Raw genomic sequence first — 55,609 nt, 5'->3', positions numbered from 1 at the left:
GCCTTGACCACTTTGGCGTCGTCAGGATTGGGGGAGAGCCGGGCGATATTCTCGGCAATGGTGCCATCGAACAGCTGAACGCGCTGCGGCAGATATCCGATATGCCGCCCCAAGGTCTCGCTCCCGTAATGCTCCAGCGCGGCCCCGTCGAGGCGGATAGACCCGCCCGCAGGCGGCCAGACCCCGGTGAGCGTGCGGGCCAAGGTCGATTTCCCCGCCCCCGAGGGGCCGATCACGCCAACCGCCTGCCCCGGCTCAACGGTGAAGTTGATCGACTTGAGCGCCGCCTGTTTCTCACCCGGTGCCACCACGGTCAGCGCCTTGGCGGCGAGTTTTGCCTTTGGCTGTGGTAGGGCGGTGCGCGCGGGCTCCTCGCCCACCGCACCCAGAAGCTGTGCCAGATTGGCCCAACCGGCCCGGCCCCGCTGCACCACCGGCCATTGGTTCAACGCCAGTTCCACCGGCGCCAGCGCCCGGCCCAAGAGGATTGAGCCTGCGATCATCGCGCCCGGCGTCATCTGGTTTTTCAAGACCAGCCAAGCGCCGAGGCCCAGCATGGCGGATTGCAGAAACAACCGCAGCGTCTTGGTCATCGCGGTAAAGGTGCCGCCCACGTCGGTCGATTTCACCTGCTGCGCCAGCGCCTGCCCCCGGGCCTGCTGCCAGCGGGTAAAGGCGGCATCGCGCATGCCCATGGCCTGCACCATCTCGGCCTCGACCCTGATCTGGCCCGACATGGCATCCGCCGCCTGCCCCGAGATGCCAGCCCGGGCTTGGCTTTCGCGCGACAGCATTTGATTGGCCACCGCGATTGCCACCAGCACGGCGGCACCGCCCAAGGCCAGCCAGCCCAACATCGGGTGGAACAAGAAGATCGCGGCAAAGAAGATCGGCGTCCATGGCGCGTCAAAGGCGGCCATCAGCACCGGGGAGGTCATGAGGCGCTGCACGGCTTCGAGATCGGCAAGGCCCGCGTTGGTTTTCACATCCGGGGTCACGGCGGATTTGCGCACCACCGCGTCGAACACCCGCCGGTCGAGATCGGATTGAAACCGCGCCCCCACCCGCGCCATGATCCGACCGCGCGTGTAATCCAAAAGCCCCATCACCGCATAGAGAAAGACGACGAGAACCGAGAGGGCGATCAGCGTTTCCTCTGACCCTGAGCCGAGCACGCGGTCATAGACCTGCAACATATAGAGCGGGCCGGTGAGCATGAGCATATTGGCAAAAAGGCTGAACAAGGCCACCGCCCAATAAAGCCCGCGGCTGCGCCTGCGCACGCGACGCAGCTCGGACAGCCCCCTGTTCACCACATCGCTTTGCATCAAACCCCTTCAACGCTGCCCGCCACGCGCGCAGCACCTTCCCGCCTTTGGGGAATTGATACTGAGTTTAACAACCCAATGCTATTGATTTTTCGGCCCGCCCCCGACCGTCTCAGCGGTCGAGGAAGTTCGGCGCGGGCGCGCTGGCCCCGCTGCCGCTGCTGCCGCCGCCAAAGATATCGCGCAGAACCCTGTCGATCACATTGTCCGCGCCGCCGCCTTGGCTGCCACCGCCTTGGGGTTGCGGCTGTGGCTGCGGTTCGGGCTGTGCCTCGCTCAGGTTGCTGGGCGGGGCGGGCGCCTGCATCGGCAACTCCTTGAGGGGCATCCCCTCATGCACGCGGCTCATGGTTTCGCGCCAGATCTCGGCGGGCAGGCCACCGCCCGTGACCCCGGTGAGCGGCGTGTTGTCGTCATAGCCCATCCAGACCCCGGCAACATAATCCGCCGAGAAGCCGACGAACCAAGCATCCTTGTTGGCCGAGGTGGTGCCGGTCTTGCCCGCCAATTGCCGCCCGCCAAACTTGGCGCGCTGGCCGGTCCCTTCAGAGATCACCTTTTCCATCATATAGACCAACTGGCGTGCGGCATCTTCTTGGATCACACGTTCGTTGATGCCGCCCCCGGTGCCCATCAGCGGCTCCGTCTCGCCCAGAAGGCGCAGGTCGACCAACCCATAGGGCGTCACCGATGAGCCGCCGTTGAGGATACCGGCATAGGCGCCGGTCATTTCAAGCAGGGTGCTCTCCGATGCGCCAAGCGCCAGTGCCGGGCCGGCGGCCAGATCGCTTTTGATGCCGAACTGCGTGGCGACCGAACTCACCGTTTCGCGGCCCACGCTTTCCGAGACTTTTACCGCCGGAATGTTCAGCGAGCTTTTCAGCGCCTCGGTCAGGGTCACCGGCCCCTTGAAACTCTTGGTGTAGTTCTTGGGGCACCATTGCCCCGAGCCGGGAATGTTCAGGCAATAGGGCTCATCCACGATGATGTCATTGGGCGAATAGCCCAGATCGAGCGCCGCGGCATAGATGAAGGGTTTGAAGGCCGAGCCGGTCTGACGCATCGCCTGCGTGGCGCGGTTGAAGGCGCCCGCGACCTTGGTCTTGCGTCCGCCCACAAGCGCACGCACCGCACCATCAGAAGACATCACCACGATCGCCGCCTGCGCCTTGGAGCCTTCGCGGACCTTGTTCTCAAACACCCATTTCAAACCTTCCTCGGCCGCGCGCTGGATGCGCTGATCGAGGGTGGTCTTGATGATCACGTCTTCTGTGGTGTTGCGGGTAAAGAATTCCGGCCCCGAGGACATGACCCAGTCGGCGAAATAACCGCCCGCCTCGGCCTCTGCCGCCTCGGACAATTGTGCGGGGTTGGCGATGGCCTCATCAGCCTCGGCGGCAGAGAGATAGCCCTGCTCTTCCATCAGGCGGATCACCGTGGCGGCGCGGCTTTGTGACCGGTCCAGATTGTTGGTGGGCGAAAGCGTCGTGGGCGCGGTCAAAAGACCGGCCAGCATCGCGCCTTCCGCGGGCGAGAGGGCGGCTGCGGGCTTGCCGAAGAACCGCTGCGCCGCGGCCTCTGCCCCAAAGGCACCGCCGCCCATATAGGCGCGGTTAAGGTAGATCGAGAGGATGTCGTTCTTGGTGTATTTCAGCTCCATCGCGATGGCAAAAAGCGCTTCCTTGGCCTTGCGACCCAAGGACGAACGACGGCATTCCGCCTCATATTCCTTTTCCGTCATGCCGCTGCTGGGGTCATAGGGCTCCCCCAGACAAAGCAGTTTGGCTGTCTGCTGGGTGATGGTCGAGCCGCCGTGGCCGGAAAGCGGCCCGCGCCCCTCGCTCAGGTTGATGCGCACAGCCGAGGCGATGCCCCGCGGGCTGACGCCCAGATGGCGATAGAATCGCTTGTCCTCGGTGGCGATGACCGCGTTTCTCAGATGTTTGGAGACCGATTCCGCCGAGACCACGCCGCCAAACTGGTCGCCGCGCCATGCAAAGACCTCTCCCTCACGGTCAAGCATCGTGACAGAGCCGCGCGCGCGGCCATCCAACAACGCTTCGAGGGGCGGGATCGTGGTGTAGATATAGCCAACGGCCAAGGCGAGGACGAGGAAGACCACAAGGCTGACACGCCATGTGATCGTCCAGATCAAGCGCCAGATCCAGCGGGCGAGGCCCGCAAAGAAACCGATGATACCGCCGCGCCGGGGGCGTTTGGGACGGGCGGCTTTGCGGCGGGCGGGCGCGGCCTTGCGCGTGGCCGGTTTGCCCCGCGCGGCGGTCTTGGCCTTGGGTTTGGCCTTACCGGGATACCGCTTGTCGGCCACCAAAGGGCGTTTGCGCTTGTTCTTGTCGGTCATAATATTGCCTGCTCGGCCCTATTTTTCGCCACTTTAGCCTGACTGCAGCGGTTTGTTTAGCGCTGCAAGGTCCAATCGGCGTCAAATGTCTGATTAATTTATAGGCAGATTCCAGCCTGCGCCCGCTTTTTAGGCGGCACTGCCACGCAATGGCGCAAATATGGCAGGCAAACCTGTCCAAGAGCGCCCGATATCCGGTTTTCTCATGCTGCACGGGCAGCCGCCCGCTTCGGTAAGCACGCATTCGGACCCGCAGACAGGAAACGACCATATGAAACCCATCTTAATACTTCCCCTTGCAGCGGCGGTCAGCGCCCTGCCCGGGCTGGCGCTGGCACAGGACGCGGAATACGCGACGCTGGCGGATACGACCTTCATCTTCAACACCCTGCTTTTCCTGATCGGCGGTTTCCTCGTCTTCTGGATGGCCGCGGGTTTCGCCATGCTGGAAGCCGGGCTTGTCCGCTCCAAGAACGTCACCACGCAGTTGACCAAGAACATGGGCCTCTTTGCGCTTGCCGCGGTCATGTATTGGCTGGTGGGCTATAACATCATGTATCCCGGTGACGGCAATTGGATCATGGAAGGCGTCTTTGGCACCTTCGCGACCAAGGACATCAAGACCGAGATCGACGCGGGCGGCTATTCCAATGCCTCCGACTTCTTCTTTCAGTTGATGTTCTGCGCCACCACCGCCTCCATCGTGTCGGGTGCGCTGGCCGAGCGGATCAAGCTTTGGCCCTTCCTGATCTTCGTGGTCGTGCTGACCGGCTTCATCTACCCGATCGAAGCGTCCTGGCAGTGGGGCGGCGGTTTCCTTTCCGCCATGGGCTTCAGCGACTTCGCCGGCTCGACCCTCGTGCACGCCGCTGGTGGCTTTGCCGCCCTCGCCGGGGCCATCGTCCTGGGGCCGCGTTTGGGTAAATACGGCAAGGATGGCCGCGTTGTGCCGATGCCGGGTTCCAACCTTGCCCTCGCCACTTTGGGCACGTTCATCCTGTGGATGGGCTGGTTCGGCTTTAACGGTGCGTCGCAGCTTGCCATGGGCACCATCGAAGACGTGGACGCCGTGGCGCAGATCTTTGCCAACACCAACATGGCCGCTGCCGCCGGTGCCGTCGCTGCGCTGATCCTGACGCAGGTGATGTACAAAAAGGTCGACCTGACCATGGTGCTGAACGGCGCGCTGGCGGGCCTTGTTTCGATCACCGCAGGGCCGCTTGACCCGACGCTGTTTGGTGCGCTTTGGATCGGTGCCGTGGGCGGTGTCATCGTGGTGCTGACCGTGCCGATGCTCGACAAGTTCAAGATCGACGATGTGGTCGGCGCGATCCCGGTTCACCTGATCGCCGGTTTCTGGGGCACGCTGGTCGTGCCGGTCTATACCGAAGGTACATCCTTCGTCACACAGATCATCGGCTTTGCCGCGGTTGGCCTCTTTGTCTTCATCGTCAGCTTCGTCGTCTGGCTGATCCTGAAAGCCGCCGGTGGCATCCGGGTCAGCGAAGAGGCCGAGATCACCGGTCTGGACATGTCGGAACTGGGCATGGAAGCCTACCCCGAGTTCGCCAAGGGCTAAGCCCCGGCGACATCGCCAAACAATCGACCGCCCGGCCCGCAATGGCCGGGCGGTTTGCGTTAGGCCACTAGAGGTAAAGAAATCGTAAAGGTCGTGCCGACACCCGGGGCGCTCACATAACGGATGCTGCCCCCGTGCCGGTCCAGAATCTGCCGGGTGATATGCATTCCCAGACCGCTGCCATAGGCGACCTTGGTGTCGGAGCCATCGACCTGCGAAAAAGGCGCAAAGACCTGCTCCTCCGCGCCCGGCGGGATGCCACAGCCGCTGTCGCTGACTTGCACCAGCGCCATGCCCTCGGATTGCTGAAGGCTGACCTCCACCTGACCGCCCGGGGCAGAGAATTTCACCGCGTTCGACAACACATTGCCAAAGACCTGCCCCAACCGCTCGGCATCGGCTTGGACCGTCAGCACCGTCTCGGGCATCTCGCAGCGGAAGCGTATATCCTTCTCCGGTTGCAGGCTCTCCGCCCGGGCCACAGCCTTTTGCACCAGCGGGGCGAGAGCGGCAGGGTGCAGGTCGATGCTGAACTCGGCACTGCTGAGGCTTTGGGTGTCGATCAAATCATTGACCAAGGTCGTCAGCGTCTCGGAGCTGCCCGTGGCCTTTGCCAGCAGACGCGCCTTTTGCGCATCGCTCATCTTGGCCCCACCCTGCGACAACAAGCCAAGCGCGCCGTTGATGACCGTCAGCGGGGTGCGCAGCTCATGGCTGACCGTGGCGAGGAACTGCGCCTGCATCTGCTCGGCGGCGATGGCCTTTTCGGCGGCAATCTTTTGCACGGTCACATCCAAAAGCGCCACGGCCCAGCCCACCTGTTTTTGCCCCGCCCCCAGAGAAATCGCATGGGCGCGCACGGCGAAATGGCGGTGGCCCAGTTGGATATCGGTCACATCGGGCAGGCTGCCATGGGCCGCGAGATAGCGGATGATCGGCCCCAACTCCCCAAAAGCGCTCAGCGGGGCCTCGGGGTCGGCCTCCCGACGCAAGAGGTCGGCGGCGGCTGGATTGGTCTCAATCGCGGCGCCGCTCGGGTCGACCACAAAAACCGGATCGGTGCTGTTGTAGAACAACAGCTCGCGCGCGATTGCGTTCACGTCGATCCAGCGGTTATCGGCCACCAGCCAGACCACCAGCGTCAGCGAAAGCGCGAATGAGAAAGGCGTCGGATCGGTATTGAACAGGGTGATGCCGCCCAAGATATAGGCCAGATTGGCCACCATGGGGATCAGCGTCGCGGCAAAAAGCTTGAGGAAAAAGCTGCGCACCGCCGGGTTGGCCGAACGCACCGCCCGCCCCGCCACGACCGCCGCCGCCATGATGACCATGTAAAGATAGGTGATCGCGATGAAGAACAGCGGGCCGTGGTCGGATTGGACATAGGCTCCGTCTTCGCTCAGCAACCACTTGGTTTCGGGGCCATAGAATGTCTCATGCCAACCGCTCGTCACCGCCGCGAGGGTGATGAGCGCAGGCGCAAGCCCCGCGCAGAGCGGCACCAGCCATCGCGGCACCTTGGCCCCAAGCGCATATTCATAGAGGAAGAAAGCCCAGAAGGTCGGCAGCAGCGCAAAGCCGATCCACGCCCAACGGCTGACCCCAAAGGCGCAGGCGGCAGAGGTGGCGGAAAGTTCGACCCCGACCGACAGAAGCCAGAGGTCCATGGCCAAAATGGCCAGCAAAAACCAATGCTTACCGGGTAGGCTGCTGTGCCCGCGCACCCAATAGCCCAACACGGTGACAAGCGTGGCTGTCACGATCACCAGCTCTACCGCTGGCAAGCTCACATCTAAGCGGATGCACTGTAGGAATGATTCTAAAATTGGCCCGACCCTGAGTTTTCACTCAAGCTATCCAAACATGCCATTTCGACCAAGTTTTGATTAAAAGAGGCCAGAATAGAGGCATAGGGCGATTGTTCCGCAACAATCGAAGGCTGACCGGGCCGCGACATGCGCGGCCCGGAGCGCGATTAGATACCGACGTCGATGATCGCACGAGCAAGGATCGGCACGCTGTTTTGGTTCAGCCCGGCAATGTTCATACGGCTGTCGCCGACCATATAGATGCCATGTTTCTCACGCAGCGCGTCGACCTTATCCGGCGTGGTGCCAAGGCGCGAGAACATGCCCCGATGCTGGGCGAGGAAGCCAAAGCGGTCCGATCCGGAGAGTTTCTGCAACTCACCCGCCAGTTGCTCACGCAGACCCAGCATGGCGTTGCGAACATCCTCAAGCTCGGCCATCCAATCGGCCTTGAGTTCGTCATCGGTCAGGATGGTCGACACGATCCGCGCGCCGTGATCAGGCGGGAAGCTGTAGTTCTGGCGGTTGAGGAAGGCCAAAGTGGCTTGGTTCAGCCCCTGGGCCGCCTCGACAGCCACCAGCATCAGGATGCCGGTCCGCTCGCGGTAGATGCCGAAGTTCTTAGAGCAGCTTGCCGCGATCAGGCATTCCGGCACCGAAGCGGCCACTTTGCGCGTCGCAGCGGCATCCGCTTCCAGCCCGTCGCCAAAGCCCTGATAGGCGATGTCGATCATCGGCACGGCACCGGTGCTTTGCAGCGCTTCGATCACCGCGTCCCATTCCGCGCTGTTGAGGTTCGCGCCCGTGGGGTTATGGCAGCAGCCGTGCAGCAGGACCACATCGCCTTTCTTGGCGGTCTTGAGGTCTTCGATCATGCCATCGAAGTTCACGCCGCCGGTCGCGCTGTCGAAATAGCGGTAGTTCACCACTTCCATGCTCAGATAGGACAGGATCGACAGGTGGTTCGGCCATGTTGGATCAGAGACGAAAACGCGCGCTTCGGGGTTGGCCATACGCACCAGTTCGAATGCCTGACGCACGGCACCTGTGCCCCCGGGGGTGGCGGCGGCGGCAATCGCGCCGCGCGGGACGGCATCGCCCAGAACGAGCGCAGCCATCGCATTGGTATAGGTCGGATCACCTGCAAGACCGGTGTAGACCTTGGTGTCTTGGTTTTCCCAGATGCGCTGCTCGGCGGCTTTGACGGCGCGCATCACCGGGGTGTTGCCGCTGGCGTCTTTGTAGACACCGACGCCGAGGTCGATCTTCGTGTCGCGCGGGTCTTCGCGGTAGGCCTGTACAAGGGCGAGGATCTTATCGGCGGGTTGCGCCTTGAGCGTCTCGAACATGGGGTTCTCCGGTTGGAAGGTAACGGTAAAGGATTAAGCCGCGCCGGTGGCCACGGGCACGGTGGGGAACATGCCCCATTCCGCCCATGAGCCATCGTAGAGCGACCATTTGCGGTGGCCCAGCCGCTCCAGCGCCAGCGCCAGCACGGCGGCGGTGATGCCCGACCCGCAGGAGGTGATGACGGGTTTCGACAGGTCCACGCCCGCCGCCTCGAAAATGGCGCGGGTCTCTTCGGGGGTTTTCATCGTCTTGTCGTCGTTGAGCAATTCGGTGAAGGGCACGTTGCGCGCGCCGGGAATATGGCCTGCGCGCAGCCCCTCGCGCGGTTCAGGCGCATCGCCGCGGAAACGTGCGGCGGCACGGGCGTCGACGATCTGCGGATCGCCGAGTTTGGAGGCATGGGCCACCTGTGTCACATCGCGCACCAATTGGTTCTGGAAACGCACGGTCATATGGCGGTCGCGCGGCACGGGGGGCATGTCTTCGGTCTCGCGACCCTCGGCCTGCCATTTCGGCAACCCGCCATCCAGCACGGCGACATTCTCTTGCCCCATCAGGCGGAACAGCCACCAGACCCGCGCGGCGGACATCAGCCCTGCGCCGTCATAGACCACCACCTGATGCCCGTCACCCACACCCATGGCGCGCAGCCGCGACATGAATTTCTCGATCGGCGGGGCCATATGCGGCAGGTCCGAACGCGCATCCGAGATATCGTCGATGTTAAAGAACCGCGCGCCGGGGATGTGCGCGGCATCATACTCCGCCTTCGGATCGCGCCCGGTGTCGGGCAGATACCACGAGGCATCAAGGATGCGCAGGTCCGGGTCTTTCAGATGCTGAGCCAACCAATCGGTTGAAACCAATGTCTTGGGATCGTCGGCCATGGGGGCCTCCTTCGTCGCGGGCGTTGCCCATGCCTATAACCGGCGGGGGATGCTGGCAAGTGGAAGGGGGGGATGAGAGGTGCAAGGAGGGCCATCCCCTGCCCGTGGGGTGAAGATGCTACGGGCTGTTGGCACCACTTTATGGTTCAGCTTTGATGTGTGCCGTCAAGGAGGCGCCCGCCTCACCAAATCGCCAGCCCGGTCGCACCAAAGGTGCGCCTAGTATATTCTGACACGCCTTTGGCGTGACGGGCGGGCAGGCGATGGCCCGGCGCCTACGGCTTGATTCCGGGCCTGCCCCGCGTCTTACCCGTGATCTTTCAGCAACCGCTGCTTCTGCCGCGACCAATCGCGCTTGGCCGCCGTCTCGCGCTTGTCGTGCAGCTTCTTACCCTTGGCCACGCCGATCTTGATCTTGGCCATGCCGCGATGGTTGAAATACATCACCAAAGGCACCAACGTCATGCCCTTGCGCTGCGTCGCGTTCCACAGATCGGCCAATTCCTTGCGGCTGACCAGCAGTTTGCGCCGGCGCCGTTCTTCATGCTGAAAGGTCTTGGCCTGTTTGTAGGGCGCCACATAGGAGTTCACCAACCACAGTTCGCCATCCTCTACGGCAGCGTAACTCTCGGCAATATTCGCCCCGCCTTCGCGTAGGGATTTCACCTCGGATCCCTCAAGGATAATACCGCATTCGATATCTTCTTCGATCGCGTAATCAAACCGCGCGCGGCGGTTTTCGGCGATCACCTTGTAATTCGGATCGGATTTGGAACTGGATTTGACCTGTGACATGCCAAAGCATGTAGAGCGCCCCCCGCCCCGGTGCAAGATGCTGCCGCTCAGTCACCGAGTTTGGCGTGCACCTCATCCAAATCGATCTCCCCTAGGGGTTGCTTATTGCCGGGGTTGTCGAAGTCATATTTGAACAGATCGAAGTCGCGCTTGTAGATCTCGCGCATCAGATGCATCGACAGATCGTCAAAGTAATCCTCGACCGGATGCGCCCGCTTGGGCCCATGGCCCTCGCTCTCGTTAAAGCGCGGGATCGCCGCCAGATCGACGGGGTGCGGCGTGTCCACGGCATCAAGCACCTGCTGCATCCCATCGTTGAACCGCTCGGTCCAGAAGATCTGGTCGTAGGTGCCGCCATTGACGATAAAGGTGCTGACATGGCCCGAGACCGCCGACCAGTGAATGTCCGGGTCCATTGGCCGCCGCCAACGAATGGTATCGCGGGCAAACAGCAGGAACCGCCGGAAGCTCGCAATCTGGTCGAACTCCTCCTTGCCGTCCTCACCGCCCACGTCGATCCCGTATTTCTGCACCAGCAGCGGCACCAGATTGCCGCGATAGCGCCGCCCGTTGCGCTGAATGCCGCAAATCTTGTCAAAGAAAGACGACAGAATCCGCGTGTAAGGGTTGCGCACACAGGTAAAGGCATAGGACTTGCACGCCGTCACATTCTCGGTGATCGGCCCCTGCGACCCATCCAAAGCCCATTTATGAATGCCTGATTTGGCATCATGGATGTCGCCGTCAAAAAATTCGCCATGATCGGAATAATACATGATCTGGCCGATGGTCGAACAGGCGCATTTTGGCACCACGCGGTACACCATGCTTTCACTTTCCGTCATCCATGTTCCGGGAAAACCCATGCGCGTCCTGCCTCCTGCTGGCGCTGGCTGTTTTAAGCAACAGTCAGACCTCGGTGCAAAAAAGCAAAGAAATGCTGTTTATTCAATCGGTCTTCAGGATTAACTAGGAAGGTGATCCACGACAAAAGGCCGATGCAAGCGGGCCGCGACAAGGACATTCGGTATCCTGCATGGCGAAAATTGCCTATATCCTGCTGTGCCACAAGGATCCGGAGGCCATTATCCGGCAAGCCGAGCGGCTGACCGCGGTGGGCGATTACATGGCGATCCATTTCGACGCCTCCGCCAGCGCCGAAGACTACGCCCAGATCACCGCGGCCCTGCGCGACAACCCCAACGTCGCCTTCCCGCACAAACGCACCCGCTGTGGCTGGGGCGAATGGTCACTGGTGCAAGCCACGCTCGACACGCTCACCGCCGCGATGGAAGCCTTCCCGCGCGCCACGCATTTCTACCTGCTCTCCGGCGATTGCATGGCGATCAAATCCGCCGAATACGCGCATCGGTTCCTTGATGAGACTGACGCGGATTTCATCGAAAGCGTGGATTACTTCGAAAGCGATTGGATCAAGACCGGCTGGAAAGAAGAGCGGCTGATCTATCGCCATTGGTTCAACGAACGCACGCAGCGCAAACGCTTCTACGCAATGTTCGAGGCGCAAAAGCGTCTTGGCCTGACCCGCAAGATCCCTGCCGACCTTCAGGTGCAGATCGGCAGCCAATGGTGGTGCCTGCGCCGCCGCACCGTCGAGGCGCTGATGGCATTCAGCCACGAACGCCCCGATGTCATCCGCTTTTTCCGCAGCACGTGGATCCCGGATGAGACCTTCTTTCAAACCCTCGTGCGCCACCTCGTCCCCGAAGGGGAAATCGCCAATCGCAGCCTGACCTTCCTGCTGTTTTCCGACTACGGCATGCCGGTCACCTTCTACAATGACCACTATGACCTGCTGCTCGGCCAGAACCACCTCTTCGCCCGCAAAATCAGCCCCGAGGCACTGGACCTCAAACGCCGCCTCGGCCTGCTCTACGCCGCCCAAGGGGTGCCTTTCCAGATCAGCGACGAAGGCCGCAACCTGTTCGAATTCCTCACCGCGCGGGGCCGCATTGGCCGCCGCTTCGCCCCCCGCTTTTGGGAGAGGGAATCCAGCCTTGGCCGCGAGCGTGAACTGCTGATCATCATCGCCAAGAAATGGCATGTGGCAAAACGGCTCGTGGGGCGGATACGCCAGCAAACCGGCCTCCCGGCGGTGGATTTCCTCTTCAACGAAGAAGACACCCCCCTGCCCGACCTCGGCGGCATTCAAACCACGCTGGAAAAACGCACCCGCCACCGCCGCGCCCTAATGCGGATGCTCTACGACTACTACGACAGCACGCGGCTGATCGTCTGCATCGACACGTCGAACCTCGACCTGCTGCGCGATTTCGCCTCGGACCGCGCGCAGGTGCGCATGCTCGAAGTCGAATGCAAACTGACCGACACCTATCTCAGCGGCCACGCCCGGCGCATCGGCCTGAGCGGCGCGCAAACATCGCAAGAAAACCTGTCCCGCCTGCTCCCCACGATCCGCGGGAACATGCTGCATGAGGTCGACCAAATCCGCGACGCCCAATTCGCAAACTACAGCCGCCTCTCCGAATACGCCAACCCCGAAACCAACGCCGCGACCCTCGCCCATTTCCTCAAGGTGACCGAAGACGAGGCCCGCGCGATCGTCCAGCCCGCAGGCCTCTTCGCAGATTAGCGCCGCCCGCCCCTACCGTCTGGAACGGCCCCCCGCGCCAAGCGTTGAACTAAGAACGCCGCCACGCGGCCCGACGCACCACAACGCAAGAGGTTTTTCCATGAAACGTAAGTTCACCGCCCTCGCCACATCGCTCCTGCTCGCCCCCGCAGCCCTCTTCGCGCAAGAGACCGCCCCCGAGGCCGAGCGGATCAGCATGTCCCAAGCCATTAAATCCGCGCAAAGCAGCATCGATGGCGGCGTGCTGGAAGCCGAGATCGAAACCGAAGGCGACGGGCTGGTCTATGAGATCGACCTCGTCCGCGGCGAATCCGTGTACGAAGTCACCGTCAACGCCGCCACCGGCGATGTGATGAAGCAGTCCGAAGAGCAGCTCACAAGCTTCCTCAGCGGCCTCTTCCAAGAGGATGAGTTGCGCGCCGCTGGCACGGCCCGCGATGTGCTGATGACCGCACTGACCGAGCTGGAAGGCCAAGACGGCACATGGATCGAGGAAGTCTCACTCGACGATGAAGATGACCGCATGGTTTATGAAGTCGAACTGACCGACGCCACCGGCGAACGCGAACTATTGATCGACGCCACCACCGGCGAAATCACCCCCGGCGACTAACCCAGCCAAAGGTGCGGCCGCCTCTACCGGCCGCACCCCCCTATCTTCATCCTTTCTCAAATACCCTGCACCACACCGGCCCCAAACGCCTCACCAGCGTTTGACGCGCCGACCTAACCCCGCCCGCCCGAGATCAGATCCACAGGATCGATCCCGCGCTTCTCCGCACTGGCACGCACCGCCTCGCGCAAGGCCGCGCTTCGTTCCAGCAGGCGGCGGAACCGGTCCTCGTCCAGAACCAAAAGCGTGGTCGGCGCGATGGCGCGCACATCCACCCGACGGACGCGGTTCGTCAGGATGGCCATCTGGCCGAACATCTCCCCCCGCCCCAAACGCCAAGTCTGACCCGCGCTTTCCAATTCGACAGCACCTGAGGCGATGAAAAACACGCTGCGCGCGGGGCTTTCCTTGCGCAAAACAACGTCGCCGATATCGACATAGCGGGTCTTGAGCGCCCGGCTCAGCCGTTTGAGCGCGCCCTCCTGCAGATCCGCAAACAGCGGAAACTGCTCGATGAAAGCACCGCGCCGCACGGCGAGGTCAAGGCCCGGGCGCCCCTCTGCCGCGGTGCGCCGGGTCGCCAGTTCCTGCATCAAGGCGGTATAGACCTCGGCCCCAAAGAGACCGTCTTCGCGCATCAATGTATATTCGCGCTCTTCCAAACGCAGTGCCGTGCGGCGGATGAAACGCCGTTCCAACTCCTCAGCATAGCCGGGATACTGCAAGCGCAGCCCCTCCAGCGCGGTCTCAATCCCTTCGATGCGGCGCGCCAGAAGGTCGTGCAGCAATTCCGCCACCCGCCGCCCGTGGATGCGGCGAATGCGGCCATCGATGAAAGTGCCCAGATCCCGCAGGATCAACCGTTGCGACAGCAGCATTTCAAAGCGGTCCGCCGTCATCCGCGCCAGCGGCCCCGACACGCCGTAGCGCCCGTGCAGCACCGCCGCCGCGCGAAATGTGCGCCCATAGGCCACGCTGCGCCGCGCCGCGCGTTGATAGCCGCTGCGTCCTTGGGTCCGCGCCCCTTCGATCAGCCGGTCCGCATCCGAGAGCACCAGATCGGCCATCCGCGCCGAGATCGTCCGCTCGCGCACCCGCGCGAGGATCGTGTCACGCTCATGCCCCGCCAGCGCGATCAGCCCAAGCGCGATGCGGTCGCGGTCGAGGATATCGGTCGCTTCCTCCGCGGTCTTGACCGCTGTCTCAAGCCGTTCGCCAAACCGTTTCGCTTCGGAGCGCACGATGTCGCGGTTCAGGTCGTAATTCTCGGTCGTTTGGGCCACGTCCTCGCGCACGGTCTGCAGGGCCACGGCGATGACCTGACGCGACAGCGCGTGATCGATGGGCGAGAGTTGATCGAGCCCTAATCGTCCGATGATCCAACGCAGCGTCGTACCCTGGGCCAGCAGGGTGAAGAGCGTGAAGCCCGTGGCCAAGATACCCACGATCCGCTGAATATCATCCGGCACCCGCACGCTTTCCGTCACCGCCAGCGCCAGTGCCAGCGTGACCGCCCCGCGCAAGCCTCCCCAAAGGATCGCCACCCGGTAGGGCCGCTCGACCAAGGGCGAAAGCTTGGCCGCGGTCAGCAGGGGCAGCAGCCCGAAAAGGACCACCGCGCGGGCGAAAATGGCAGCCACCACCACGACGGCGATAAGAAAGAAATCTTCTAGCCGGACTTCTTCCAACAGCCGGGGGATCAGCAGTGCTGCGAGGATAAAGATCAGCGCCCCCGCCCAATGGGCCAGCACGTCCCAAAGCTCGCGCAGGTTGGTCAACGCCTGTGGCGGCAGCCGCCCCGGCGCGGTGAGGTTCAGCGTCAACCCCGCCGCCACCACGGCGATGACCCCCGAAGCGCCGACGCTTTGCTCGGCGACGATATAGGCCAGATAGGGCAGCGCGACCGAGATCGACTGTTGCGCCAATTCATGCCGCGCAAACAGCGCCATGACCCAAACCGCGATCCGCGCGCCGAGCCAGCCCACCAACGCCCCGCCTGCGATCAGCATCGGGAATTGCGCAAGCGCGCTGCCCAGTTCCGGGTCGGGAATGCCCAGCATGACATAGCCCATGAACAGACCGAAAAGCGCGATGGCGGCGGCATCGTTCAGCAGGCTTTCGCCTTCAATGATCCGCGCGAGCCGCCGCGGGGCCGAGATCGAGCGGAAGATCGAGACCACCGCCGAAGGGTCCGTGGTCGAGACAATCGCCCCGATCAGCAGGCAGGCCGCCAGCGGAATGGCACTCACCCAAAACAGCGCGTAGCCGATGCTGACGGTCGCCACCACCACGGCCACCACGGCCAACACCAGAATGGGCACCCAGTCGTCGACCATGCGCCGCAAGTTCATGCCCAATGTCGCCTGAAACAGCAGCGTCGGCAGGAAGACATAAAGAAAGACGTTCGACCGGATCGGCAGCCCCAGAATGGCCGCCGCCACCGGGTTCAACGCATCCGTCAAATCGGTGCGCAGAAAAAAGATCGCCGAAGCCCCGATGAGGATGCCAACGACCGCCAAGATCACGCTGAACGGCAGTCGCAATCGCGCGGCCAAAGGCTCGGCCAAGCCGATGACGACAAAGAGCGACGCGATGACCGTGGTGACGAGGATGATGTCCATATAGGATGGAATACCAGAATTTAGCTGAATGCGGGGCGCTTCTTGCCCCGCTCAGCGCCTGCAGTTCGTGGTGAGGTTATTTGCGCGCGCGCCGTTCGGCCCTCCAGCGGGCAAAGCGGCCCCGGCGCGCGGCGATGTCATCCTCGATCGCCTCGATCTTGGGGTCCAACCGCGCCCGGCGGAACCGCCGCCAGCGCACCCAGATCGCATAGAACAGCGCCGCGGAGAGGGTCAGCACGATGATGGTCACGAAGGGGATGCCCTTGCTCGCTTCCGGCCCCTCGACCGGGCGGAGCGAAATGGCATTGGGGTAGATCGACAACAGCTCACTGCGCCAGCCATAGTGTTTCAGCGCGTAATACTGCGGCGCGCCGGTGGTGCTGCGGGCATCGGCTGCCTCGGCCTGAAGGTTGGCGGTGTCGAACTTGAAATAGGGCGGCCAGCCCCAGCCGGTGTCTTCGTTGCGGTAGACCATGACATCGCCCTTGGCCCGGCGGGTCTGGATGAAAAAGACATCGCGGTTGACCGCCTGCCCCGCGCTATCGGTTGATGAGCCGGACCAGAAGATCGAATTGTTGCCGAAGTCGATCCGCTTTTCATAGGTGTCCGTGACGCGGACGATATCGGTCTGCGGCAGGGTATAGTGGAAGAATGCCCCCACCAGCACCCAGACGGTCACCCAGAACACCCATTTAACGATTCTCATCTTCGGCCCTTTCCATTAGGTCGCGCGGCCGGACAGGGGCCTTTGCCCTTCTGACATAGTGTTTCCGCGGCACTGCGGCAAATGCCTTACGCGCAATAAGGCGAGGCATTTGCCGCAAAATGCGGACCTTAGCTGCCCAACAGCGCTTTGGTCAGGTCGCTGTCCGGCTCTGACAGCGGATCGATCACGTCGAAATGGTGCTTGCCCTCGGCCACCACATGTTTCGCGCCCCAACTGCGGGCGAAATTCTCGGCCTGTTCGAGGAAGGCGGGCCGCTCCGCCGCGCCGACCCAAACGGTCACATCCACACCATGGGGCGGGGTCATCTTGATCGGGCTTTCAGCGGCGGCTTCGGCCTCATCCAGCCGCAGGGTGTCGTTCATTTCGGTTTGCAACAAGGGCGCCAGATCCGCCACGGGGGAGATCGGCACGATCCGCGTGATCCGGTCGCGCACCTCGGCTCCCAGCAGCAGCGGGTCGGTCATGCGGGCCACCAAATGCCCCCCCGCCGAATGGCCCGACAACACGATGGTGCCCTGCGTGCGGTTCGCCACTTCGGTCAGCGCCGCGGCGATCTGGGTGGAAATCTCGGAAATACGCACCTCGGGGCAAAGATCATAGGACGGCACCGCCACGGCATAGCCCCGCGCCAAAGAACCGGCGGCCAGATGCGACCAATAGCTCTTATCGAAAGCCTTCCAATAGCCGCCATGCACGAAGACCGCCGTGCCGCGCGAGACACCCTCGGGCTGGAAGAAGTCGAACTTTTGACGGTCCGAAGGGCCATAGCGCACGTTAAGCTGCGCCCGCGCCCCCAATGACGCGCGGAATGCCTCTGCCTCCTTTTCCCAGCGGGGCGGAAAGCCGTCGGCCCCGTCGATATAGGCAGCGTTTGCATAGGCGTCATCTAGCATCATTTGGGTCTCCCACCCCGGATTTGATCAAACTCAACTGGACAATCATACTCGTTGTTGCTTTGGAGGCTATAGAGAATAGCGGAGAGATGACATGACTGATGCTAAGACGGATCTGAAATCACTGCTGAAAGACCCCAGCCTGCTTGAAACCCGCGCCTATATCGGCGGCCAATGGGTCGAAGGCGACGACGGTACATTTGACGTGACCAATCCCGCGCGGGGCGATGTCATCGCACAGGTCGCCGACCTCAGCCGCGCGCAGGTCGCGGGCGCGATTGCCCAAGCCGAGAAGGCGCAAAAAGACTGGGGCGCTTGGACTGGCAAGGAACGCGCCGCCGTGCTGCGCAAATGGTTCGACCTGATGATGGAGAACCAAGACGATCTGGGCACCATTCTCACCGCCGAACAGGGCAAGCCGGTGGCCGAAGCCAAGGGCGAGATCGCCTATGGCGCCTCCTTCATCGAATTCTTCGGCGAAGAGGCCAAGCGCGTCTACGGCGAGATGATCCCCGGCCACCAGCGTGACAAGCGCATCATGGTCATGAAACAGCCCATCGGCGTCGCGGCCTCGATCACCCCGTGGAACTTCCCCAACGCGATGATCACCCGCAAAGCCGCGCCAGCGCTGGCGGCGGGCTGTTCCTTTGTGGCGCGTCCGGCGGCAGAGACTCCGCTCTCGGCCATCGTCATGGGTGTGCTCGCGGAACGCGCAGGGATCCCGGCGGGCGTGTTCAACGTGGTGCCATCCTCCTCCTCCTCCGCCGTGGGCAAGGAGTTCTGCGAGAACCCCGCCGTGCGCAAGCTGACGTTCACCGGCTCGACCGAGGTGGGGCGCATCCTGCTGAAACAGGCCGCCGATCAGGTGATGAAATGTTCGATGGAACTGGGCGGCAATGCGCCCTTCATCGTCTTCGACGACGCCGATCTCGACGCGGCGGTCGAGGGCGCGATCATGTGCAAGTTCCGCAACAACGGCCAGACCTGCGTCTGCGCGAACCGGATCTATGTGCAGGCGGGCGTCTATGACGCCTTCGCGGCCAAGCTGAAGGACCGCGTGAGCCAGATGAAGGTCGGCGACGGGCTGGAAGAAGGCACCGATCTGGGCCCGCTCATCAACCCCGAGGCGTCGGATAAGGTGCAAGAGCATATCAAGGATGCAGTCGACAACGGCGCGGAAATCATTCTGGGCAACGCCAAGGACGACATGGGCGGGAACTTCTTCGGACCCACCATCGTGACCGGCGTGACGCAGGACATGAAGGTCGCCAAGGAAGAGACCTTCGGCCCCCTCGCGCCGCTCTTCAAGTTCGAGGATGTGGACGACGTGATCGCCATGGCCAACGACACGATCTTCGGCCTTGCCTCCTATTTCTATGCCAAGGACCTCAGCCGCGTCTACAAGGTGGCCGAGGCGCTGGAATATGGCATCGTCGGCGTCAACACCGGCATCATCTCGACCGAGCTTGCGCCCTTTGGCGGGGTCAAGCAATCCGGCCTTGGGCGCGAAGGATCGCACCACGGGATCGAAGACTATCTTGAGATGAAATACGTCTGCCTGTCGGTCTAAGCACCGGCGGAAGTTAAAGAAACGGGGCGTGCCATGGCGCGCCCCGTTTTGCCTCGGGCTATTGCGTCAGCCGGTCCTGTGCCAGCATCCGGCGCTCCGCCTGCGAAAGATGCGAGATCGCCTGCGCGACATCACCTTCGCAACGCTGCAACGCCCGACACCACAGCCGATGCGCCGAACGAGGCGACCACGGCAGCGCCGCCTGCGCCAGCCATGCCCGCAGGGGCGGCGGCAGTTGGTCAAAGGCTGCCATCGGGTTCCCCTGACGCCGCCGCTGTTTCAGCCCGCTGCGCAGGTTTCGCTTTTTGCCAGTCATGCCGCGGGCCGCCCTTAATGCGCCTGCATATCCGCCGCGATCTCAGACGCGCTCAGCTCGGCGGGGAAATAGGTCGGCCAGTTGGTCAACTCTTCCAAAACCTCGGCGCGGTCGTCGCCCCAGTAGAGGTGATAGTGATCGGCCTTTTGCGGCGCGATGATATGGTCGCTGAATTGGATATATTCCGGCGCTTCGGCATCGCCGCCCTCTTTGGCAAAGACATAGCGCACGCCGCGGTTGCCCTTCTTGTAGGTCAGCACCTCATAACCATCGCTGGCATAGCGCCCTTGCACCGGATCACCGTCCCGGAAGAAGGTCACGGCATTACCGTCGATGGTGATGCGGTCCACATCGGTGGCATAGCCAACCTCGTAATAGGCCTTGTACTCCGCCGCCGTCTTGTCGCCGTGTTCGGCCTTATCCTGCATCACCGCGTCCAGCGCGCCCTGCTGCAACAGCGGGTAGACCGATTGCCAGTCGCCCGCCCAATCCGACAAGGGCCGATCCTTGATCTGCGCGTCGTCAAAGTAGCCATTGTAGATGTCGTTCTGGTCGTGGGCGTGGTCATGCGCATGGGAATGATCGTGGTCATGCGATGCCTCTTTCGTCTCAGCCAAGACCGGGGCCGAAAGGGCAAGGCCCGCGCTCAGCGTCAGGAAGAATAGCGGGGATGCGGATGTTTGGGGCATGTCGTTCTCCGTGGTTTGGCCTGCGTCATGATTCGATATGTTATATCATAACCAACGCGGAGTAGCCCTGTCCCGGAGAGTTTGCAACCCGATGGCCGCCAGCCCGAACACGAAAAAGCCGACAGCACTTTCATGCTGCCGGCCTTCGGGCGGGGGAGAGATACGCCCTGGGGTGACCCGTCTTAGTTGGTCCGGGTCTGCGCCGCGCCGTCCGCATTCACTTGCTGGGACAGAGCCGCGGCGAATTCTTCGCCCGTCATGCCGATGAGCAGCTGGCCATCGGCGTCGACATCTTGGTCGATCTGCACGACCGCACGGTCGCTATCGGCGGCGAATTCCTCGGCCAGATCGATGGAATAGCGCATGGAACCGTCCGCTTGCGGCTCTGCGTTCGAGATGGTGCCGATGACCGTATCATCTGAGGCGACGGCCACGGTGCTGCCATCCAACGCGATATCGGCATCCGTATCAATGTCCGAGGTCGCGGTTTGGTCGATGGACTGTTCGGTGGTCAGGGTGCCATTCGCCTCGGCCCCGGCTGTGGTGTCCAATTCCGTGCCCGCCAGATCGGCGGTCGCATCGGTGCCGACACCCGCGTCCAGGGTCTGTGCGGCGACTGGGGCCGCCATAAGAGCGGCGACAGCCGTGGTCAGGGAAAGCTTGCGTAGGGAATTTGCATAGGTCGTCATGGTTCTTCCTTTCATTGCGCGTGCGGTACTCTGCACGCTGTTGTCCGGGCACGCCTGCCCGGTCCCCCACTCAACCCGACAGCTTTTGCTTGGTTTCACCCCGCCCCCCCGCGCAGCAGAAAGCCGCCGTTTTCGCCCCTAGGCTTCGGCAGATATTCACCCACGAACGGGTCGAGCTTGGGAGGCGACCGCCCACAAAAAAGGCCCGCCAAAAGCGGGCCTTCGCATAGCGCTTGAACGGTTGCGCTTAGTTCACGGATTTGGCGTCAACCACGTCCTTGTCGATCGCCTTCACCTCGGAAGAGATGGTGATCTGGCGCGGTTTCAGGGCCTCGGGCACCTGACGCTCAAGCTCGATATGCAGCATGCCATTGGCATGGGCCGCGCCGATGACCTGAACGTGGTCCGCCAGATGGAAGCGACGCTCAAAGGCGCGGGTGGCGATGCCACGGTGCAGATAGGTCTTGGCCTCATCCTCATCCGCCTTGCGGGCCGAAACGATCAGCGCCTTCTCACGCACTTCGACGCTCAGATCGCTATCCGAGAAACCGGCGACGGCGATCGAGATGCGATAGGCATCGTTGTCGAGCTTTTCGATATTGTAGGGGGGATAGCTGGGGGTGGCCCCATCATTTGTCAGAACCCGGTCCATCATGTTGGCGATCTGGTCGAAACCAACGCTGGAGCGGTAAAGGGGTGCGAAATCAAAGCTACGCATGTGTTCATCCTCATCAGTGAGCGATTGACATATCGGGCCTTCCACCATTGGACAGACCCGGTTTTTCAAGCGCCGAAGCCCTATTGAGGCACCTCGGCAAAGCTCATTTGGGAAAGGGGTTGCGCGCTTTCAAGTCCTGCCGCGCAGAATTACGGGCGGATGAATTTCGCCCCGGTGCCGCGCTCTTCGCCGACGCGGATGCGCTTGCCTGCGGGGTTGGAATCCAGAAACACGCCCTTGCCCGCCACCAGTTCCGCTTGCAGCAGCGCCAAAGGCGCGCCAAGCGCGGTGCCGAGCGAGACCTGCGCGCCCTCGACCTCGGCCTTGGCCGAAACGACAGAGACGATATGTGCCTCGCCTGCGACGAAGCTAAAGATCGGCGCGCCGCTAGAGCCGAAATCGACCGCGCAGGAGGTCACCAATACCCCCTCTTGCTGGGCCAGCACCTTGCAGACCTCCTGCAAAGACGGTGCCTCGGCCCGGTCGCGGGCATAGCTGACCACGCCTACACGGTCGCCGGGGCGCGGACGCGCGGCGGTGCCGAAGGGGCGGATGGTGGTGTTGCGGATCGGGCGGGAGAGTTCCAGAAGCGCTAGATCATTGCGCACCCGGCCCGAGGAGACCTCACCGTCATAGACGTAATCGGGATGCACCACGGCGCGGCGAATGTCGCGGTAGGCCCCGGCGCGGCCATTGCGCCAACCGGCGAGGAACTGCACCTCACCATGGTCGATCCGGGCCTTGGTTTCGCGGTCAAACAGGCAATGCGCGGCGGTCAGCACCAGACGCGGGGCGATCAGCGTGCCGGTGCAAAAGCCGGTCCCACCGATGTCGAGACGGCCCACCGCCTCCCAAGCGGCGGCATCCACACCGTTGTCGAGCGCTTTGAGCGCGCTGTCTTGGGCCAGCGCCGCCGTGGCAAGGGTAAAGACGCCGAAGATAGCCGCCAACAATTGTCGCAAAATGCACCTCAAAACCATGTTTACTTGGCGGATATAGGGGAGTTGCGGCGAAAATACGGCGCAGGCTTAACGCAAACGCGGCACCTGCGCAGGCGCGTCGGGATCACGGCTGAGCGCGGGTGGTTTTGGCCCACCGCAGGCCCAATCGAGCAGTTCGACGCTATGCACCACCGGCACCCCGCTGCCCGATCCGATCTGCATCATGCAGCCGATATTGCCCGCCGCGATCACATCCGGTGATTTAGCCTCCAAGGTCTTGATCTTGCGCTCTTTCAGCTTGGCCGAAATCTCGGGCTGCATCAGATTGTAGGTGCCCGCCGAGCCGCAGCAGAGGTGACTGTCCGCCGGTTCCACCACCGTGTATCCCGCCTGTTTCAGCAGGGTCTTCGGCGTGGCCTTGATCTGTTGCCCATGTTGCAGCGAGCAGGCCGCGTGATAGGCGACGACCATGCCCGGCGCTGCCGGTTCGGCGAAGGGCAAGTCGAGCTCCGCCAGCAGTTCCGTCACATCCTTCGCAAGGGCCGAGACACGCGCCGCATCCTCTGCCAGCGGGTCATTGCGGAACATATGGCCGTAATCCTTGACCGTGGTGCCGCAGCCCGAGGTGTTGATCACAATGGCATCTAAGCCCTTGCCGTCCATCTCGGCCCGCCATGCGCGGATGTTGCGGGCGGCGTGGGCGTGGCTCTCATCGGTCTTGCCCATGTGATGGGTCAGCGCGCCGCAACAGCCCGCCCCGTGGGCCACCACCACCTCGCAGCCCGCGCGGGTTAGCAGCCGGATCGTGGCGTCGTTAATATCGGTGTTCAGCGCCTTTTGGGCGCAGCCGGTCATCAGGGCCACCCGGCGCAGCGGCTTGCCCTTAGCCGGAAAGCTCTGCGGGTCGTCGTTGCGGCTGACCGGGGGGACCGTCTTGGGCGCCATCTCCAGCATGACGCGCAGCCGCGCGTCGGGCATCAGCCGGGCAAAAGGCCGCCCGATCTTGGCCCCGAGCAGCGCAAGCCGAAAGCGTGTGGGATAGGGCAGAATCCGCGCCAGCATCCAGCGCAGGGCGCGTTCGCCCATGGGGCGTTTGTAGCGTTCCTCGATATAAGCGCGGGCGTGATCGACCAGATGCATGTAATGCACCCCCGAGGGGCAGGTCGTCATACAAGCGAGGCAAGAGAGGCAGCGGTCGATATGCTGAACCGTCTTTGGATCCGGGTCGCGGTCGTTCTCCAGCATGTCCTTGATCAGGTAGATGCGTCCGCGCGGGCTGTCCAACTCATCGCCCAAGACCTGATAGGTCGGGCAGGTCGCCGTGCAAAAGCCGCAGTGCACACAGGCGCGCAGAATCTCATTGCTGCGCTGCGTGTAAGGATCCTGCAACTGCTCAGGGGTAAAGGTGGTTTGCATGGCGGCTCCGTTCCTATGTGCTGCGCATCAGATTGGCGAGGACGAGACCGAACCACGGCACCGTCGTGCCCACGGCCCCCAGCACCCCGCTCCACCGGCGCATCGCCGGGCGCGGATCGGCCCGGCGCAGCGCTTGGATCACCAGCGCAATCACCCCGATCCAAGCGGCCCAGAGCGCCAAGGCGATGGCCCCCAACAGCCAAGCGCTGTCGCTCCAATAGCGCGTCAGACCATAGCGCAGGGCAAGCGCGATCAGAAAGGTCGCTAGCACCATCGCCGCCAAGGCACGGATGGCCCTAAGCGAAGGCGGCACGGCGATCAGCGCCTTGAACAGAAACGGGCCAATCAGAAAGACGATGAGGAAGACCAGCACCAAAGTCATGCGCTGAGGGCCAAGGCTTCGGCGTTAAACAGGCCACGGGGGTCGAACTTGGCCCGGAGCCCCGCCGTCAACCGCGCCACCCCCGGCGCTTCGGGTTCCTGTCGTGGCAGCGCCCCCGCCGCCTCGGCCCGCAACAAGGTCGCGTGGCCGTCATATTGCCCCAAGCGCGCGCGCAGGTCCGTGCCGGGGGCCATGCGCAGCCATAGCAGCCCCCCGGCCCAATCATAGAGCCGCACCTCCGCTCCGGCTTTTGCCGCAAGCGCCGGGGCCTCGGTCGGGCGGCAGTGCAGGCGCCAGACATCGCCCGCCGCCCCATGGAAGGGCGCCACATCTCGCAGATCCCGCCAGAGGGTCTCTGAGCTACCTTCTGCAAGCACTTCAATCTCGCCCCCCGTGGCGGCGAGCAAATCCTTCAACCGCCCGATCCGGTAGCTGACCGAGGTCTCGAACCCCTCCAACCGCAGGACCGTCCGCCCCTGCGCCGGGTCATGGGCCGCGCCGGTCACCTCGAAGGGGCTGCGCATGGCCAGCGCCATCGCGGCGATGGCAGCGGGGTCGTCCAGCCCGGACAGCACGAGCGTCGCGCTGGTTTCAGGTTTCGGGAGCACCTTTAGCGAGACTTCGGTCAACGCGCCCAAGGTGCCCTGCGACCCGGCCATCAGCTTGACCAGATCATAGCCGGTGACGTTCTTCATCACCCGGCCCCCGTTCTTGATGATGGCCCCCTGCCCATCGACGAACCGCACCCCCAAAAGAAAATCCCGCGCGGCCCCAACGGCAAGCCGCCGCGGGCCACTGACATTGGCGGCAAAGACCCCGCCGATGGTCGGCGTGCCGCTGCGGCCCATGAGCGCGCGGTGGTCCATCGGTTCAAAGGCCAGCCGCTGGCCCTCGGCGGCCAAAGCGGCTTCGATCTCGGAGACCGGCGTGCCCGCCTGCGCGACCAGCGTCAGCGCGCCCGGCTCGTAAAGGGTGATCCCCCGCAAACCGGCAAGCGACAGTGCCGCACCCGGCCCCGCCATGCCGCGCGTATCCCCGCCGCGCAGGGAGAGGGGCGCATCAGCGGCACGGATCGCCTCGGCCAGTTCCGCCTCGGAAGTCACCGTCACGCCGCCACCGATGCGCCGCTGCCGCGCCGCCCTTCCGTCACGTCGAGGGGGAAGACCTTGGCCGGGTTCAGCAGCCATGCCGGGTCGAAGACATCCTTCACCATCAATTGCGCCTCTAGATCCGCGGGGGCGTATTGCTCATGCATCAGATCGCGCTTTTCGATCCCGACCCCATGCTCCCCGGTCAGGCAACCGCCCGCTTCGACGCAGAGCCGCAGGATGTCGGCGCCAAAGGCCTCGCATTTCTCCAGATCGCCGGGTTTGTTGGCGTCAAACAGGATCAGCGGGTGCATATTGCCGTCGCCCGCATGAAAAACATTGCCGACCTTGAGGCCATAGTCATCGGACATCTCACCGATGCGGCGCAGCACCATGGGCAGCTCATTCACCGGGATGGTGCCATCGAGGCACATGTAGTCGTTGATCTGCCCCATCGCGCCAAAGGCGGACTTGCGGCCCAGCCAGATCGCGGCGCTTTCCTCGGCGCTGGTGCTTTCGCGCAGTTCCACCGGGTTGTGGCGGCGGGCAATCTCGGTGATCAGGGTCAGCTGGTGGTCGATCTCTGCGTCGGAGCCTTCGACCTCGACGATCAGCAGCGCCTGGCACATCGGGTAGCCTGCATGGGCGAAAGCCTCCGTCGCCTCGATGCAGGGGCGGTCCATGAATTCGATCGCCACGGGCAAGACGCCGGCCTTGATGATGTCGCTGACGCAGGCCCCGGCGACGGCGTTGTCGTCGAAGCCCATGAGCACGGGCCGCGCGCCTTCGGGTTTGGGCAGGATGCGCAGGGTGGCTTCGGTCACCACGCCCAACTGCCCCTCGGAGCCGCAGATCACGCCCAAAAGGTCCAGCCCGCCCGCGTCCATATAACCGCCGCCGATCTCGACCACTTCGCCGTCCATCATGACCATGGTGACGCCCAAGAGGTTGTTGGTGGTGACCCCGTATTTCAGACAATGCGCCCCGCCCGAGTTCATCGCGATATTGCCCGCGATGGCACAGGCCAACTGGCTGGAGGGGTCGGGCGCGTAGAAGAAGCCGTCTTCCTCCACCGCGCCGGTGACGCTGAGGTTGGTGCGCCCGGTCTGCACGCGCATCAGACGGTTGTCGTAATCGACCTCAAGCACCTCGGCCATGCGCGCCACCCCCAGCACCACGCTATCAGCGGTGGGCAAGGCTCCTCCGGCAAGCGAGGTGCCCGAGCCGCGCGGCACCACCGGCACGCCCTCCTCATGGCAGATTGCCAGAATGGACGAGACTTCTTCGGTACTGGCAGGCAGGGTCACGGCCAGAGGAGGGCATTTATAGGCCGTCAGCGCGTCACATTCATAGGCGCGGGTCTCATGCGCATCGTCGATCACGGCATCGCGGGGCAGCGCCGCACGCAGCCGCGCCACGACACGCGCCTTGCGCGCAATGATCCCGGCATCGGGTGTTGGCATCTGCATTGCGGTCCCTCCTCTGGCCCGCAGCATAGAACCTATGGCGCGGGCTTGGCCAGTTTGCCGCGCGCTTGGTGCAATTGCACCACTAAATTGCGGCTTCAGGGTGAATTGCACCGGGCCCAACTTCCGCCTACCTTGGAACCTTTCCGAAATGCGCTATATTCAGTTCGTTGTTTTATTGGTGTCCCATGTTCAAACGTAGCCTCATTCTCGCCTTCTTGGCCTTTGCCGCGCCGGGTTTCGCCGATCCGCCCGCCATTCTGAATGTCACGGTCGATCGACAGGGCGATTTGTGGAAGTTTGACGTCACCATCCGGCACAACGACAGTGGCTGGGACCACTATGCCGACGCTTGGCGCATTCTGGACCCCGATGGGAAACCCTTGGGCACCCGCAATCTGGCACATCCGCATGTGAAAGAGCAGCCCTTCACCCGCTCGCTTTCTGGCGTGCGCATCCCCGAAGGGATGACAGAGGTCAGCATTCAGGCGCGCGACAGCGTCAGTGGCTGGTCTTCGGAATTGGTGACGATCCCGCTGCCCTGACCTGCGCCCTTTCAGACCCGGTGATAAGGCCCGCCCGAGAGGATCGCGGCGGCGCGGTAAAGCTGTTCGGCCAGCATGACCCGCACCAGCATATGCGGCCAGACCATCTTGCCAAAAGAGAGTGCATGATCCGCCTCTGCCCGCAGGCTGGGGTCGATGCCATCGGCGGCGCCGATGACAAAGGCCAAATCCCCCCGCCCGGCGTCACGCCAATTGCCAAGCCGTTCGGCGAATGCGGGGGAGGTTTCGACCTTGCCGCGTTCATCCAAGACGCAGATCACCGCCCCTTGGGGGATCGCGCGCCGTAGCAGCACGGCTTCGGCGGCCATGCCGCCGTTCTTCTTGTCTTCCATCTCGACCACGCGCGCGGGGCCAAGGCCCAGACCGCGCCCGGTCCGGTCGAACCGGGTCAGATAATCATCGACAAGGGTTTTTTCCGGACCGGCGCGAAGCCGGCCCATGGCACAGATGTGAACCCGCATGACCTAGGCCCGCAAAGCGGGATCAGTGCGGTGCCGCTGTGGCCGCGTCGTCGCCGCCCAGCCACATCTTTTCAAGCTGGTAGAATTCACGCACTTCGGGCCGGAAGACATGCACGACAACGTCGCCTGTGTCGATCAAGACCCAGTCGCCGGTTTCACGGCCTTCCATCTTGGACGTGCGTCCGGTGGCGTCTTTGACGGCCTGCGCCAGCTTTTCCGAGATCGCCGAAACCTGCCGCGTGGAGCGGCCCGAGCAGATCACCATATAGTCGCCGATGGCTGTCTTGCCGCGCAGATCGATCTGCACGATATCTTCGGCCTTGTCGTCATTCAGCGAGGAAAGGATAAGCGCCAGCAGGTCGTCGCTGGTTGCGATTTGCGAGGCGGCAGTCATTGCAGCCCCATGGTCAGCAGCCTGCGCTGCGTCAACGTTAAGAGACAGGACATTGTCCTCCTTCGTAAATAGCACCATCAATGCTGAACGCTTGCCCCGGTGCCGAGCAGCCCCAATTTAGCGACCCGGGGTTTATTTTTCAATGGATCGCGTAGCCATAGCGTTAACCACGGCGCAAATCCCCGCTCACTCAGGCATATCCCGCGATGCCGCGGCGCGCGACAGGGCCAGTTGACTGTCTTCGATGACTTTTACCTCGCGCTGCGGGAAGGGGATGGAGATGCCGTGTTCCTTGAAAGCATCCCAAAGCGCCAGATAGACATTGCCGCGAATATTGGTCAGCCCGCCGGTCGGATCCTTGATCCAGAAGCGCAGGATGTAATCCACCGACGAATCGCCAAAGCCCACGATATGGCAAACCGGGGCCTTGTAGCTCAGCACCCGGTCGACGCCCTTGGCCGCCTCCACCGCCAGTTTGCGCACCAGATGCGGATCGTCGGAATAGGCCGTGCCGAAATAGATATCGAGCCGCACAAAGTCATTGGAGTGGGACCAGTTCACCACCTGCCCGGTGATTAGGTCCTCGTTCGGGATCAGGTATTCCTTACCGTCCCGCGTCACCACAGATGCATAGCGCGCGCCGAGCGTTTGGATCCAGCCAAAGGTCTCGCCCAGACTGATCACATCGCCGGGCTTGATCGACTTGTCGAGCAGGATGATCACGCCCGAGACGAGGTTCGACACCACCTTTTGTAGACCGAAACCGAGGCCCACGCCGATCGCACCCGACAGCACCGCAAGACCAGTCAGGTCGATCCCCACCGCCCGCACACCGATGAAGAACGCGAGCCCGTAGAGCAGGATTTGAACCCCCTTCACGGCCAGCACCTGCATGGAGGGGCTGATGTCTTCGTTCTTGCGGATCGTCGCGGCGGTGGTCGTGCTGACCAGCCGCGCCATGGTCAAAAGCGCGCCGACAACCACCAGCGCGGTCAGAATGGTCAGCACCGAGAGGCGGAATTCGCCCACAGTCAGCGCGACCCCGTCCAGAAACAGGGCCACATCATCGGCGACGTTTAGCATGTAGAGCGTGGCATAGATCCACAGCCCCCATGTCACCATGCGCCGCAAGGGACGGTTGCGCACCAGACGCGCGGCGAAAGCGATGCCCACATAGATCGCCGCCAGCGTCGCCGCCAAACCGATGAGATAGGACCGTGACGGCCAAGTCACGTTTTGCATCACCTGATAAAGCAGCCCCGCCAGCAAAGCGAACCAGATCAACCCCAATCGTCGCTTGACCTGCACCACCACGCGCAATTGCCACTTGGACCAGCCTTCGCGGGAGCGGACCCAGTTTTGCAACATCACGCCGGTGACCCGGTGCAACACCCACGCCAACGCCACCAAGGCCAGCAGGATCAGGATTTGGTTTTGCCGCCAGCCGGGGCTCAGAATGCTTTCCCCAAAGCCGAGCACCCCATCGAACAAAGCCTGAAGCGACAGCAGGAAGTTCGAAAACGGGTGGCTTTCAGGGATCATGGTCGGCCTTCGCAGCTAGGGAGGATCACGGTCGCACAGGCTGTGCGCCGGGGCAAGATGACCCGCAGCCTACCCCCTGCCTCCAAGACGATCACGACACCTTGCGAGACTCGCTCAGGCTCTATATCCCTTGCCCCATGATACTGGTGTTTGATCTTTGCGACCGTGCGCGTCTGCGCGAACGCTTTTTCGGCGCGACGCATAGCGTTCTGGCGCGACTATAAGCCACCCCTCTCAGCCACACCCATAGCCATTCCAAACCACGGGAGAGGACCATCATGTCCCCCAAGACGCTTTACGATAAAATCTGGGACGCTCATGTCGTCCACGAAGCCGATGACGGCACTTGCTTGCTTTATATCGACCGTCACCTCGTCCACGAAGTGACCAGCCCACAGGCCTTTGAAGGGCTGCGCATGTCGGGCCGCACCGTGCGCGCCCCGGACAAGACCATCGCCGTGCCGGATCACAACGTGCCGACCACCGAGGGCCGCGAAGACCCCGAAGCGATGACCGAAGACAGCCGCATTCAGGTCTCGGCCCTCGACAAGAATGCGCGCGAGTTCGGCGTGCATTACTACCCGGTGTCGGACATCCGTCAGGGCATCGTGCATATCGTGGGCCCCGAGCAAGGCTGGACCCTGCCCGGCATGACCGTCGTCTGCGGCGACAGCCACACCGCGACCCACGGCGCCTTTGGCGCACTGGCCCACGGCATCGGCACCTCCGAGGTCGAGCACGTCCTTGCCACCCAGACGCTGATCCAGCGCAAGGGCAAGAACATGAAGGTCGAGATCACCGGCAAGCTGCGCCCCGGCGTCACGGCTAAGGACATCACCCTTTCCGTCATCGGCGCCACCGGCACCGCGGGCGGCACCGGCTACGTCATCGAATACTGCGGCGAAGCGATCCGCGATCTGTCGATGGAAGGCCGCATGACCGTCTGCAACATGGCGATCGAAGGCGGCGCACGCGCGGGCCTGATCGCGCCCGACGAAAAGACCTTCGAGTATTGCAAAGGCCGCCCCCACGCCCCGAAAGGCGCACAATGGGAAGCGGCGATGGACTGGTGGAAAACACTCTTCTCCGACGAAGACGCCCATTGGGACAAGGTCGTCACGCTGAAAGGCGAAGACATCGCACCTGTCGTCACATGGGGCACCTCGCCCGAAGACGTGCTGCCAATTGACGCCACCGTGCCCGCGCCCGAAGACTTCAAAGGCGGCAAGGTCGATGCGGTGAAACGTGCGCTGGAGTATATGGACCTGAAACCGGGTCAGAAACTCACCGATATCGAGATCGACACGGTCTTCATCGGTTCCTGCACCAATGGTCGCATTGAAGACCTGCGCGCCGCTGCCGAAGTGCTGAAAGGCAAGAAGATCAAGGACGGTCTGCGTGCGATGGTCGTGCCCGGCTCGGGTCTCGTCCGCGCACAGGCCGAGGAAGAAGGGCTGGCGGATATCTTCCGCGAGGCCGGTTTCGAATGGCGTCTGGCGGGTTGCTCCATGTGTCTGGCGATGAACCCCGACCAGCTTGCCCCCGGCGAACGCTGCGCGGCCACGTCGAACCGCAACTTCGAGGGGCGTCAGGGCTATAAGGGCCGCACGCATCTCGTGTCCCCCGGCATGGCCGCAGCCGCCGCACTCACCGGTCACCTGACCGACGTGCGCGAACTGGCGTGAGCGACCGGGGCATGGATACCGGGCGGGTTGCGCAGGGTTCAGTTGGCCGTGCGCAGCTCGCTGCCGGACTTCAGCACTTCGCTGCCGTCGTCCAGTTCGATCTTATAGGCCGGTTCTTCATCGCTCGCCTTGCGGGTCACCTCGCTGCCTTGCAGCTTCAGCGTGATCTCTTGCGTGTATTTCTTGACGATCTTGCCGGTCCCGGTGCCATTGCCCCAGTCCCATTCCACTTTCGTGCCGGTTTGGTACGACATGCCATGCCCTCCTGATACCCCATTTGCCTAGAACGCGCCGGTCGGCGGCGCGGTTCCCGCACTCTCCGAAGGATACCCCGATGGAAAAGTTTACAGAAATCACCGGCACCGCGGCCCCCATGCCGCTGGTGAACATCGACACCGACATGATCATCCCCAAGGTCTTTCTCAAGACGATCAAACGCTCCGGCCTTGGCGTGAACCTGTTCGACGAAATGCGCTATGACCGCGAAGGCAACGAGATCCCCGATTTCGTGCTGAACAAACCGCAATACCGCGACGCGCAGATCCTTGTCGCGGGCGACAACTTCGGCTGTGGCTCTTCGCGCGAACACGCGCCTTGGGCGATCAAAGACTTCGGCATCCGCTGCGTCATCGCGCCCAGCTTTGCCGACATTTTTTACAACAACTGCTTCAAGAACGGCATCCTGCCCATTGCCCTGCCGCAAGAGCAGGTCGACGTGCTGATGAAAGACGCCGAAAAGGGATCGAACGCGCGAATGACCATCGATCTGGAAGGCCAGACCGTGACCACCTCAGATGGTGAGACATTCCCCTTCGAAGTGGACGCCTTCAAAAAGCACTGCCTTCTCAACGGGCTGGACGACATCGGCCTTACGCTCGAAAAAGGTGCCGCGATCGACAGCTACGAGGATTCGCTGGGCCAAAGCCGCCCTTGGGTCTAACGCCCGGCCTGCATGATCAAACTTGTGGGCGCAAACCGCGCGCCCACAAGATGTTGCCGCCTGCCATCAAACCGCCACGGAATTGATGCAAGAAGGCACCACCCCCTCCCTCAAAATACCCCAGTATCCTGCTCTTCTCTCCGCGGAGCCTTGAGGCACGTGCGGAAAGAAGGCAAAAATTGGACCAGAATGAGGCACACCCCATCAACCGGGGGCATCAAGTTGGAACAAGCACGCGGCATCGTATCGCGGCTGGCCAGTTTGAAAGGGCAGAGCAGTGATCGGACGAATGACAGGCGCGGCGACGCGTGGCCTATTGGTGGCGCTATTGATTGCCATCCCGGCGCTTCTCTTGCCGGGGGCCGATGCGGAATCCAGCCAGATCACCGTGCTGCTCGCCTGTATCGCGGCGATCCTGACCTTCATGGAATACAACGCCCGCCAGCCCGGCATCGTCGAATTCCGCGACGCCCCGCCTTTCAATCGGCTGCGCTTCATCAGCCTGCTCTTCACGATCCTCGTGTTGTCGCTTATCGCGCGGGGTCAAACGGCCCCCACCCTGCTGACCGGCGCGCTCACCGCGCTTGGCACGATACTGGGCAATGCGCTTGATTTCCCCTATTCCCCGGTGCGTCTTGTGGTGCTGATGATGCCCGCCGACGCCCCTCTCGAGGCGGTCAACCTGATCCGCACAGCGGCGGGTCTGGCCTATCTGGTCTCGCTCATCGCATTGGCGACCTTCGTGGTGCTGGTGCGCGTCATGGGCTGGCCCGCGCGCCAAGGCGCCTTCAACGTCTGGGTGAATCTGCCGCTTTTCGATCCAACCGCTGGGGGCGATGTGCTCTACCGGCTGCAACGGGACGCGCGGATCAACATCGCGCTTGGCTTCCTTCTGCCCTTCTTCATCCCCGCAGTGGTCAAGGCCACCGCCGATCTGCTAGATCCGATCTCACTGAGCAATCATCAAACCATGATCTGGACAATAAGCGCATGGGCATTCCTTCCGGCCAGTATGATCATGCGCGGCATCGCCATGGGGCGGGTGGCCGAGATGATTCACGACAAACGCCGCCGCGCCTACGCCGAAGCGCATATGCAGGCCGCCTGATCCGCTTCCTGCTGGCGCTGCTCCTGCTGACCGGCACCGCGCAGGCCGAACCGCTGCGCATTGCCACCTTCAACACCGAATTGTCGCGCAAGGGGCCGGGCCTGCTCCTGCGCGACATCCTGCGCGGGAATGACCCTGCCGTCGCCTCCGTGATCGAAACCATCGCCAGCGCCGATCCCGATATCATCGCGCTACAAGGCATCGACTACGATCTCGAACAGGCCGCCCTCAATGCCCTCGCCGATGCGCTTACCGCCGCGGGCGCGCCCTATCCCCACCGCTTCGCCGCGCCGCCCAATGCAGGCCGCCAAAGCGGCGTCGACCTCGACGGTGACGGCAAGCTCGGCACCCCCCGTGACGCCCAAGGCTATGGCCGCTTCTTCGGCCAAGGCGCCATGGCGATCCTCTCACGCCACCCGATCCAAGAGGGCGGGTTCCAAGATTTCAGTACCCTCCTTTGGCGCGACCTCCCAGATACACTCTACCCGATGATCGACGGCGCCCCCTTCGCGGGGGTGGAGGCCCAGGCCACGCAGCGCCTCTCCTCCAACGGCCACTGGTCCCTGCCGATCCAAACCCCGGAGGGCCCCGTCACGCTGCTGACCTACCACGCCACCCCGCCGGTCTTCGACGGCCCCGAAGACCGCAATGGCCGCCGCAACCATGACGAAACCATCTTCTGGCTCCACCACCTCGCCGGAAAGATCGGTACGCCCCCGTCACCCCCCTTCGTCCTGCTGGGCGACGCCAATCTCGACCCGCAGCGCGGCGACGGGCGCGGAGAAGCCATTGCCGCCCTCCTCTCCCATCCTGCGCTGCAAGACCCCCTGCCGCACCGCCCCACGGTCAACTGGCCCCAAACCGGCCCGATGCGCGTCGACTACATCCTGCCCTCCCGCCACTGGGAAACCAGTGACGCTGGCCTCATCTGGCCCAAGGGCGAAAGCGCCAGCCGCCATGCCCTCGTCTGGGTCGACCTCACCCGCTGACGCCCCCTATCTTGACCCTCCGGAACCCGCAGGCTACCCAATCTCCAACCGTATTTTCAGGAGTTTCCAATGGCCAACCCATCCTTGCTCATCCTCCCCGGCGACGGCATCGGCCCCGAGGTCATGGCGCAGGTCACGCGCATCATCGACTGGTTCGGCGAAAAGCGCGATCTGGCCTTCGATGTAGAGCATGATCTGGTCGGCGGCGCGGCCTATGACAAACACGGCACCCCGCTACATGATGACACGATGGCCCGCGCCCTCGAAGTCGACGCCGTGCTGCTGGGCGCCGTGGGCGGCCCGAAATACGACGACCTCGACTTCTCCGTGAAACCAGAACGCGGCCTGCTCCGCCTGCGCAAGGAAATGGACCTCTTCTCCAACCTGCGCCCGGCACAATGCTTTGACGCGCTTGCCGATTTCTCCTCGCTGAAAAAAGACGTGGTCGCGGGCCTCGACATCATGATCGTGCGCGAACTCACCTCCGGCGTCTATTTCGGTGAGCCGCGCGGCATCTTCGAGGAAGGCAACGAACGCGTCGGCATCAACACGCAGCGCTACACCGAAAGCGAGATCGAGCGTGTCGCCCGCTCCGCTTTTGAGCTCGCCCGCCGCCGCGGCAACAAAGTCTGCTCCATGGAGAAAGCCAACGTCATGGAAAGCGGCATCCTGTGGCGCGAAGTCACCCAACGGGTGCGCGACGCCGAATACCCGGATGTCGAACTCAGCCACATGTATGCCGACAATGGCGCCATGCAGCTCGTGCGCGCACCCAAACAGTTCGACGTGATCGTCACCGACAACCTCTTCGGCGACATCCTCAGTGACTGCGCCGCCATGCTGACCGGCAGTCTGGGCATGCTGCCCTCGGCCAGCCTTGGCGCACCCAATGCCGATGGCCGCCCAAAGGCCCTCTACGAGCCCGTCCACGGCTCCGCCCCCGACATCGCGGGCCAAGGCAAAGCCAACCCGATCGCCTGTATCCTCAGTTTCGCCATGGCGCTGCGCTACTCCTTCGACCAAGGCGAAGAAGCCGCCCGTCTGGAAAAAGCCGTCGAACGCGCGCTGGCCGATGGCGCCCGCACCCCCGACTTGATGGGCCCCGAAGGCGGCACCCCCATCACGACCGAGGGAATGGGCGACGCCATCCTCAAAGCCCTCGACGCCAGCCTATAAGAAACTAAGGCGGGGTCTCACGCCCCGCCCCTTCCCCTTCATCCTTTCTCAAATACCCTCGGGGGAGCAGCCGCAGGCTGCGGGGGCAGCGCCCCCAATTCCCCCCGCTTCCCCCAAACGCCACGCAAAATCCCTGCAACTGACCAATTGCCAAACCCGCCAAGCTGCGCTATTGCGCTCCACATCGGTCGGGCTGTAGCGCAGCCTGGTAGCGCACCTGCTTCGGGAGCAGGGGGTCGGAGGTTCGAATCCTCTCAGCCCGACCAGATACCCCCCACACCTCCCTCGGCTCAAAACTCGGGTCACTGCGAACCGCTCAGCCGTAGACCTTGAGCAGCATCCAAACCCCCATGCCCAGCATCATGACGTTCTCGGTGAGCGAGACGAACCCAAGTGGGACATTGCTCGACCCGCCGACGCAGGCGCATTTCAGCTCGCGTTTGTCGACATAGACCGCCTTGATGACCGAAACCGCGCCAATTGCGCCGATCACGATCGCCACGGGGGCCGAGAGCCAGGTCAGCGCCCCGGCGGTCATCAGAATACCCGCCAGCGCCTCCCCGAATGGATAGACCTTGCCATAGGGCACCCACCGCTGGGCCAGCAGGTCGTAGTTCAGAAACATCGTCGAAAAGCTCTCAATATCCTGCAACTTTTGAACGGCGAGGAAACACATGGAGATCGAGATGAACCACTCGAAAGCCCGAAGTGTGAAGATGTTGCCGAATGCATACCAAGAGAGTCCCAGTGCCATCAGGAAGGCCACGCCGAAAATAGCGACAACGGGCTGATAGCTGGTGTCCGATTGCTCTTCCTTGGGCTTGTCCAAACCTAAATGCACGCGCAGATCGTCGTAACCGCCGATCCGCTCCCCCTCGATGAAAGTCTGCGGCGTGGTCTCCACACCCTCTTTCGCCATGAAGGCATCGGTCTCCTCGCGGGTCGTGAGGTGGTGATCTTCGACGTGGTAGCCCTGCCGCTTCAGCAGGTCTTTGGATTTCAACCCGAAGGGACAGAGGTGCTGTTCCATCACCATCCGGTAGAGTTTCGCGGTCTTGCCCTGTCCTTCGGCCATCCTAGCCTCCTTTTGCCTTTTCGAACGACATCTCAAAGGAGGAACAAGTTTCCAGCGCAGGAGAGTTCCGCAAAGGGGTGATTTAGGTCAACCGGCAACCCGGCGCAGCACCACAGGCGCGATGCCGCTCAGGCCAGTTTGCCCAGATGCGCGGCAGGGATCGTGACGGTCCAAGTCAGGGCGTTTTCGCTGGTCACCGTTTCCGCCGCGCCATTAACCATCGCGGGGGCCAATACGGAGAGAACCTTGCTCCCGAAACCGGTGGCTTTCTTGGCAGAGGGGTCAATGGTGATGCCGGTCTCGATCCACTGGAAACGCAGCCCGCCCTTTTCGGTATGGGACCAGTGGCATTGGATATCGCCGCAGCCGTCGCTCATCACCCCGTATTTCGTGGAATTCGTCGCCAGTTCATGCAGCGCCATGCCGATCAGTTGCAACGCCTGCGGTCCCAAAGCGACAGAGGGGCCATCCACATCCACCGCCTTGGCCTGCAAATGCAGGAACGGGTCCAACTGCGCGCGCACCAGTTCGGCCAGATCCACCGAAGACCAGCCGCCATCGACCAGCAAATCGGTGGACCGGGCCAGCGCCTGAATACGGGCCCCGAAGGACTTGTTGAACTCCGCGAGAGAGGCCGCCGAACTCGCCGTTTGACGCTGCATCGCTGTGACCAGAGAAAGCATGTTCTTGGCCCGGTGGATGACCTCACGCGAGACGAGATCGCGCACCTCTTCGGCCTTGCGCGTCGCAGTCACATCATGGTGGATGTTCGAGATCGAGACGATATCCCCCGAAAGCGTCCGAATGGGCGTGCAGGCGATGGTAACATGGCGCTCGGTGCCGTCCTTGGCCACGCGCACCGCATTGAATTGGCGCAGCTTGCCGGCCATGATCTGATCGCGATACTCAAGCACCCGCGTCGGCCAATCCGGCGGATACAAAAGCTCGACCGACTGGCCCAAAGCCTCCTCTTCCGTATAGCCGTAGAGCCGCTCGGCTGCCGGATTCCAGCTGATGATGCGGCCTTCCATGTCATAGGTCAGGATCGCTTCGGCCGTGGTGGCCACGAGGGCAGCAAAGGTTTCCGCCTGCACATGGGCACGTTCGATATCGTCATGGGCCATGCGGCGCGTCGTGACATTGCGGTGCTGCAACAGCAGGCAGGGCGCGCCTTGGATCGTCAGGCGGTTGGCGTTGAGTTGAAACCAGCGCCGCACCCCCGGCCCATCGCAGGGGTATTCCCCCTCAAAGGAAGTCCCGGTTTTCAGCGCTTGGCGCAGCCCCTCCAGAACCGTTTCCGCCTGCACCACGGCACCCATGGCCGCCGCTTCGCAGATGTCAAAGTAATTGGCACCGACGTAATGCGTTCCGGTATCGCCGCCGTTCTCTTCGCAAAACAGTTTCCACGCCATATTGACCGCGACAATCTTGCCGGTGGCGTCAAGAATGACCACCTCATCGGTCATCGCCTCGATCAATTCATAATGGCTGGCGTCGAGCGTGACGCTTTGGGTGCTTTTCAACATAGCCCCACCATAGCGCGAATTCGGCATTGTCTAAAGTTAACTTAGGTTTAATCGTTAAGGCCAAAGTCCTTATTTTATCGGCTTTTGGCGGAAACCCTCCTGCCTCAGCGGCGGCTGCCCGCCCGCCAACGCGTCAGGCTTGCAATCCGCGCAAATTCTGAAATAAGCCCCGCCATCCGGTCGCAGCCTACCCGGACATCAAAACAAGGGCCCCAAAATGAAAACACTTGTCATCTGCTCAGGCGGACTCGATTCCGTGTCGCTTGCGCATATCACAGCCGAGGTGCACCACCTCACCCGGCTCGTCTCCTTCGACTATGGCCAGCGTCACCGCAAAGAGGTCGATTTCGCCCGGGCGGCGGCCGAACGATTGGGCGTGCCGTTTCACCTGATCGACATGCGCGGGATCGGTGCGGCGCTATCGGGCTCCGCCCTGACCGACGATATCGACGTGCCCGATGGGCTTTACGCCGAAGACACGATGAAGATCACAGTCGTGCCGAACCGCAATGCGATCATGCTGTCGATCGGCTTTGGCATTGCCGCCGCGCAGGGGGACGAGGCCGTGGCCACTGCCGTGCATGGCGGCGATCACTTCATCTATCCCGACTGCCGCCCCGGTTTCACCCGCGCCTTCGATGCGATGCAGCAGGCCGCGCTCGACGGCTATGCCGACGTGCGGCTGCACACGCCCTTCGTCGAGCACAGCAAGGCCGAGATCGTCCGCCAAGGCGCGCAGCACGGCACTCCCTTCGCTGAGACGTGGTCCTGCTACAAGGGCGGCACGGTCCATTGCGGGCGCTGCGGCACCTGTGTCGAACGGCGCGAAGCCTTTCATCTGGCCGAGGTCACAGACCCCACAGTCTACGCCGACCCCGACTATTGGACCACGGCCCTCGCCGCACGGGAGGAAGGCTGATGTTCCGCATTCGCAAGGAATTCCACTTCTCCGCCAGCCACCAGTTGAGCCACCTGCCAGACGATCATCAATGCGCGCGGCTGCATGGGCATAATTACATCGTCGTGGTCGAACTGACCGCCGAGACACTCAATGCCGATGGTTTCGTGCGCGATTACCACGACTTGAAACCGCTCAAGACCTATATCGACGATCACTTCGACCACCGGCATCTGAACGATGTGCTGGACGGCCCCTCCACCGCCGAGAACATGGCGAAACATTTCCACGACTGGTGCGCCGCCCGCTGGCCCGAGACCTCTGCCGTGCTGGTCAGCGAGACCCCGAAAACATGGGCGGAATACCGGCCATGACCCTGCGCATTGCCGAGATTTTCGGCCCCACCATTCAGGGCGAAGGAGCGCTGATCGGGGAGCCGACAGTATTCGTTCGCGCGGGAGGCTGTGACTATCGGTGCAGCTGGTGCGACAGCCTGCATGCCGTCGACAGCCAGTACCGCCATAGCTGGACCCTCATGTCGACCGAGGACATCTGGCGCCGGATCCGCAAGCTTTCCAAAGACCAGCCGCTGACCGTCTCCCTCTCGGGCGGCAATCCGGCGATACAGGATTTCGGCCCGCTGATCCGCATGGGCAAGGCCGCGGGCTATCGCTTCGCCTGTGAGACCCAAGGCTCCATCGCGCGGCCATGGTTTGCCGATCTCGATACGCTTGTGCTCTCCCCCAAGCCGCCATCAAGCGGTGAGCGTGTCGACTGGGACGCATTCGACGCCTGCCGGACCCTCGGCGCGCAGGCGCGGCAGCAGGTGATGAAGATCGTGATCTTTGACGAGATCGACTACCATTGGGCGCGCGAAGTGCATGCCCATCACCTCGATATCCCGCTCTACCTTCAACCCGGCAACCCCGAGGTCGATCCCGCCACGCCGGTGGACCCGCAGGCGCTGGCCGACCGTTTGGGCTGGCTAACCGAGCTTGCCATGACCGATCACTGGTTCGCCCCCCGTATCCTGCCGCAACTTCATGTCCTGATCTGGGGCAACAAGCGCGGCGTCTGACCGATGGAGACCCCATGTCCGACGACATCTACAGCAATCTTAAACAGCTCGGCGGCGAAACCCGCATCCCCGCCAGCCCCGAAGAGGCCGAGCTTGAGCGGGTGCCGAACCCGCAGGCCGATGTGGCCTATAACGTGCGCTTCACCGCGCCGGAGTTCACCTCGCTTTGCCCGATGACCGGCCAGCCCGACTTTGCCCATCTGGTGATCGACTATGTGCCCGGCCCGTGGCTGGTGGAATCGAAATCGCTCAAGCTGTTTCTGACCTCCTTCCGCAATCACGGCGCCTTTCATGAGGATTGCACCATCTCCATCGCCCGCCGCTTGGCTGAATTCCTTGCCCCGCAATGGCTGCGGATCGGCGGCTATTGGTATCCGCGCGGCGGCATTCCCATCGACGTCTTCTGGCAAACCGGCCCCCTGCCCGAGGGCGTCTGGATCCCCGATCAAGGGGTGCCGCCTTACCGCGGGCGCGGCTGAGGGGTGTCATCCACCGCATCGCAGTCGGGGCGCGCAGCCACCCACGCGCGCCCCTTTCCCGGTGAAAACCGTGTGTTTTAGATCACAATCTCTTCAGCAACTGCCTTCTTCCTTGAACCTCTAGCGGAGAAAGGCCGTTAGTCTCTCATACACGCATACGACCCTGCCCCGCGCAGAGAGGTCAACCACGGAGCGACCACATGCTGACAAGACGTCATTTCATTCAGACCACCACGGCGCTATTTTCCAGCGCGATTGCCACCCCCCTGATGGCCCGCACGCGCCCAAGCGCGGCAGAGAAGGCCGCATGGGATGCCCAGGTCACCCCGGCGGGCTTTGACCCGGCGACGAGCAACCCTTGGGGCGTCCACCCGCGCTTCTTGCCGCAGCGCGTCGTGGCGAATGACAACCTGCGCGTCGGTGACATCCACGTCGATGCGGTGGCACGCTATATCTATCATATTGAAGAGGGCGGCACCGCCATGCGCTACGGCGTGGCGATCGCGCGTGGCAATCTCTATGAGCCCGGCACCTATACGATCAAGCGCAAGGCGCAATGGCCGCATTGGACGCCCACCCAAAACATGATCAAGCGCGATCCCGAGCTTTACGCGGGCCTTGAAGACGGCGTGCCGCCCGGCCCGGAAAACCCCCTCGGCTCGCGGGCACTTTACCTCTTTGAAGGGAACCGCGACACCTATCTGCGCATCCACGGCACCCCGCAGCCACAAAGCATTGGGGGCCGGGCAAGCTCAGGCTGTGTGCGGATGATCATGGCGCATATCAACCAGCTCTACCCGAATGTGCAGACCGGCTCGACGGCCTATCTCTACTCGGCGGAAGAAAGCGTTGTTGCCAGCAGCTAAGCTGGAACGAATAACGGGGGCCGTTTGGCAGCCCCCGTTTCTATGTCAGGCTTGGCGTTTGGTGCAGATCGGATTGCCACCCACCGCCCGCAGCGGCACCAGCGTCGTCTCGACCGGGCCGTTGTGCTGATACCAATAGCAGCCATCCTCCGGCAGCAACCGCGCCGTCGACAGATCTTGGTTCGGCGCGGCAAGGCTCACCACCGCCTCTGGCAGATTGCCCACACGGGCCGAGCCGCCCTGCGGCCCACTCGCCGGTACCGTACACCCGGCAACGGCCAGCAAGGCCGCCCCGATCACGAAAGTTCCTGTTTTCATCAAAGCCTCTGCCATTCCTGATTATATCTGGGGCAATCTGACAGACCGGATGGGGATTTCAAGGCACAAGGGGGTAAGGATGGTCGACAGCCCCCTACGCGCCGAATGGCGACCCCGGCAGGATTCGAACCTGCAACCTGCCCCTTAGGAGGGGGCTGCTCTATCCAGTTGAGCCACGGGGCCGACAGGCTTGGGTTTAGCGCAAGCGTCTGGCGATGTCATCGGCAGATTGGCAACCGAATGACTGCGCCTCGCAGCAGGGCTGCGGCAATGCTTGATCGCGCCTCCCGCTTCGCGCTACCTATGGGTGAGGCAAACAGGAAAACCAAATTGACCACACCCCCCAAACGTCCGTTGACCCTGCGTGATGTGTCCGATGCTTGCGGCGTTTCCGAGATGACGGTCAGCCGCGTCCTGCGCAAACGCGGCGACGTGTCGGAGGCCACCCGCAATCGCGTTCTCGCCGCCGCCAAGGCGCTTGGCTATGTGCCCAACCAGATCGCCGGATCGCTGGCCAGCCAGCGCGTGAACCTTGTGGCGGTCGTGATCCCTTCACTGGGCAATATGGTGTTCCCCGAAGTCCTGAACGGCATCAACCAAGTGCTCGAAGACACGCCGCTGCAGCCAGTCGTGGGGGTGACGGACTACTTGCCCGAGAAGGAAGAGCGGGTGCTTTATGAGATGCTCTCATGGCGGCCCTCGGGGGTGATCATCGCGGGGTTGGAGCATTCCGACGCCACCCGCGCCATGCTGCGCAATGCGGGCATTCCGGTGGTCGAGATCATGGACACCGACGGCAAACCCGTCGATGCGATGGTGGGGATTTCGCACCGCCGCGCCGGGCGCGAGATGGCGCAGGCGATCCTGCGCGAGGGCTATGAGCGCATTGGCTTCATGGGCACGAAAATGCCCCTCGACCACCGCGCGCGCAAACGGTTCGAGGGCTTTACCGAAGGGCTCGCCAAAGCGGGGGTCGAGATCGAAGACCGGGCCTTTTACTCCGGCGGCTCCGCGCTGGCCAAGGGGCGCGAGATGACGCAAGAGATGCTCGAACGCTCGCCCGACCTTGATTTCCTCTATTACTCCAACGACATGATCGGTGCGGGCGGGCTGCTGCATCTGATCGACCAAGGCATCGACATTCCCGGTCAGATCGGCCTTGCCGGGTTCAACAACGTCGAGCTGCTGCAAGGTCTGCCGCGTCAATTAGCGACGATGGACGCTTGCCGGAACGAGATCGGTCAGGCCGCGGCGCGGATCATCCTCAACCAGACCCAGCCCGAGCCGGACCCGGAAATGCAAACCCAGATCACCCTGACGCCAACACTGTCGCTGGGCGATACCCTCCGCCGCCGCCGTCAGGGGTGAGCCGTCCAAGGCTCGGCAATGCCGCCGCGCGGCGGTTGTTTCTGGCGCGTCACCTGCTGTCGGACCCGCCGCAGGGCCCGGCCAAGGGTGCGGCGTTGCTCAAGCTGATTCATGATCTGGGCTTTGTGCAACTCGACAGCATCAACACGGTGGCGCGGGCGCATGATCTGATCCTGTTCGCCCGCCGTCCGCGCTATCGCCCCGCTGCGCTCAAGCGGCTTTATGAAAAAGACCGGGCGCTGTTTGAGCATTGGACCCATGACGCCGCCGTCATCCCGATGGAATTCTACCCGCAATGGCATCTGCGCCGAACCCGCGATGCGGCCAAGCTGCTGGGCCGCTGGAAGGATTGGCAGCGGCACGACTTCGAAACACAGATGCAAAACGTGCTCGCGCAGGTCCGGGCCGTGGGCAGTGTCACCTCATCCGACGTGGGCCGCGACGAGCCGCGCAGCAGCGGGGGCTGGTGGCAATGGCATCCGTCGAAAACCGCGCTGGAGTATCTGTGGCGCAGCGGCGCGCTGGCTGTGACCGGGCGCGAGGGGTTTCGCAAGTGCTATGACCTGACCGAGCGGGTGGTCCCCGCCGCGCTGCGCGACCCGGCGCATGCCCCCGACATAGAGCAGACGATCGACTGGTGCTGCGATCAGGCGCTGGCGCGCTTGGGTTTTGCCACGGCAGGGGAATTGGCCGCCTTCTGGGCCCATATCTCCCCCGCCGAGGCGCGCGGCTGGTGCGCGGCAGAACAAGCCGCGGGGCGGCTGGAGGAGATCGACATTGAGGCCGCCGACGGCAGCCTGCGCCCCGCCTTTGCCCGCCCCGGCTGGGCCGATGACCCCGCCCTGACCCGCGAACCGCCCAAACGGCTCCGGGTGCTTAGCCCCTTCGACCCCGCCCTGCGCGACCGCAAACGCGCCGCCCGGCTTTTCGGTTTCGACTACCGGATCGAGGTCTTCGTGCCCGACGCGCAGCGCGAATACGGCTATTATGTCTTTCCGCTGCTACAGGGCGACAGGCTGGTGGGACGGGTCGATATGAAGGCGCATCGCGATCTGGACGTCTTGCGCGTCACCGCGCTCTGGCCCGAACGCGGGGTTCGCTGGGGCAAGGGGCGGCAAGCGGCCTTCGAGGCAGAGTTGCAACGCCTCCTCCCGCTGGCCGGGGTGCGCCAGGTCAGCTTCACCGACGGTTGGCTGCGCGTGCCGCATTAGTCGAAACGGGGTGGCAGCAGCCCTGCGTGAAACCAGTTGAGATAGCTGTGGATCGAATGCACGGGCCGCCCGGTCGCCGCCGCGATGTCGGAGGCATATGGCACCATATTCGTGCATTCCAAAAGGATCGCGCCGACATCCGCGTGGGCCTCCACCAACCGCTGCGCTGCCTGCACCATCTCGGCCCGCGCCTGCGCCACGTCGAGGTCGGGCAGATTGCCGAGGATCGTTCGGGCGAAGCCGCTGCCCTCCATCCCCACCACCGGGCTGCCCTCGGGCACCCCCGCCTTGCGCAGATGGGCGGGCGAAAGCGTTGCGGCGGAGATCGTCAAGATGCCCACCCTTTGCCCCGGCGGCAGGCAGGCGGCGATCTGCCCCGCCTGCTCCAACGCCGAGGCAGCAACAGGCACGCCCAGCGCTTCGGCGAGGCGAGGCCGGATCAGCGCCAAGAACCCGCAGGTGGTGGCAATGCCGGTGCAGCCTTCGGCGATCAAGTCGCGCCCCGCGGCGATGAAAGCCTGCACGAAGGGGTCGATATCGTCGCACACGATCGCTTCAGGCGTGGCCCCCGGCACCACCGCATAGCGCACCGGGAAGTCCCAACTGCCCGCATGGCCGACATCCCCCAGAATGCGGGGAAACCGCGTGTCCAGCATGAGGATTCCCAGCCGCGCGCCCGTCTCGTTTGTCATATGCCCTCCGTTTGGGCGCAGGGTGCCTTTGCGGGCAGGGCGAGACAAGCGAAACCCTAACGATGACATTTTATCAGCATTTTGTTGACGTGGTGATTTTTTGTGTAAAAGATGCCCCAAAGGAAACAAGCCATGACCCAACGCGAAATCGAAAGCCGCCACCTATGAGCCAGCATGTCGTCGTTATCGGCGCCGGGATTGTCGGCGTCTCTGCCGCGATCTGGCTGCGCCGCGCCGGGGCGGAGGTAACGCTCGTCGACCGGGCCGAGCCGGGGCGCGGCACCTCGCATGGCAATGGTGGCGTGCTGGCGGCGGCGGGCGTCGCGCCGGTGACCGGGCCGGGCCTGCTGCGCAAATCACCGGGGATGCTGCGCGATCCTGAGTTTCCGCTGTTCCTGCGCTGGCCCTATCTGCCCCGCCTGCTGCCATGGCTGCGCCGCTACATGGCCCACGCCAATGACCGCGATACCCGCCGCATCTCTGCCGGGTTGGTGCCCATCGTGAGCGACAGCGTGGCGCAGCACAAAGCCCTCTGCGCCGATCTGGGGCTGGAGGATTGGGTCCGCGACAGCGACTATTGCTTCGCCTATACCAACCGCGCGGCATTCGAGGCTGAAGCCTACACTTGGGCGCTGCGCCGCGAGGCGGGTTTCGAGCCGGACATCATCGAAGGCGGCGCGGTCAGGGAATTCGACCCGGCCTACGGGCCGCAGATCACCTGCATCGCACGGCTGGCTAACCACGGTTCCATCGCCGACCCTGGCGGCTATGTCCGGGCGCTGGCCAAAGCCTTCGAGAAGATGGGCGGCACCATTCGACAGGCCGAAGTGCAGGACATCGCGATCGTCGACGAAGAAGTCACCTCAGTCCTGACCGACCAAGGCCGCCTGCCCTGTGATGACGTGTTGCTGGCCACAGGCGTCTGGTCGAAACCGCTGATGCGAAAGCTAGGGATCAACGTGCCGCTGGAATCCGAACGCGGCTACCACATCGTCTTCAAGGATGCCGAGGGCGGCCCATCGCGCCCTACCATGATGGCGGCGGGCAAATTCGTCGCCACGCCCATGGCCGAAGGGCTGCGCTGTGCCGGGATCGTCGAGTTCGGCGGGTTGGAGGCGGGTGCGTCCAAGGCGCCGCTCGCCCTACTGCGCCGTCAGGCCAAGGCCGCCTTTCCGCATCTCACCGCCACGGAAGAGATCGAATGGCTGGGGCACCGACCCGCCCCCAGCGACTCGCTGCCCCTGATCGGGCAGATCGGGACGAGCCGGGTCTACACTGCCTTCGGGCACCATCACATCGGGTTGACGGGCGGGCCGAAAACGGGCCGACTGATCGCCGGATTGATCACGGGGCAGACGCCAAACACGGATCTGACCCCATATCACCCCCAGCGCTTCGACGGATGACGCCAAGCGTGGGACTACAACAACAAGGGAGAAACCACATGACACTGACAGCAAGACTGATGGCCGGCGCGGCAATGACCGCCCTGACGCTGGGCACCGCCATGCCCGCCTTCGCGGCCGAGAAATGGGACATGCCGATGGCCTATTCGGCCTCGAACTTTCACTCCGAGAACGGTGTGCAATTCGCCGAATGCGTGGGCGAGAAGACCGGCGGCGAGATCGAGATCACCGTGCACCCGGGCGGCGCCCTCTTTGCTGGCGCGGACATCAAGCGCGCTATCCAGACCGGGCAGGTCCAACTGGGCGAGCGTCTGCTCTCGGGCCACCAGAACGAGAACGCCGTCTTCGGCTTTGACTCCATCCCCTTCCTCGCGCCCTCTTTCGAGGCCAGCGCGCAGCTTTGGGAAGCCGCCAAGCCCAAGGTTGAATCCGTGCTGGAAGAGCAGAACCTCGTCCTGCTTTATAATGTGCCATGGCCGCCCCAAGGACTCTACTTCAAGAAAGAAGTCGACTCTGTCGAAGACATGAAGGGCGTGAAGTTCCGCTCTTACAACAACACCACCGCGCGTCTGGCCGAGCTGACCGGCATGTCGCCCGTGACCATCGAGGCCGCCGAAGTCAGCCAAGCCTTCGCCACCGGTGTCGCGGAATCGATGATCTCGTCGGGGGCCACCGGCTACGACCAGAAGGTCTGGGAGAGCCTGACGCATTTCTACGAAGTCGACGCATGGTTGCCGCGCAACTATGTGATGATCAACGCCGATGTCTGGGCCGAAGTCTCGGACGCGAACAAAGAGGCGATCACCACCTGCGCGACCGAGGCCGAAGAGCGGGGGCTGCAAGCGTCCAAGGACTACACTCAGTTCACCTATGATGGGCTGCGCGAAGGCGGCATGAACGTGGAACCGGCCAGCGAAGAGCTGATGTCCGGCCTGCGCGAAGTGGGTGAGACCATGACGCAAGAATGGCTCGAAGCCGCGGGCGAAGACGGTCAGGCGATCGTCGACGACTACAAGGCGATGCAGTAATCACGAAACCTGCGGCGGCCCGTCACCCGGGCCGCCGTTCTCGTGCCCGGGCATGATTTGACGGAGGGAGAGCCGCATGAAGGCGCTGCGCAGACTATTGGACGGGCTATATACCGGGGCGGGGGCGCTTGCCGCGCTCTGTCTGGTGGCCATCCTTACCTTGATCGTGGCCCAGATGGTCGCCCGTTGGACCGGCAATGTCTTTCCGGGCGCTGCCAGCTATGCGGGCTATGCCATGGCCGGGGCCAGTTTCCTCGCCTTCGCCAATGCGCTCAACCGCGGCTCGCATATCCGCGTGTCGATCCTGCTTAACGCGCTGAGCGCGGGCGGGAAGCGGCTGCTGGATATCTGGTGTTTCGCCGTGGCGGCGGCGGTCGCGTGGTATTTCACTTACTACGCCTATTGGTTCGTCTACTGGTCGTGGAAGTTCAACGAAGTCAGCCAAGACCAAGACGCCACCGCACTCTGGATACCGCAATCCGTCATGGTCATCGGCGGCGGCATCCTTGCCATCGCGCTGACCGACAATCTTTTGCACCTCATCTTCAAGGGCGACCACCGCGTCACCCGTGACCTAGTCGATCAAAGCTTCGGGGAATGACGCCATGACCGAGATCTATGCCATTACCCTGTTTCTGATCGTTCTCTTCTTCCTCCTTGGCACCGGTGTCTGGGTTGGCCTCGCCCTGATGGGCGTGGCTTGGGTCGGGATGGAGCTTTTCACCACCCGCCCCGTGGGCGACGCCATGATCACCACGATCTGGGCCAGTTCCTCAAGCTGGACGCTGACCGCGCTGCCGCTCTTTGTCTGGATGGGCGAAATCCTCTACCGCACGCGGCTGTCGCAAGACATGTTTCGCGGGCTGTCGCCGTGGCTGGCGAAACTGCCGGGCGGGCTGGTGCATACCAATATCGTCGGCTGCACGGTCTTTGCCGCCGTCTCGGGCTCTTCCGCCGCGACGCTGACCACCGTAGGCAAGATGTCGATCCCCGAGCTGCGCGCGCGCAACTATCCCGAAAAGATGATCATCGGCACGCTCGCGGGTGCGGCCACGCTGGGGCTGATGATCCCGCCGTCGCTGGCGCTGATCGTCTACGGCGTGACGGTGAACGAAAGCATCACCAAACTCTTCTTCGCGGGCGTCCTGCCCGGGCTGCTGCTGGCGCTAATGTTCATGGGCTATGTCGCCGTCACCAGCATGCTGTCGAAGGACTGGAACCCCGATGCGGAGACCGGGATGAGCTTTGGCGAAAAGCTGCGCAACTCGCGTTTCCTGCTGCCGGTCTTTGCGCTGATCACGGTCGTGATCGGGTCTATGTACCTCGGCTTTGCCACGGCGACCGAGGCGGCGGCCATCGGCGTCATCGGCTCCCTCACGCTGGCGCTGTTTCAAGGCTCGCTGAACTGGCACAGCTTCCGCGAGAGCTTGATGGGGGCGATGCGCACCTCTGCGATGATCGCACTGATCCTTGCGGGCGCGGCCTTCCTGAAACTGTCGATGGGCTTCACCGGCCTGCCCCGCGCCCTGGCCGATGGGATCGCCGCGATGGAGCTGTCCCGTTTCGAGCTTCTGATGGCGCTCTTGGTCTTCTACATCGTGCTGGGCATGTTCCTCGACGGTATCTCCTCGGTCGTGCTGACCATGGCGGTGGTCGAGCCAATGGTGCGCAGCGCGGGCATCGATCTGATCTGGTTTGGCATCTTCGTGGTCGTGGTCGTTGAAATGGCGCAGATCACCCCGCCGATTGGCTTTAACCTCTTCGTGCTGCAAGGCATGACCAATCACGAGATGGGCTATATCACCAAGGCCGCGCTGCCGATGTTCGCGATCATGGTCTTCATGGTCTTCGTGCTGATCTGGTTCCCCGAAGTGGCCACATGGCTGCCCGAAAACCTGCGCAGCGCACCGGTTTAGCGGTGAAGGGCCATGCGCTATATGCTGAGACTGGCCTCGCGCCATGCGCGGGCCTGCCTGATCGTCGGGCTGCTGGCGGGGCTGGCCCTGCCCAGCCTTGCGGCGGCGCTGGCCGGGTGGCTGCCGCAGATGGTGGCGGCCCTGCTGACGATCACCGCGTTCAGGATCGGGCACCGCGCGGCCCTTGGCGCAGTGCGCGATCTCATCTGGGGGCTGGCCTCGGTGCTGGCCTTGCAGACGCTGCTGCCCCTGCTGCTGCTGGGGGGCTTCGTGCTGGCCGGGCTGGGGCAGACCCCTGCGGCACTGGCCTTGACCCTTGCCGCGGCGGCCCCGGCGCTGACGGGCAGCGTGAACCTCGCCCTGTTGATGCGGCTCGACGCGGGGCGGATGATGCAGCTCATGGTGCTGGGCACCGCCGCCTTTCCGCTGACCGTCCTGCCGGTGCTGGCGGCCCTGCCGCAACTCGGCCCGGCCTCGGAAATCGCCCTCGCCGCCCTGCGGCTCTTGGCCGTGATCCTTGGCGCAACTGGGCTGGGCTTTGCCCTGCGCCACGTCTTCCTGCCCCGGCCCACCCCGCGCCAGACCGAGGCGCTGGACGGCGCATCGGTGCTCGCCTTCTCGGTCATCGTGGTGGGGTTGATGGCGGCGCTGAACCCCGCGCTGCGCAGCGATCCATGGGCCGTGGCGGGCTGGACGGGGCTGGCCTTCGCCCTAAGCTATCTGTTGCAGGCGGGCACATTGCTGCTGACCCGGCGCGGCCCGCTGCGCGCCGTGGCCGGACCACTGGCGATCGGCGCGGGCAACCGCAATATCGCGCTGTTTCTCGTGGCGCTGCCTGCAGATGTCATCGCGCCGCTGATGATCTTTATCGGCTGCTGGCAACTGCCGATGTATCTGACTCCGGTGCTGCTGCCGCGCCTTTACGAAAGGATGCTTCGCAATGACTGACTGGCCCCGCATCCGCAGTGTCGGCCTCTCTGGCCTATTGGTCACCTTTGCCGAAAAGATGTCCGAACCCGCCAACCGCGCCGCCCTCGCCTTTCGCGCGGCGGTAGAGGAACAGGACTGGCCCGAGGTGAGCGAGACGAGCACCTCGCTGGTGTCGACCTTCGTGCAATTCGAGGTCTCCCAAGAAGCCATTACCACGATGACCGACCGCCTGCGCGACCTGCTCGAAACCCGCGACTGGTTCGCCGAAGCCCTCCCCGCCGGGCGCAGCCTGTGGCATGTGCCCACGGTCTATGGCACCGATCTGGCCCCGCAAATGGAGGAGGCCGCCGAGGTCGCGGGCCTCGACCCCGACGCGGCCATTGCGGAACTGTCACAGGCGCGGGTCCGGGTGCTGACCATCGGCTTCGCCCCCGGCCAGCCTTACATGGGCGAACTGCCCCCGCATTGGGACATCCCGCGCCAGCAGGGGCTGACGAAATCGGTACCGCCGGGGTCGCTGGTGGTGGCCATTCGGCAGCTGATCATCTTCACCAATGCCTCCCCCACCGGCTGGCGGCATATCGGCCAGACGGCTTTTCGCACCTTCCGCCCGGGCAGCGATATGCCCTTTCCGCTGTCGCCGGGCGATGAGCTGATATTCCCCTCCATCACCCGGCAAGAGTTCGACCGCATCGCCGATGACCCCACCGGCGGCGCGGAGCGGGAGGCGCTGACATGAGCGGCACGCTGACCATCCTTCAAGCCGGTCCGGCCATGACCATCCAAGACCTTGGTCGCCCCGGCTATCGCGCCGTTGGCCTGACCCACGGCGGCGCGGCGGACCCGACCGCCCTGCACGAAGGGGCCGCCCTGCTGGGGCAAGATCCGAACAGCGCGGCTCTGGAGATCGCCGGGAGCGGCGGCAGTTTCGAGGTCGATCAGGACACCCGCATCGCCCTGACCGGGGCGCAGATGCAGGTGAGCATCGACGGCGAGCCGGTCGCCTGGAACGCCAGCCACCTCCTGCCCGCAGGGGCGAAACTCACCATCGGCGGCGCGCGGGACGGGGCCTATGGCTACCTCCATGTCGGCGGCGGGCTTGACGTGGCGCCGGTGATGAACGCGCGCGCCAGCCATCTGGCCGCTGGCATCGGCGCGCTGCTGCAAAGTGGTGAGACTCTGCCGCTAGGGGTCGATAAGGGCGGTGAGGCGAACCTCACCCTGGCCCGCGACAGCCGGTTCGGGGCCGAGCGGGTGCGCATCGTCGCCTCCATGCAGACCGATGCCTTCGACGAGGCAACCCGCCAGCGGTTCACCGAAACGACCTTTCGCCGTGATCCGCGCGCCAACCGCATGGGCGCACGGATGGATCATGACGGCGAAGGTTTTGCCACCGGCGGGCAGTTGACCATCGTGTCCGAAGTCATCACCCCCGGCGACATCCAGATCACCGGCGACGGCGCGCCCTTCGTGCTGATGTGCGAATGCCAGACCACCGGCGGCTACCCCCGCATCGGCACGGTGATCCCCTGCGACCTGCCGATCGTCGCACAGGCGCAGCCGGGTGCTGCGCTGCACTTCGCGTTCGTCGACCTCGACGAAGCGCTGGCCGCCGAGACGCGCCACCGCGCTGACCTCGCTGCCCTGCCCAAGCGCCGCCAGCCGCTGTTGCGCGACCCGGCGCGGATTCGCGACCTTTTGGGCTATCAACTGATCTCCGGCGTGGTTTCAGCCACTGCCGACCCCTTCGAGAAGGAGCAGACATGACCACCGTCGATCTCAACGCAGACATGGGCGAAAGCTTTGGCCCTTGGAAAATGGGCGACGACGCGGCGCTTCTGCGCGTCGTGACCTCGGCCAATATCGCCTGTGGCGGGCATGCGGGCGACGCCGATGTCATGGCGGCGACGATGCGCATGGCGCATGAAAACGGCGTCGGCATCGGCGCGCATCCGGGGTTCATGGACCTCGCCGGTTTTGGCCGCAACCGCCTCTCGGTGCCGCGCGGCACCTTGCAGAATCAGATCCGCTATCAGGTCGCCGCGAGCGTCGGCATGGCCCGGAGCGTCGGCGCTGAGGTACGCCACCTGAAACTGCACGGCGCGCTGGCGAATATGGCGTCGGAGGATGAGGAACTGGCCCGCGACCTCTATGAGGCAGCGCTGAGCGTGGCACCCGACCTCATCGTCATGGTGCTGGCCGCCACGGCGCAGGAACGGGCGGTGCGCTCACTGGGCTGCAAATGGGCCGGGGAGATTTTCGCCGACCGCGCCTATAACGACGACGCGACGCTGGTCGACCGCAGCAAGCCCGGTGCGGTGATCCACGATGCGGAAGCGGCAGCGGCGCGGATGGTTGAAATGGTGAAGGCAGGCGCGATCATCACCGAGAGCGGCAAGCACATCCCCAGCCGGATCGACACGATCTGCCTGCATGGCGACACCGCAGAGGCCGTTCAAATCGCAACCGCCGTCCGCAAGGGTTTGCAGGACGGCGGCGTGACTTTGGCAAAGTTCAGCGGCAGCGTTTAACTGCGCACCAGCTTTTCATAGTCCAAGGCGATCTCACGGGTCAGCGCGCCGACCTCAAAGTTCCAGTCGCCGATCTGACCCACCGGGGTCACTTCGGCGGCGGTGCCGGTGAGCCAGCACTGCTCGAAACCTTCCAGTTCCTCGGGCATGATGTGGCGCTCGTGGACCTTGATGTTTTTCTCGCGCAGCATGTCGATCACGGTCTGCCGGGTGATGCCGTTGAGGAAGCAATCGGGCGTCGGCGTGTGCACTTCGCCATCCTTGACGAAGAAGATATTCGCGCCTGTCGCCTCGGCCACATAGCCGCGGTAGTCATACATCATCGCGTCCGAGCAGCCCTTCGCCTCGGCCGCATGTTTGGACATGGTGCAGATCATATAGAGACCCGCCGCTTTGGCATGGCTCGGGATCGTCTCGGGCGAGGGGCGCTTCCACTTGGAGATGTCGAGCTTGGCGCCCTTCATCTTGGCGTCACCGTAATAGGCCCCCCATTCCCAAGCCGCGATGGCCATGCGAACCGGGTTGCGGGCCGAGGCGACACCCATGTCTTCGCCCACACCGCGCCAAGCGACCGCACGCACATAGGCGTCTTCCAGACCCGAGGCGGCGAGGACTTCGGCCTTGGCAGCTTCGATCTCATCAATGGTGTAGGGGATCTCAAAGTCGATCATCTCAGCCGAGCGCTTGAGCCGCTCCGAATGCTCGCGGCTTTTGAAGATTTTGCCGTTATAGGCGCGCTCGCCCTCGAACACCGAAGACGCATAGTGCATCGCATGGGTCAGGATGTGGACATTGGCCTCACGCCAATCCACCATTTCGCCATCCATCCAGATGTGCCCATCCCGGTTGTCATATCCGCCTGCCATGGTGTTTCCCCTCCAAATGACGCGCTATCTTTTCAAAAATTGCGCAACAATCGGCAGATGCAGACATTTAATTGCGCAAAACACGAGATTCGATAGCCTTTCACTATTGGAATGTCAACAACGCTGACGTAAACTGATCCCCAACAGGCCCGAGAGAGAATGAGACATACTATGGCGGACGGGCGCATGATGGCCCCTAGCAGCGGCGACAGCCTGCTGTTTTTGACGGACGAACAACTGCGGCAGGGGATCGAGGCGATGTTCTTTGCCTATCGCGGTTTCACTGCCGATCCCGACCGGATTCTGGCCGATATGGCCTATGGCCGCGCGCATCACCGCGCCATCCACTTCATCAACCGCGCCCCTGGCACGACGGTGAACAACCTGCTCAATATCCTTGGGGTCACGAAACAATCGCTCAACCGTGTCTTGCGCACGTTGATCGCCGATGGTCTGGTGCAGAGCAAGGTTGGCCGCAATGACAAGCGCGAGCGGCACCTGTTCCTGACCGACGAGGGTCGCAAGCTGGAACAGGAGCTATCAGACGCTCAGCGCGCGCGCATGCGGTTGGCCTTTCGCACCGCCGGACCCGAAGCCGTGGCCGGTTTCAGAACGGTATTGGAGGCCATGATGGACCCCGAAATGCGCCAGAGCTTTGACCGGCTGCGCGAAAGCGCCCCATGAACGATCTCGACCCGCACCTGCTGGTCGTAGACGACGATGAGCGGATCCGCAGCCTGTTGAAGAAGTTCCTGATGCGGAACGGCTTTCTGGTCAGCACGGCCCGCGATGCGGCCCATGCACGGCGGGTGCTGGCGGGGTTGGAATTCGACCTCATCGTGCTTGACGTGATGATGCCCGGCGAAGACGGCATGGCGCTGACCTGCTCTTTGCGCGAAACCCTGCAAACGCCAATACTGTTACTGACTGCCAAGGGCGAGACCGACAACCGCATCGAAGGGTTGGAGGCCGGGGCGGATGATTACCTGCCCAAACCCTTCGAGCCCAAGGAACTGCTGCTGCGCATCAACGCGATCCTGCGCCGTATGCCAGACACCTCTGCCGCCGATGCCGCGCCAAAAGTGCTGTCGCTCGGCGTAATCCGCTATGACATGGAGCGGGGCGAGATGTGGCAGGGCGACGATCTGGTACGCCTCACCGCGACCGAAGTGCAGCTGATGAAGATTTTCGCCGCGCAGCCCGGTGTCGCGCTCAGCCGGTCCAAACTGGTTGAAGAATTGGGCCGCGACCGTGGGCAAGCGCAGGAACGCGCGGTGGACGTCCAGATCACCCGCCTGCGCCGCAAGATCGAGAGCGATCCGAAACAGCCGCAATATCTGCAAACCGTGCGCGGCGCGGGCTATATGCTGGCGCCGGACTGACCCGGCCCTTTCAGCGAAACACATAGGTAAAATTCATGGGGCCAGCCCGCTGGCAATGCGCGGCGCGAAGTTCTATTGTCGCGCGAAATTCCGAAAACGAGGCGCGCAATGTCCGACACACCCGTAGAAGAGATGAACTTTGAGACCGCCATGGCCGAGCTTGAGAAAGTCTTGGGCCAGCTTGAAAACGGCAATGTCGCATTGGACGAAAGCATCGCGCTTTACGAACGCGGGGCCAAGCTTAAGGCGCGCTGCGAGACCAAGCTGAAAGAAGCTGAAGAGAAGGTCGCCGCGATCACGCTTGACGGCGATGGCAACCCGAATGG

Annotated in this window: 56 protein-coding genes and 2 tRNA genes (2 of these 58 running past the window's edge); 29 read left to right on the top strand and 29 right to left on the bottom strand. The window is 63.3% G+C overall.

The features are described 5' to 3' along the window. Positions 1–1,328 carry the 5' portion of a type I secretion system permease/ATPase gene (locus HKX24_RS03090; RefSeq protein WP_271692845.1) on the bottom strand. Its footprint begins 409 nt before the window's first position, so 1,328 of the gene's 1,737 nt are visible here — the first part of the coding sequence; it begins with the start codon at positions 1,326–1,328; its stop codon lies beyond the left edge, outside the window. Positions 1,329–1,440: 112 nt separating this feature from the next. Beyond that, positions 1,441–3,690, bottom strand: coding sequence for a PBP1A family penicillin-binding protein (locus HKX24_RS03085; RefSeq protein ID WP_271692844.1), 2,250 nt, complete (start codon positions 3,688–3,690; stop codon positions 1,441–1,443). Between the two features lie 271 nt (positions 3,691–3,961). On the opposite strand from HKX24_RS03085, the gene HKX24_RS03080 reads away from it, so the two are divergent. Further along, positions 3,962–5,269, top strand: coding sequence for an ammonium transporter (locus tag HKX24_RS03080; RefSeq protein ID WP_067266825.1), 1,308 nt, complete (start codon positions 3,962–3,964; stop codon positions 5,267–5,269). Between the two features lie 59 nt (positions 5,270–5,328). Here the strand turns inward: HKX24_RS03080 and HKX24_RS03075 are convergent, their stop codons facing one another. The 5 genes from HKX24_RS03075 to HKX24_RS03055 all read right to left on the bottom strand — a co-directional run bounded on the left by HKX24_RS03075 (position 5,329) and on the right by HKX24_RS03055 (position 10,975). Continuing rightward, a complete protein-coding gene (locus HKX24_RS03075; protein WP_276153821.1) occupies positions 5,329–7,029 on the bottom strand; it encodes a histidine kinase N-terminal 7TM domain-containing protein in 1,701 nt (566 codons plus the stop codon). A gap of 215 nt (positions 7,030–7,244) precedes the next feature. Continuing rightward, positions 7,245–8,426, bottom strand: coding sequence for an amino acid aminotransferase (locus HKX24_RS03070; protein WP_271692842.1), 1,182 nt, complete (start codon positions 8,424–8,426; stop codon positions 7,245–7,247). A gap of 33 nt (positions 8,427–8,459) precedes the next feature. Continuing rightward, positions 8,460–9,314: a 3-mercaptopyruvate sulfurtransferase gene (gene sseA, locus HKX24_RS03065; RefSeq protein ID WP_271692841.1), complete on the bottom strand. Its 855-nt coding sequence runs from the start codon at positions 9,312–9,314 to the stop codon at positions 8,460–8,462. A gap of 306 nt (positions 9,315–9,620) precedes the next feature. After that, entirely contained in the window at positions 9,621–10,109 is a 489-nt protein-coding gene (gene smpB / locus HKX24_RS03060) for an SsrA-binding protein SmpB (RefSeq protein ID WP_209218524.1), read from the bottom strand. Positions 10,110–10,156: 47 nt separating this feature from the next. Next, positions 10,157–10,975 carry a sulfotransferase family protein gene (locus HKX24_RS03055; RefSeq protein WP_271692840.1) on the bottom strand — a complete coding sequence of 273 codons (819 nt, stop codon included), beginning with the start codon at positions 10,973–10,975 and terminating at the stop codon, positions 10,157–10,159. A gap of 170 nt (positions 10,976–11,145) precedes the next feature. On the opposite strand from HKX24_RS03055, the gene HKX24_RS03050 reads away from it, so the two are divergent. After that, positions 11,146–12,723, top strand: a complete 1,578-nt coding sequence (locus HKX24_RS03050) for a DUF5928 domain-containing protein (RefSeq protein WP_276153820.1) — start codon at positions 11,146–11,148, stop codon at positions 12,721–12,723. Between the two features lie 100 nt (positions 12,724–12,823). After that, the gene (locus HKX24_RS03045; RefSeq protein ID WP_276153819.1) at positions 12,824–13,336 is read left to right on the top strand and encodes a PepSY domain-containing protein; all 513 of its coding nucleotides are present in this window, start codon (positions 12,824–12,826) and stop codon (positions 13,334–13,336) included. Between the two features lie 113 nt (positions 13,337–13,449). Here the strand turns inward: HKX24_RS03045 and HKX24_RS03040 are convergent, their stop codons facing one another. The 3 genes from HKX24_RS03040 to HKX24_RS03030 all read right to left on the bottom strand — a co-directional run bounded on the left by HKX24_RS03040 (position 13,450) and on the right by HKX24_RS03030 (position 17,580). Next, entirely contained in the window at positions 13,450–15,957 is a 2,508-nt protein-coding gene (locus tag HKX24_RS03040; protein ID WP_271692837.1) for a cation:proton antiporter, read from the bottom strand. Positions 15,958–16,033: 76 nt separating this feature from the next. Further along, complete coding sequence (locus tag HKX24_RS03035; protein ID WP_271692836.1) at positions 16,034–16,663, bottom strand: DUF1523 family protein; 630 nt, start codon at positions 16,661–16,663, stop codon at positions 16,034–16,036. Positions 16,664–16,791: 128 nt separating this feature from the next. Beyond that, positions 16,792–17,580 carry an alpha/beta hydrolase gene (locus HKX24_RS03030; RefSeq protein ID WP_271692835.1) on the bottom strand — a complete coding sequence of 263 codons (789 nt, stop codon included), beginning with the start codon at positions 17,578–17,580 and terminating at the stop codon, positions 16,792–16,794. A gap of 91 nt (positions 17,581–17,671) precedes the next feature. Here HKX24_RS03030 and HKX24_RS03025 point away from each other — a divergent pair, with 91 nt between their 5' ends. Then, a complete protein-coding gene (locus HKX24_RS03025) occupies positions 17,672–19,147 on the top strand; it encodes an NAD-dependent succinate-semialdehyde dehydrogenase (protein ID WP_271692834.1) in 1,476 nt (491 codons plus the stop codon). 58 nt (positions 19,148–19,205) lie between these two features. Here the strand turns inward: HKX24_RS03025 and HKX24_RS03020 are convergent, their stop codons facing one another. The 9 genes from HKX24_RS03020 to HKX24_RS02980 form a co-directional block, all read right to left on the bottom strand. Further along, on the bottom strand, positions 19,206–19,463 hold the full coding sequence (locus tag HKX24_RS03020; protein ID WP_209218531.1) for a DUF6525 family protein: 258 nt from the start codon (positions 19,461–19,463) through the stop codon (positions 19,206–19,208). 14 nt (positions 19,464–19,477) lie between these two features. Continuing rightward, positions 19,478–20,152: a metal-binding protein ZinT gene (locus tag HKX24_RS03015; protein WP_271692833.1), complete on the bottom strand. Its 675-nt coding sequence runs from the start codon at positions 20,150–20,152 to the stop codon at positions 19,478–19,480. A gap of 182 nt (positions 20,153–20,334) precedes the next feature. Further along, positions 20,335–20,841: a hypothetical protein gene (locus HKX24_RS03010; RefSeq protein ID WP_271692832.1), complete on the bottom strand. Its 507-nt coding sequence runs from the start codon at positions 20,839–20,841 to the stop codon at positions 20,335–20,337. Positions 20,842–21,088: 247 nt separating this feature from the next. Beyond that, positions 21,089–21,559, bottom strand: a complete 471-nt coding sequence (locus HKX24_RS03005; RefSeq protein ID WP_067268529.1) for an Hsp20 family protein — start codon at positions 21,557–21,559, stop codon at positions 21,089–21,091. A gap of 149 nt (positions 21,560–21,708) precedes the next feature. Continuing rightward, complete coding sequence (locus HKX24_RS03000; protein ID WP_271689910.1) at positions 21,709–22,512, bottom strand: trypsin-like serine protease; 804 nt, start codon at positions 22,510–22,512, stop codon at positions 21,709–21,711. A 75-nt stretch (positions 22,513–22,587) separates the two neighbouring features. Further along, entirely contained in the window at positions 22,588–23,916 is a 1,329-nt protein-coding gene (glcF, locus tag HKX24_RS02995) for a glycolate oxidase subunit GlcF (protein WP_271692830.1), read from the bottom strand. A 13-nt stretch (positions 23,917–23,929) separates the two neighbouring features. Then, positions 23,930–24,298, bottom strand: a complete 369-nt coding sequence (locus HKX24_RS02990) for a hypothetical protein (protein ID WP_271692829.1) — start codon at positions 24,296–24,298, stop codon at positions 23,930–23,932. Next, positions 24,295–25,407, bottom strand: coding sequence for an FAD-binding protein (locus tag HKX24_RS02985; RefSeq protein WP_276153818.1), 1,113 nt, complete (start codon positions 25,405–25,407; stop codon positions 24,295–24,297). The genes HKX24_RS02990 and HKX24_RS02985 overlap by 4 nt, the downstream gene beginning before the upstream one ends. Then, complete coding sequence (locus HKX24_RS02980) at positions 25,404–26,855, bottom strand: FAD-linked oxidase C-terminal domain-containing protein (RefSeq protein ID WP_276153817.1); 1,452 nt, start codon at positions 26,853–26,855, stop codon at positions 25,404–25,406. Before HKX24_RS02980 ends, HKX24_RS02985 begins: the two co-directional genes overlap by 4 nt. A gap of 185 nt (positions 26,856–27,040) precedes the next feature. Between HKX24_RS02980 and HKX24_RS02975 the strand changes: the two genes are divergently transcribed. Further along, a complete protein-coding gene (locus HKX24_RS02975) occupies positions 27,041–27,397 on the top strand; it encodes a hypothetical protein (RefSeq protein ID WP_271692826.1) in 357 nt (118 codons plus the stop codon). Positions 27,398–27,408: 11 nt separating this feature from the next. On the opposite strand, the gene rlmH is transcribed toward HKX24_RS02975, so the two are convergent. The 3 genes from rlmH to HKX24_RS02960 form a co-directional block, all read right to left on the bottom strand. Further along, positions 27,409–27,879, bottom strand: coding sequence for a 23S rRNA (pseudouridine(1915)-N(3))-methyltransferase RlmH (rlmH, locus tag HKX24_RS02970; RefSeq protein ID WP_271692825.1), 471 nt, complete (start codon positions 27,877–27,879; stop codon positions 27,409–27,411). 22 nt (positions 27,880–27,901) lie between these two features. After that, a complete protein-coding gene (gene rsfS / locus HKX24_RS02965) occupies positions 27,902–28,273 on the bottom strand; it encodes a ribosome silencing factor (protein WP_067268516.1) in 372 nt (123 codons plus the stop codon). A 186-nt stretch (positions 28,274–28,459) separates the two neighbouring features. Next, positions 28,460–29,815: a mechanosensitive ion channel domain-containing protein gene (locus HKX24_RS02960; protein WP_067268515.1), complete on the bottom strand. Its 1,356-nt coding sequence runs from the start codon at positions 29,813–29,815 to the stop codon at positions 28,460–28,462. Between the two features lie 278 nt (positions 29,816–30,093). Here HKX24_RS02960 and leuC point away from each other — a divergent pair, with 278 nt between their 5' ends. Next, on the top strand, positions 30,094–31,500 hold the full coding sequence (gene leuC / locus HKX24_RS02955) for a 3-isopropylmalate dehydratase large subunit (protein WP_271692824.1): 1,407 nt from the start codon (positions 30,094–30,096) through the stop codon (positions 31,498–31,500). 38 nt (positions 31,501–31,538) lie between these two features. Here the strand turns inward: leuC and HKX24_RS02950 are convergent, their stop codons facing one another. Further along, on the bottom strand, positions 31,539–31,754 hold the full coding sequence (locus HKX24_RS02950; RefSeq protein WP_271692823.1) for a DUF2945 domain-containing protein: 216 nt from the start codon (positions 31,752–31,754) through the stop codon (positions 31,539–31,541). 80 nt (positions 31,755–31,834) lie between these two features. On the opposite strand from HKX24_RS02950, the gene leuD reads away from it, so the two are divergent. From leuD to HKX24_RS02925, 5 genes are all read left to right on the top strand, one after another. Further along, positions 31,835–32,440 (top strand): 3-isopropylmalate dehydratase small subunit, encoded by a 606-nt coding sequence (gene leuD, locus HKX24_RS02945; protein ID WP_271692822.1) that lies wholly within the window; start codon positions 31,835–31,837, stop codon positions 32,438–32,440. A gap of 277 nt (positions 32,441–32,717) precedes the next feature. Continuing rightward, positions 32,718–33,548: a hypothetical protein gene (locus HKX24_RS02940; RefSeq protein ID WP_271688770.1), complete on the top strand. Its 831-nt coding sequence runs from the start codon at positions 32,718–32,720 to the stop codon at positions 33,546–33,548. Beyond that, positions 33,431–34,537, top strand: a complete 1,107-nt coding sequence (locus tag HKX24_RS02935) for an endonuclease/exonuclease/phosphatase family protein (protein WP_346428851.1) — start codon at positions 33,431–33,433, stop codon at positions 34,535–34,537. Before HKX24_RS02940 ends, HKX24_RS02935 begins: the two co-directional genes overlap by 118 nt. Positions 34,538–34,606: 69 nt before the next feature. Beyond that, positions 34,607–35,713: a 3-isopropylmalate dehydrogenase gene (gene leuB / locus HKX24_RS02930; RefSeq protein ID WP_271692821.1), complete on the top strand. Its 1,107-nt coding sequence runs from the start codon at positions 34,607–34,609 to the stop codon at positions 35,711–35,713. Between the two features lie 189 nt (positions 35,714–35,902). Next, positions 35,903–35,979 (top strand) — tRNA-Pro (locus HKX24_RS02925). A gap of 50 nt (positions 35,980–36,029) precedes the next feature. Here HKX24_RS02925 and HKX24_RS02920 read toward each other — a convergent pair. Together HKX24_RS02920 and HKX24_RS02915 are read right to left on the bottom strand one after the other, a co-directional pair. Beyond that, positions 36,030–36,788: a glutaredoxin gene (locus tag HKX24_RS02920; RefSeq protein ID WP_271692820.1), complete on the bottom strand. Its 759-nt coding sequence runs from the start codon at positions 36,786–36,788 to the stop codon at positions 36,030–36,032. 128 nt (positions 36,789–36,916) lie between these two features. Further along, positions 36,917–38,314 carry a PAS domain S-box protein gene (locus HKX24_RS02915; RefSeq protein ID WP_271692819.1) on the bottom strand — a complete coding sequence of 466 codons (1,398 nt, stop codon included), beginning with the start codon at positions 38,312–38,314 and terminating at the stop codon, positions 36,917–36,919. Positions 38,315–38,531: 217 nt separating this feature from the next. Here HKX24_RS02915 and queC point away from each other — a divergent pair, with 217 nt between their 5' ends. The 5 genes from queC to HKX24_RS02890 all read left to right on the top strand — a co-directional run bounded on the left by queC (position 38,532) and on the right by HKX24_RS02890 (position 41,635). After that, positions 38,532–39,233, top strand: a complete 702-nt coding sequence (queC, locus tag HKX24_RS02910; protein WP_271692818.1) for a 7-cyano-7-deazaguanine synthase QueC — start codon at positions 38,532–38,534, stop codon at positions 39,231–39,233. Further along, on the top strand, positions 39,233–39,586 hold the full coding sequence (queD, locus tag HKX24_RS02905; RefSeq protein ID WP_271692817.1) for a 6-carboxytetrahydropterin synthase QueD: 354 nt from the start codon (positions 39,233–39,235) through the stop codon (positions 39,584–39,586). The genes queC and queD overlap by 1 nt, the downstream gene beginning before the upstream one ends. Further along, entirely contained in the window at positions 39,583–40,290 is a 708-nt protein-coding gene (gene queE, locus HKX24_RS02900; protein ID WP_271692816.1) for a 7-carboxy-7-deazaguanine synthase QueE, read from the top strand. The genes queD and queE overlap by 4 nt, the downstream gene beginning before the upstream one ends. A 14-nt stretch (positions 40,291–40,304) precedes the next feature. After that, positions 40,305–40,769 (top strand): preQ(1) synthase, encoded by a 465-nt coding sequence (gene queF / locus HKX24_RS02895; protein WP_271692815.1) that lies wholly within the window; start codon positions 40,305–40,307, stop codon positions 40,767–40,769. Between the two features lie 200 nt (positions 40,770–40,969). Then, the gene (locus HKX24_RS02890) at positions 40,970–41,635 is read left to right on the top strand and encodes a L,D-transpeptidase (RefSeq protein ID WP_271692814.1); all 666 of its coding nucleotides are present in this window, start codon (positions 40,970–40,972) and stop codon (positions 41,633–41,635) included. A gap of 45 nt (positions 41,636–41,680) precedes the next feature. On the opposite strand, the gene HKX24_RS02885 is transcribed toward HKX24_RS02890, so the two are convergent. After that, positions 41,681–41,953 carry a hypothetical protein gene (locus HKX24_RS02885; RefSeq protein WP_067268532.1) on the bottom strand — a complete coding sequence of 91 codons (273 nt, stop codon included), beginning with the start codon at positions 41,951–41,953 and terminating at the stop codon, positions 41,681–41,683. Between the two features lie 106 nt (positions 41,954–42,059). Then, a tRNA-Arg gene (locus tag HKX24_RS02880) sits at positions 42,060–42,136 on the bottom strand. A gap of 147 nt (positions 42,137–42,283) precedes the next feature. Here HKX24_RS02880 and HKX24_RS02875 point away from each other — a divergent pair. Together HKX24_RS02875 and HKX24_RS02870 are read left to right on the top strand one after the other, a co-directional pair. Then, positions 42,284–43,321 (top strand): LacI family DNA-binding transcriptional regulator, encoded by a 1,038-nt coding sequence (locus tag HKX24_RS02875; protein ID WP_120349930.1) that lies wholly within the window; start codon positions 42,284–42,286, stop codon positions 43,319–43,321. Further along, complete coding sequence (locus HKX24_RS02870) at positions 43,318–44,532, top strand: crosslink repair DNA glycosylase YcaQ family protein (protein ID WP_276153816.1); 1,215 nt, start codon at positions 43,318–43,320, stop codon at positions 44,530–44,532. The genes HKX24_RS02875 and HKX24_RS02870 overlap by 4 nt, the downstream gene beginning before the upstream one ends. Here the strand turns inward: HKX24_RS02870 and HKX24_RS02865 are convergent. After that, a complete protein-coding gene (locus HKX24_RS02865; RefSeq protein WP_271692798.1) occupies positions 44,529–45,224 on the bottom strand; it encodes an aspartate/glutamate racemase family protein in 696 nt (231 codons plus the stop codon). The genes HKX24_RS02870 and HKX24_RS02865 overlap by 4 nt on opposite strands. 164 nt (positions 45,225–45,388) lie before the next feature. Here HKX24_RS02865 and HKX24_RS02860 point away from each other — a divergent pair, with 164 nt between their 5' ends. The 8 genes from HKX24_RS02860 to HKX24_RS02825 all read left to right on the top strand — a co-directional run bounded on the left by HKX24_RS02860 (position 45,389) and on the right by HKX24_RS02825 (position 53,035). Then, positions 45,389–46,630: an FAD-binding oxidoreductase gene (locus HKX24_RS02860; protein ID WP_271692797.1), complete on the top strand. Its 1,242-nt coding sequence runs from the start codon at positions 45,389–45,391 to the stop codon at positions 46,628–46,630. A gap of 38 nt (positions 46,631–46,668) precedes the next feature. After that, entirely contained in the window at positions 46,669–47,658 is a 990-nt protein-coding gene (locus tag HKX24_RS02855; protein WP_271688759.1) for a TRAP transporter substrate-binding protein, read from the top strand. Between the two features lie 76 nt (positions 47,659–47,734). Next, on the top strand, positions 47,735–48,259 hold the full coding sequence (locus HKX24_RS02850; protein WP_276153815.1) for a TRAP transporter small permease: 525 nt from the start codon (positions 47,735–47,737) through the stop codon (positions 48,257–48,259). 4 nt (positions 48,260–48,263) lie between these two features. After that, positions 48,264–49,574 (top strand): TRAP transporter large permease subunit, encoded by a 1,311-nt coding sequence (locus HKX24_RS02845; RefSeq protein WP_271688758.1) that lies wholly within the window; start codon positions 48,264–48,266, stop codon positions 49,572–49,574. Between the two features lie 12 nt (positions 49,575–49,586). Beyond that, a complete protein-coding gene (locus HKX24_RS02840) occupies positions 49,587–50,522 on the top strand; it encodes a hypothetical protein (protein WP_271692795.1) in 936 nt (311 codons plus the stop codon). Further along, positions 50,515–51,243, top strand: a complete 729-nt coding sequence (locus HKX24_RS02835; protein WP_271692794.1) for a carboxyltransferase domain-containing protein — start codon at positions 50,515–50,517, stop codon at positions 51,241–51,243. The genes HKX24_RS02840 and HKX24_RS02835 overlap by 8 nt, the downstream gene beginning before the upstream one ends. Beyond that, positions 51,240–52,271, top strand: a complete 1,032-nt coding sequence (locus tag HKX24_RS02830) for a biotin-dependent carboxyltransferase family protein (protein WP_271692793.1) — start codon at positions 51,240–51,242, stop codon at positions 52,269–52,271. Before HKX24_RS02835 ends, HKX24_RS02830 begins: the two co-directional genes overlap by 4 nt. Further along, positions 52,268–53,035: a 5-oxoprolinase subunit PxpA gene (locus tag HKX24_RS02825; RefSeq protein ID WP_271692792.1), complete on the top strand. Its 768-nt coding sequence runs from the start codon at positions 52,268–52,270 to the stop codon at positions 53,033–53,035. Before HKX24_RS02830 ends, HKX24_RS02825 begins: the two co-directional genes overlap by 4 nt. Here the strand turns inward: HKX24_RS02825 and HKX24_RS02820 are convergent. Further along, positions 53,032–53,901, bottom strand: coding sequence for a branched-chain amino acid aminotransferase (locus tag HKX24_RS02820; protein WP_271692791.1), 870 nt, complete (start codon positions 53,899–53,901; stop codon positions 53,032–53,034). The genes HKX24_RS02825 and HKX24_RS02820 overlap by 4 nt on opposite strands. 171 nt (positions 53,902–54,072) lie before the next feature. Here HKX24_RS02820 and HKX24_RS02815 point away from each other — a divergent pair, with 171 nt between their 5' ends. From HKX24_RS02815 to HKX24_RS02805, 3 genes are all read left to right on the top strand, one after another. Continuing rightward, positions 54,073–54,585 (top strand): MarR family transcriptional regulator, encoded by a 513-nt coding sequence (locus tag HKX24_RS02815; protein ID WP_067264985.1) that lies wholly within the window; start codon positions 54,073–54,075, stop codon positions 54,583–54,585. Continuing rightward, on the top strand, positions 54,582–55,283 hold the full coding sequence (locus tag HKX24_RS02810; protein WP_271692790.1) for a response regulator: 702 nt from the start codon (positions 54,582–54,584) through the stop codon (positions 55,281–55,283). Before HKX24_RS02815 ends, HKX24_RS02810 begins: the two co-directional genes overlap by 4 nt. A 108-nt stretch (positions 55,284–55,391) precedes the next feature. Next, positions 55,392–55,609: the 5' portion of an exodeoxyribonuclease VII small subunit gene (locus HKX24_RS02805; protein ID WP_067264990.1), read on the top strand. The gene runs 25 nt beyond the window's last position; only the first 218 of its 243 coding nucleotides appear in the window; the start codon lies at positions 55,392–55,394; the stop codon falls past the right edge of the window.

This window comes from Sulfitobacter sp. M85, from assembly GCF_029285915.1.
Classification (GTDB): Bacteria; Pseudomonadota; Alphaproteobacteria; order Rhodobacterales; family Rhodobacteraceae; genus Sulfitobacter; species Sulfitobacter faviae.
This window is presented reverse-complemented; position numbering and strand designations above follow the sequence as displayed.

Coding starts and splice junctions, on each gene's coding strand:
- leuD (WP_271692822.1), top strand. CDS start 31,835: ATGGAAAAGTTTACAGAAATCACCGGCACCGCGGCCCCCATGCCGCTG.
- HKX24_RS03005 (WP_067268529.1), bottom strand. CDS start 21,559: ATGCGTAGCTTTGATTTCGCACCCCTTTACCGCTCCAGCGTTGGTTTC.
- HKX24_RS03040 (WP_271692837.1), bottom strand. CDS start 15,957: ATGGACATCATCCTCGTCACCACGGTCATCGCGTCGCTCTTTGTCGTC.
- HKX24_RS02860 (WP_271692797.1), top strand. CDS start 45,389: ATGAGCCAGCATGTCGTCGTTATCGGCGCCGGGATTGTCGGCGTCTCT.
- HKX24_RS02935 (WP_346428851.1), top strand. CDS start 33,431: ATGGGCATTCCTTCCGGCCAGTATGATCATGCGCGGCATCGCCATGGG.
- HKX24_RS02855 (WP_271688759.1), top strand. CDS start 46,669: ATGACACTGACAGCAAGACTGATGGCCGGCGCGGCAATGACCGCCCTG.
- HKX24_RS02920 (WP_271692820.1), bottom strand. CDS start 36,788: ATGGCCGAAGGACAGGGCAAGACCGCGAAACTCTACCGGATGGTGATG.
- HKX24_RS02815 (WP_067264985.1), top strand. CDS start 54,073: ATGGCGGACGGGCGCATGATGGCCCCTAGCAGCGGCGACAGCCTGCTG.
- sseA (WP_271692841.1), bottom strand. CDS start 9,314: ATGGCCGACGATCCCAAGACATTGGTTTCAACCGATTGGTTGGCTCAG.
- HKX24_RS03035 (WP_271692836.1), bottom strand. CDS start 16,663: ATGAGAATCGTTAAATGGGTGTTCTGGGTGACCGTCTGGGTGCTGGTG.
- HKX24_RS03010 (WP_271692832.1), bottom strand. CDS start 20,841: ATGACGACCTATGCAAATTCCCTACGCAAGCTTTCCCTGACCACGGCT.
- HKX24_RS03050 (WP_276153820.1), top strand. CDS start 11,146: ATGGCGAAAATTGCCTATATCCTGCTGTGCCACAAGGATCCGGAGGCC.
- HKX24_RS02960 (WP_067268515.1), bottom strand. CDS start 29,815: ATGATCCCTGAAAGCCACCCGTTTTCGAACTTCCTGCTGTCGCTTCAG.
- queD (WP_271692817.1), top strand. CDS start 39,233: ATGTTCCGCATTCGCAAGGAATTCCACTTCTCCGCCAGCCACCAGTTG.
- HKX24_RS02915 (WP_271692819.1), bottom strand. CDS start 38,314: ATGTTGAAAAGCACCCAAAGCGTCACGCTCGACGCCAGCCATTATGAA.
- HKX24_RS03085 (WP_271692844.1), bottom strand. CDS start 3,690: ATGACCGACAAGAACAAGCGCAAACGCCCTTTGGTGGCCGACAAGCGG.
- queC (WP_271692818.1), top strand. CDS start 38,532: ATGAAAACACTTGTCATCTGCTCAGGCGGACTCGATTCCGTGTCGCTT.
- HKX24_RS02825 (WP_271692792.1), top strand. CDS start 52,268: ATGACCACCGTCGATCTCAACGCAGACATGGGCGAAAGCTTTGGCCCT.
- HKX24_RS02950 (WP_271692823.1), bottom strand. CDS start 31,754: ATGTCGTACCAAACCGGCACGAAAGTGGAATGGGACTGGGGCAATGGC.
- HKX24_RS02885 (WP_067268532.1), bottom strand. CDS start 41,953: ATGAAAACAGGAACTTTCGTGATCGGGGCGGCCTTGCTGGCCGTTGCC.
- leuC (WP_271692824.1), top strand. CDS start 30,094: ATGTCCCCCAAGACGCTTTACGATAAAATCTGGGACGCTCATGTCGTC.
- HKX24_RS02865 (WP_271692798.1), bottom strand. CDS start 45,224: ATGACAAACGAGACGGGCGCGCGGCTGGGAATCCTCATGCTGGACACG.
- HKX24_RS03030 (WP_271692835.1), bottom strand. CDS start 17,580: ATGATGCTAGATGACGCCTATGCAAACGCTGCCTATATCGACGGGGCC.
- HKX24_RS02845 (WP_271688758.1), top strand. CDS start 48,264: ATGACCGAGATCTATGCCATTACCCTGTTTCTGATCGTTCTCTTCTTC.
- HKX24_RS03015 (WP_271692833.1), bottom strand. CDS start 20,152: ATGCCCCAAACATCCGCATCCCCGCTATTCTTCCTGACGCTGAGCGCG.
- HKX24_RS03045 (WP_276153819.1), top strand. CDS start 12,824: ATGAAACGTAAGTTCACCGCCCTCGCCACATCGCTCCTGCTCGCCCCC.
- HKX24_RS02830 (WP_271692793.1), top strand. CDS start 51,240: ATGAGCGGCACGCTGACCATCCTTCAAGCCGGTCCGGCCATGACCATC.
- smpB (WP_209218524.1), bottom strand. CDS start 10,109: ATGTCACAGGTCAAATCCAGTTCCAAATCCGATCCGAATTACAAGGTG.
- HKX24_RS02835 (WP_271692794.1), top strand. CDS start 50,515: ATGACTGACTGGCCCCGCATCCGCAGTGTCGGCCTCTCTGGCCTATTG.
- HKX24_RS03025 (WP_271692834.1), top strand. CDS start 17,672: ATGACTGATGCTAAGACGGATCTGAAATCACTGCTGAAAGACCCCAGC.
- HKX24_RS02990 (WP_271692829.1), bottom strand. CDS start 24,298: ATGACTTTGGTGCTGGTCTTCCTCATCGTCTTTCTGATTGGCCCGTTT.
- queE (WP_271692816.1), top strand. CDS start 39,583: ATGACCCTGCGCATTGCCGAGATTTTCGGCCCCACCATTCAGGGCGAA.
- HKX24_RS03055 (WP_271692840.1), bottom strand. CDS start 10,975: ATGGGTTTTCCCGGAACATGGATGACGGAAAGTGAAAGCATGGTGTAC.
- leuB (WP_271692821.1), top strand. CDS start 34,607: ATGGCCAACCCATCCTTGCTCATCCTCCCCGGCGACGGCATCGGCCCC.
- queF (WP_271692815.1), top strand. CDS start 40,305: ATGTCCGACGACATCTACAGCAATCTTAAACAGCTCGGCGGCGAAACC.
- HKX24_RS03080 (WP_067266825.1), top strand. CDS start 3,962: ATGAAACCCATCTTAATACTTCCCCTTGCAGCGGCGGTCAGCGCCCTG.
- glcF (WP_271692830.1), bottom strand. CDS start 23,916: ATGCAAACCACCTTTACCCCTGAGCAGTTGCAGGATCCTTACACGCAG.
- rlmH (WP_271692825.1), bottom strand. CDS start 27,879: ATGCGGGTTCACATCTGTGCCATGGGCCGGCTTCGCGCCGGTCCGGAA.
- HKX24_RS03020 (WP_209218531.1), bottom strand. CDS start 19,463: ATGACTGGCAAAAAGCGAAACCTGCGCAGCGGGCTGAAACAGCGGCGG.
- HKX24_RS02820 (WP_271692791.1), bottom strand. CDS start 53,901: ATGGCAGGCGGATATGACAACCGGGATGGGCACATCTGGATGGATGGC.
- HKX24_RS02810 (WP_271692790.1), top strand. CDS start 54,582: ATGAACGATCTCGACCCGCACCTGCTGGTCGTAGACGACGATGAGCGG.
- HKX24_RS02840 (WP_271692795.1), top strand. CDS start 49,587: ATGCGCTATATGCTGAGACTGGCCTCGCGCCATGCGCGGGCCTGCCTG.
- HKX24_RS02975 (WP_271692826.1), top strand. CDS start 27,041: ATGTTCAAACGTAGCCTCATTCTCGCCTTCTTGGCCTTTGCCGCGCCG.
- HKX24_RS02890 (WP_271692814.1), top strand. CDS start 40,970: ATGCTGACAAGACGTCATTTCATTCAGACCACCACGGCGCTATTTTCC.
- HKX24_RS02980 (WP_276153817.1), bottom strand. CDS start 26,855: ATGCAGATGCCAACACCCGATGCCGGGATCATTGCGCGCAAGGCGCGT.
- rsfS (WP_067268516.1), bottom strand. CDS start 28,273: ATGACTGCCGCCTCGCAAATCGCAACCAGCGACGACCTGCTGGCGCTT.
- HKX24_RS02850 (WP_276153815.1), top strand. CDS start 47,735: ATGAAGGCGCTGCGCAGACTATTGGACGGGCTATATACCGGGGCGGGG.
- HKX24_RS03070 (WP_271692842.1), bottom strand. CDS start 8,426: ATGTTCGAGACGCTCAAGGCGCAACCCGCCGATAAGATCCTCGCCCTT.